This window comes from Streptococcus sanguinis (genome assembly GCF_019929145.1).
Lineage (GTDB): Bacteria > Bacillota > Bacilli > Lactobacillales > Streptococcaceae > Streptococcus > Streptococcus sanguinis_U.
Genome location: NZ_JAHZOW010000002.1, coordinates 173,015 through 230,685, shown reverse-complemented (window position 1 = coordinate 230,685; position 57,671 = coordinate 173,015). Strand labels below are relative to the sequence as shown.

Annotated in this window: 49 protein-coding genes, 3 pseudogenes and 1 riboswitch (2 of these 53 running past the window's edge); of the genes and pseudogenes, 15 read left to right on the top strand and 37 right to left on the bottom strand. The window is 45.1% G+C overall.

Translation table 11 applies throughout. The features are described from left to right. The 3 genes from K1I94_RS06850 to K1I94_RS06840 all read right to left on the bottom strand — a co-directional run. Nucleotides 1-608, bottom strand: partial view of a CPBP family intramembrane glutamic endopeptidase gene (locus tag K1I94_RS06850; protein ID WP_223314850.1) — the 5' portion only. 226 nt of this gene lie to the left of the window's left edge; 608 of the gene's 834 nt are visible here — the first part of the coding sequence; the start codon lies at nucleotides 606-608; its stop codon lies off the left edge, out of view. 454 nt (nucleotides 609-1,062) lie between these two features. After that, on the bottom strand, nucleotides 1,063-1,938 hold the full coding sequence (locus K1I94_RS06845) for a sensor histidine kinase (RefSeq protein ID WP_002911204.1): 876 nt from the start codon (nucleotides 1,936-1,938) through the stop codon (nucleotides 1,063-1,065). A gap of 1 nt (nucleotide 1,939) precedes the next feature. Then, entirely contained in the window at nucleotides 1,940-2,620 is a 681-nt protein-coding gene (locus K1I94_RS06840) for a response regulator transcription factor (protein WP_223314849.1), read from the bottom strand. Between the two features lie 260 nt (nucleotides 2,621-2,880). Between K1I94_RS06840 and K1I94_RS06835 the strand changes: the two genes are divergently transcribed. The 4 genes and pseudogenes from K1I94_RS06835 to K1I94_RS06820 all read left to right on the top strand — a co-directional run. Next, complete coding sequence (locus K1I94_RS06835) at nucleotides 2,881-4,662, top strand: serine hydrolase domain-containing protein (RefSeq protein ID WP_223314848.1); 1,782 nt, start codon at nucleotides 2,881-2,883, stop codon at nucleotides 4,660-4,662. Nucleotides 4,663-4,679: 17 nt separating this feature from the next. Next, the gene (locus tag K1I94_RS06830; protein WP_223314847.1) at nucleotides 4,680-6,458 is read left to right on the top strand and encodes a serine hydrolase domain-containing protein; all 1,779 of its coding nucleotides are present in this window, start codon (nucleotides 4,680-4,682) and stop codon (nucleotides 6,456-6,458) included. 16 nt (nucleotides 6,459-6,474) lie between these two features. Then, nucleotides 6,475-7,140, top strand: coding sequence for an HXXEE domain-containing protein (locus K1I94_RS06825; RefSeq protein WP_002911199.1), 666 nt, complete (start codon nucleotides 6,475-6,477; stop codon nucleotides 7,138-7,140). 1 nt (nucleotide 7,141) lies between these two features. Beyond that, a pseudogene (locus K1I94_RS06820) lies at nucleotides 7,142-7,422 on the top strand (alpha/beta fold hydrolase); the annotation flags it as partial. Between the two features lie 95 nt (nucleotides 7,423-7,517). On the opposite strand, the gene K1I94_RS06815 reads toward K1I94_RS06820, so the two are convergent. The 6 genes from K1I94_RS06815 to K1I94_RS06790 form a co-directional block, all read right to left on the bottom strand. After that, nucleotides 7,518-8,957, bottom strand: coding sequence for a 6-phospho-beta-glucosidase (locus K1I94_RS06815; RefSeq protein ID WP_002911197.1), 1,440 nt, complete (start codon nucleotides 8,955-8,957; stop codon nucleotides 7,518-7,520). 229 nt (nucleotides 8,958-9,186) lie between these two features. Next, nucleotides 9,187-10,410, bottom strand: coding sequence for a DUF3592 domain-containing protein (locus K1I94_RS06810; RefSeq protein WP_223314846.1), 1,224 nt, complete (start codon nucleotides 10,408-10,410; stop codon nucleotides 9,187-9,189). Nucleotides 10,411-10,469: 59 nt separating this feature from the next. Beyond that, nucleotides 10,470-10,817, bottom strand: coding sequence for a VOC family protein (locus K1I94_RS06805; RefSeq protein ID WP_223314845.1), 348 nt, complete (start codon nucleotides 10,815-10,817; stop codon nucleotides 10,470-10,472). Between the two features lie 154 nt (nucleotides 10,818-10,971). After that, on the bottom strand, nucleotides 10,972-12,747 hold the full coding sequence (gene spxB / locus K1I94_RS06800) for a pyruvate oxidase (RefSeq protein WP_002919671.1): 1,776 nt from the start codon (nucleotides 12,745-12,747) through the stop codon (nucleotides 10,972-10,974). 312 nt (nucleotides 12,748-13,059) lie between these two features. After that, a complete protein-coding gene (locus tag K1I94_RS06795; RefSeq protein ID WP_223314844.1) occupies nucleotides 13,060-13,692 on the bottom strand; it encodes an SGNH/GDSL hydrolase family protein in 633 nt (210 codons plus the stop codon). Then, complete coding sequence (locus K1I94_RS06790) at nucleotides 13,692-14,549, bottom strand: Cof-type HAD-IIB family hydrolase (RefSeq protein ID WP_223314843.1); 858 nt, start codon at nucleotides 14,547-14,549, stop codon at nucleotides 13,692-13,694. The genes K1I94_RS06795 and K1I94_RS06790 overlap by 1 nt, the downstream gene beginning before the upstream one ends. Nucleotides 14,550-14,732: 183 nt before the next feature. Between K1I94_RS06790 and K1I94_RS06785 the strand changes: the two genes are divergently transcribed. The 3 genes from K1I94_RS06785 to K1I94_RS06775 all read left to right on the top strand — a co-directional run bounded on the left by K1I94_RS06785 (nucleotide 14,733) and on the right by K1I94_RS06775 (nucleotide 18,551). Continuing rightward, entirely contained in the window at nucleotides 14,733-15,374 is a 642-nt protein-coding gene (locus K1I94_RS06785) for a GntR family transcriptional regulator (protein ID WP_002896558.1), read from the top strand. Nucleotides 15,375-15,621: 247 nt separating this feature from the next. Then, on the top strand, nucleotides 15,622-16,812 hold the full coding sequence (locus K1I94_RS06780; protein WP_002898349.1) for a quaternary amine ABC transporter ATP-binding protein: 1,191 nt from the start codon (nucleotides 15,622-15,624) through the stop codon (nucleotides 16,810-16,812). 14 nt (nucleotides 16,813-16,826) lie between these two features. Next, a complete protein-coding gene (locus K1I94_RS06775) occupies nucleotides 16,827-18,551 on the top strand; it encodes an ABC transporter permease/substrate binding protein (RefSeq protein ID WP_223314842.1) in 1,725 nt (574 codons plus the stop codon). A 106-nt stretch (nucleotides 18,552-18,657) separates the two neighbouring features. Here the strand turns inward: K1I94_RS06775 and K1I94_RS06770 are convergent, their stop codons facing one another. Together K1I94_RS06770 and K1I94_RS06765 are read right to left on the bottom strand one after the other, a co-directional pair. Then, nucleotides 18,658-20,787 (bottom strand): transglutaminase domain-containing protein, encoded by a 2,130-nt coding sequence (locus K1I94_RS06770; protein WP_223314841.1) that lies wholly within the window; start codon nucleotides 20,785-20,787, stop codon nucleotides 18,658-18,660. Between the two features lie 275 nt (nucleotides 20,788-21,062). Continuing rightward, the gene (locus tag K1I94_RS06765; RefSeq protein ID WP_317627935.1) at nucleotides 21,063-22,508 is read right to left on the bottom strand and encodes a glycoside hydrolase family 1 protein; all 1,446 of its coding nucleotides are present in this window, start codon (nucleotides 22,506-22,508) and stop codon (nucleotides 21,063-21,065) included. Nucleotides 22,509-22,613: 105 nt separating this feature from the next. Here K1I94_RS06765 and K1I94_RS06760 point away from each other — a divergent pair, with 105 nt between their 5' ends. Continuing rightward, nucleotides 22,614-23,486 (top strand): AraC family transcriptional regulator, encoded by an 873-nt coding sequence (locus tag K1I94_RS06760; RefSeq protein WP_049553250.1) that lies wholly within the window; start codon nucleotides 22,614-22,616, stop codon nucleotides 23,484-23,486. A 120-nt stretch (nucleotides 23,487-23,606) separates the two neighbouring features. Here the strand turns inward: K1I94_RS06760 and K1I94_RS06755 are convergent. From K1I94_RS06755 to K1I94_RS06710, 10 genes and pseudogenes are all read right to left on the bottom strand, one after another. Further along, a pseudogene (locus K1I94_RS06755) lies at nucleotides 23,607-24,035 on the bottom strand (hypothetical protein); the annotation flags it as partial. Between the two features lie 84 nt (nucleotides 24,036-24,119). After that, nucleotides 24,120-25,502, bottom strand: a complete 1,383-nt coding sequence (locus K1I94_RS06750) for a CapA family protein (RefSeq protein ID WP_223314838.1) — start codon at nucleotides 25,500-25,502, stop codon at nucleotides 24,120-24,122. Nucleotides 25,503-25,663: 161 nt separating this feature from the next. Further along, nucleotides 25,664-27,595: a beta-glucoside-specific PTS transporter subunit IIABC gene (locus tag K1I94_RS06745; protein ID WP_223314837.1), complete on the bottom strand. Its 1,932-nt coding sequence runs from the start codon at nucleotides 27,593-27,595 to the stop codon at nucleotides 25,664-25,666. 275 nt (nucleotides 27,596-27,870) lie between these two features. Continuing rightward, the gene (locus K1I94_RS06740) at nucleotides 27,871-29,142 is read right to left on the bottom strand and encodes a TRZ/ATZ family protein (protein WP_223314836.1); all 1,272 of its coding nucleotides are present in this window, start codon (nucleotides 29,140-29,142) and stop codon (nucleotides 27,871-27,873) included. Between the two features lie 137 nt (nucleotides 29,143-29,279). Beyond that, the gene (locus K1I94_RS06735) at nucleotides 29,280-29,972 is read right to left on the bottom strand and encodes a methionine ABC transporter permease (protein ID WP_002898357.1); all 693 of its coding nucleotides are present in this window, start codon (nucleotides 29,970-29,972) and stop codon (nucleotides 29,280-29,282) included. Continuing rightward, on the bottom strand, nucleotides 29,972-31,039 hold the full coding sequence (locus K1I94_RS06730) for a methionine ABC transporter ATP-binding protein (RefSeq protein ID WP_002898358.1): 1,068 nt from the start codon (nucleotides 31,037-31,039) through the stop codon (nucleotides 29,972-29,974). Before K1I94_RS06730 ends, K1I94_RS06735 begins: the two co-directional genes overlap by 1 nt. A gap of 247 nt (nucleotides 31,040-31,286) precedes the next feature. Beyond that, nucleotides 31,287-32,159, bottom strand: a complete 873-nt coding sequence (locus K1I94_RS06725) for a MetQ/NlpA family ABC transporter substrate-binding protein (RefSeq protein ID WP_002896572.1) — start codon at nucleotides 32,157-32,159, stop codon at nucleotides 31,287-31,289. Nucleotides 32,160-32,317: 158 nt separating this feature from the next. Further along, complete coding sequence (gene msrB, locus K1I94_RS06720) at nucleotides 32,318-33,253, bottom strand: peptide-methionine (R)-S-oxide reductase MsrB (protein ID WP_223314835.1); 936 nt, start codon at nucleotides 33,251-33,253, stop codon at nucleotides 32,318-32,320. Between the two features lie 145 nt (nucleotides 33,254-33,398). Next, entirely contained in the window at nucleotides 33,399-33,788 is a 390-nt protein-coding gene (locus tag K1I94_RS06715; protein WP_223314834.1) for a DUF1310 family protein, read from the bottom strand. Nucleotides 33,789-33,957: 169 nt separating this feature from the next. Then, on the bottom strand, nucleotides 33,958-34,896 hold the full coding sequence (locus tag K1I94_RS06710) for a dihydroorotate oxidase (protein WP_223314833.1): 939 nt from the start codon (nucleotides 34,894-34,896) through the stop codon (nucleotides 33,958-33,960). 352 nt (nucleotides 34,897-35,248) lie between these two features. Between K1I94_RS06710 and gdhA the strand changes: the two genes are divergently transcribed. The 3 genes and pseudogenes from gdhA to K1I94_RS06695 all read left to right on the top strand — a co-directional run. Further along, nucleotides 35,249-36,595 (top strand): NADP-specific glutamate dehydrogenase, encoded by a 1,347-nt coding sequence (gene gdhA, locus K1I94_RS06705; protein WP_223314832.1) that lies wholly within the window; start codon nucleotides 35,249-35,251, stop codon nucleotides 36,593-36,595. Nucleotides 36,596-36,626: 31 nt separating this feature from the next. Continuing rightward, nucleotides 36,627-37,112 (top strand): GNAT family N-acetyltransferase, encoded by a 486-nt coding sequence (locus tag K1I94_RS06700; RefSeq protein WP_223314949.1) that lies wholly within the window; start codon nucleotides 36,627-36,629, stop codon nucleotides 37,110-37,112. 15 nt (nucleotides 37,113-37,127) lie between these two features. Then, nucleotides 37,128-37,277 (top strand): annotated as a pseudogene (locus K1I94_RS06695) (NADP oxidoreductase); the annotation flags it as partial. A 50-nt stretch (nucleotides 37,278-37,327) separates the two neighbouring features. On the opposite strand, the gene K1I94_RS06690 reads toward K1I94_RS06695, so the two are convergent. The 4 genes from K1I94_RS06690 to K1I94_RS06675 all read right to left on the bottom strand — a co-directional run bounded on the left by K1I94_RS06690 (nucleotide 37,328) and on the right by K1I94_RS06675 (nucleotide 40,349). After that, nucleotides 37,328-37,696 (bottom strand): EXLDI protein, encoded by a 369-nt coding sequence (locus tag K1I94_RS06690; RefSeq protein ID WP_223314831.1) that lies wholly within the window; start codon nucleotides 37,694-37,696, stop codon nucleotides 37,328-37,330. 62 nt (nucleotides 37,697-37,758) lie between these two features. Continuing rightward, complete coding sequence (locus K1I94_RS06685) at nucleotides 37,759-38,661, bottom strand: DUF2268 domain-containing protein (protein ID WP_223314830.1); 903 nt, start codon at nucleotides 38,659-38,661, stop codon at nucleotides 37,759-37,761. Nucleotides 38,662-38,834: 173 nt separating this feature from the next. Further along, entirely contained in the window at nucleotides 38,835-39,464 is a 630-nt protein-coding gene (locus K1I94_RS06680) for a DUF4352 domain-containing protein (protein ID WP_223314829.1), read from the bottom strand. A gap of 21 nt (nucleotides 39,465-39,485) precedes the next feature. After that, complete coding sequence (locus K1I94_RS06675) at nucleotides 39,486-40,349, bottom strand: mechanosensitive ion channel family protein (protein ID WP_223314828.1); 864 nt, start codon at nucleotides 40,347-40,349, stop codon at nucleotides 39,486-39,488. A gap of 143 nt (nucleotides 40,350-40,492) precedes the next feature. On the opposite strand from K1I94_RS06675, the gene sstT reads away from it, so the two are divergent. Continuing rightward, complete coding sequence (gene sstT / locus K1I94_RS06670; protein ID WP_223314827.1) at nucleotides 40,493-41,710, top strand: serine/threonine transporter SstT; 1,218 nt, start codon at nucleotides 40,493-40,495, stop codon at nucleotides 41,708-41,710. A 64-nt stretch (nucleotides 41,711-41,774) separates the two neighbouring features. Here sstT and K1I94_RS06665 read toward each other — a convergent pair whose 3' ends face one another. The 6 genes from K1I94_RS06665 to K1I94_RS06640 all read right to left on the bottom strand — a co-directional run bounded on the left by K1I94_RS06665 (nucleotide 41,775) and on the right by K1I94_RS06640 (nucleotide 48,593). Then, nucleotides 41,775-43,112, bottom strand: coding sequence for an alanine/glycine:cation symporter family protein (locus tag K1I94_RS06665; RefSeq protein WP_223314826.1), 1,338 nt, complete (start codon nucleotides 43,110-43,112; stop codon nucleotides 41,775-41,777). Nucleotides 43,113-43,197: 85 nt separating this feature from the next. Then, nucleotides 43,198-43,290, bottom strand: a riboswitch (glycine riboswitch). Nucleotides 43,291-43,456: 166 nt separating this feature from the next. Further along, nucleotides 43,457-43,771, bottom strand: a complete 315-nt coding sequence (gene trxA, locus K1I94_RS06660; protein WP_002898369.1) for a thioredoxin — start codon at nucleotides 43,769-43,771, stop codon at nucleotides 43,457-43,459. Nucleotides 43,772-43,855: 84 nt separating this feature from the next. Continuing rightward, entirely contained in the window at nucleotides 43,856-45,274 is a 1,419-nt protein-coding gene (locus K1I94_RS06655) for a C69 family dipeptidase (RefSeq protein WP_223314825.1), read from the bottom strand. A 78-nt stretch (nucleotides 45,275-45,352) separates the two neighbouring features. Then, nucleotides 45,353-47,686, bottom strand: a complete 2,334-nt coding sequence (locus K1I94_RS06650) for an endonuclease MutS2 (protein WP_223314824.1) — start codon at nucleotides 47,684-47,686, stop codon at nucleotides 45,353-45,355. Nucleotides 47,687-47,740: 54 nt separating this feature from the next. Continuing rightward, complete coding sequence (locus K1I94_RS06645) at nucleotides 47,741-48,292, bottom strand: CvpA family protein (RefSeq protein ID WP_002898374.1); 552 nt, start codon at nucleotides 48,290-48,292, stop codon at nucleotides 47,741-47,743. 10 nt (nucleotides 48,293-48,302) lie between these two features. Continuing rightward, nucleotides 48,303-48,593 (bottom strand): hypothetical protein, encoded by a 291-nt coding sequence (locus K1I94_RS06640; RefSeq protein WP_002896593.1) that lies wholly within the window; start codon nucleotides 48,591-48,593, stop codon nucleotides 48,303-48,305. 188 nt (nucleotides 48,594-48,781) lie between these two features. Here K1I94_RS06640 and rnhC point away from each other — a divergent pair, with 188 nt between their 5' ends. From rnhC to recD2, 3 genes are read left to right on the top strand one after another with little or no spacing between them, the layout of a single operon-like run. Next, nucleotides 48,782-49,672 (top strand): ribonuclease HIII, encoded by an 891-nt coding sequence (gene rnhC / locus K1I94_RS06635; RefSeq protein WP_223314823.1) that lies wholly within the window; start codon nucleotides 48,782-48,784, stop codon nucleotides 49,670-49,672. A gap of 3 nt (nucleotides 49,673-49,675) precedes the next feature. Further along, nucleotides 49,676-50,305: a signal peptidase I gene (gene lepB, locus K1I94_RS06630; protein WP_223314822.1), complete on the top strand. Its 630-nt coding sequence runs from the start codon at nucleotides 49,676-49,678 to the stop codon at nucleotides 50,303-50,305. A 59-nt stretch (nucleotides 50,306-50,364) separates the two neighbouring features. Further along, nucleotides 50,365-52,731: an SF1B family DNA helicase RecD2 gene (gene recD2, locus K1I94_RS06625; RefSeq protein ID WP_223314821.1), complete on the top strand. Its 2,367-nt coding sequence runs from the start codon at nucleotides 50,365-50,367 to the stop codon at nucleotides 52,729-52,731. 52 nt (nucleotides 52,732-52,783) lie between these two features. On the opposite strand, the gene K1I94_RS06620 is transcribed toward recD2, so the two are convergent. The 6 genes from K1I94_RS06620 to dinB form a co-directional block, all read right to left on the bottom strand. Next, nucleotides 52,784-53,422 carry a TetR/AcrR family transcriptional regulator gene (locus K1I94_RS06620; protein WP_128834650.1) on the bottom strand — a complete coding sequence of 213 codons (639 nt, stop codon included), beginning with the start codon at nucleotides 53,420-53,422 and terminating at the stop codon, nucleotides 52,784-52,786. A gap of 75 nt (nucleotides 53,423-53,497) precedes the next feature. Further along, the gene (locus K1I94_RS06615) at nucleotides 53,498-54,253 is read right to left on the bottom strand and encodes a CPBP family intramembrane glutamic endopeptidase (protein ID WP_223314820.1); all 756 of its coding nucleotides are present in this window, start codon (nucleotides 54,251-54,253) and stop codon (nucleotides 53,498-53,500) included. After that, a complete protein-coding gene (locus tag K1I94_RS06610) occupies nucleotides 54,243-55,037 on the bottom strand; it encodes a CPBP family intramembrane glutamic endopeptidase (RefSeq protein WP_061592257.1) in 795 nt (264 codons plus the stop codon). Before K1I94_RS06610 ends, K1I94_RS06615 begins: the two co-directional genes overlap by 11 nt. Before the next feature lie 45 nt (nucleotides 55,038-55,082). Continuing rightward, on the bottom strand, nucleotides 55,083-55,877 hold the full coding sequence (locus tag K1I94_RS06605; RefSeq protein WP_061592258.1) for a CPBP family intramembrane glutamic endopeptidase: 795 nt from the start codon (nucleotides 55,875-55,877) through the stop codon (nucleotides 55,083-55,085). A 318-nt stretch (nucleotides 55,878-56,195) separates the two neighbouring features. Continuing rightward, nucleotides 56,196-56,522: a hypothetical protein gene (locus K1I94_RS06600; protein WP_223314819.1), complete on the bottom strand. Its 327-nt coding sequence runs from the start codon at nucleotides 56,520-56,522 to the stop codon at nucleotides 56,196-56,198. Nucleotides 56,523-56,731: 209 nt separating this feature from the next. Then, nucleotides 56,732-57,671, bottom strand: the 3' portion of a protein-coding gene (gene dinB, locus K1I94_RS06595; protein WP_008808266.1) for a DNA polymerase IV. Its footprint extends 125 nt past the window's final position; the window shows 940 of its 1,065 coding nt (coding positions 126-1,065); the start codon falls outside the window, past its right edge — the gene reads right to left on this strand; its stop codon occupies nucleotides 56,732-56,734.

Below are 57,671 nucleotides of genomic sequence, written 5' to 3'. Positions count from 1 at the left end.
TAAAGTGCAGCAAGCCAGAAGGAGAGAAGGATACTGAAAACGATAAAAACTGAGAAAAGATCATGGCTTCGATCATAAAAGCGATCGTAAAACCAGAGAGGAATATGCCAGATGGCCCAAATAATACCGGTCATCAAGGTAGAGACAAAGAAAGAAAACTTTTTCTCCAAGGCCGGCTGTAGGAAGCCACGCCAGCCGAATTCTTCAATCCCGCCCGATAGGACAATACAATAGATAAAAAACCAAGGAAATCTTACTAAAGCGCCGTCTACCAGCTTACCGCCAGAAGCTAGGGCATAGAAGGCAGTCAGACCGCCACCATAGATTAGCAAGTAGAGCCAGGTCTCTTTCTTGCCTGAAAAGAGATAGGAGCAAATGGCCTTGAAGCCTTTCTTTTTCAGTACAATCAGGCTGGCCAGCATAGGCCCAAACATAGCAATACCATTTAGAATAGCTTCAAGAGCAAGATAGGCTGTAGGTGGGCTGTCTGGCCAAAGGTTTTTGAGGATAATGTCCAGCAGCCAGAATCCCCATGTCCAGCCGAAGTTCCAAGCTAGGAACGGCAAAATTAGTTTTGGTTGTGGTTTGATAGTTGTTTCTGTATTCATGAGAATACCTCCTTATAATATAATTAAACACAAGTTTTTGAGCCAAATCTTCAAAGACAGCGACTCGTTCATTCCGAAATCAAAAACTCGGCTTCTGCTTTCAGATTAACAAAAAAGCCAGTTGCCTTTCTAGCGACTGGACTTGGAATAAAGAAAAAATCTAGTTGCTTTTTGAGTGATTGAACTTGGAATCATTGTCAACTGTCAGTTGCAAGTCAGTTATATCAAGGGTTTAGAGCAGTTGGCTGATTTTCCCCTTTGACTGGTAAAATGACCTCGCTAATATGACTAGCTTTTCAGATCACAAAACAAAAAGGCATCTTTATCATGCCTTTCTTCGATTTAATCTAAAAATAAACCTCAGCCAATTCGAAAATTAGCTGAGGTTTATGAGCGGATTTTGAGACTAGCTGATAGAGCTGAGCCTTCCTTGTTTTGCTTTTTCAAGTCTTTTTTACAAAGTCACAACCAGTTCAAACCAGTCGTCCTCTGCTTTCATTGTCAAGTCCCCGCCTAGGATTTCGACTAACTGCTGGGTGATGTAAAGCCCCAGACCAGAAGACTCCTCGCTGCTGGATAGGTTTTCTGAGTAAAAGCGATTGGTCAGCTTATCCAGATATTGGATAGGCTGCTGGACGATATTTTTGACGGTAAAGATACAATGCTCGCCGTCTTTTTTCAGAGAAATGCTGGCGGCCTTACGGCCGTGCTTGAGGACATTACTTATCATATTTTGGACAATGCGCTCTAGAATTTCTGGGTCTGTCTCTAGCTCTAGACCTTCAGCTAACTCTACCTGCAGGTCAATCTGAGCTTTCTGGAAGGCATCATAATAAGTAAAAAGCTGCTGGGTTACCAGCTGGGATATATCTGTCGGCTGGACATTGGCCCGTATGGCTCCCTCCATCAGCCGGCGGTACTCCATCAAGGCTTCCAGCCGTTTGGATACCATTCCCAGACTATCTGCTATTTTGACTAGCTGCTGACTTTCCTGACTATCATCCTTCAAGAGCTGCTGGGTGTAACCGCTGGCAATGGTCAGAGGGGTGCGGATATCATGGGCGATATTACTGATAGCCATATCCAGCGTCTTCTTTTCCTGCTGGACGACAAAGGTCGTCTTATCTAGCTCCCGAAAGAGCAGCTCTGCTTCCTCTGTCAGCTCCAAAATACTGGGGGCATGGGCAGCAGGAGCCAGACGATTCTGGCTCCCTGTCTGCCGCTTCAGACGAATCTGCTGTGCCACATCCTTGACCGCCAGATGATAGCGTATGAAACCAATGGCCAGAAACAGACTGATAAGGGCAAATAAAATGACTAACACCAACATATCAGTCCTCCTTGAGCCGGACACCTAGTCCCCAAACAGTCTCTATGTATTCCTCTGTTGGGTCCAACTGAGCCAGTTTCTTACGTAGATTGCTGAGGTGGGTATTCAGGGTATTATCCCCAGGCAGATAGCTCTCTTCCCAGACCTGCTCAAAGAGCTCTTCCTTGGTGTAGATCTTCTTGGGATGACGAAGCAAGAGCTGGAGGATATGATATTCTTTCTTGCTCAAACGAACGCTTTTCTCACCGCAGGCCGCCTCAAAGGTAGCCTTGAGCAGACGGATATTTTTAAAGGACTGGCCTTCTTCTTCGCCAGTCAAAGCCTGCTGGCTGCGCAGCTGCACGGTGATACGGGCAAAAACCTCATCCAGATTGAAAGGTTTGACGATATAATCATTAGCACCATTCAGCAGGTACTGGCTAACCAGCGCTTTCTCTCCAAGGGCTGTCAGCATAACCACTGGCACTGTAGCATTGCTGCTGCGAATTTCCCTCAACACTTCATCGCCATTCTTCCCCGGCAGCATGATGTCCAGAAGGACCAAATCAATCTCCTCCCGCTCAAACAGAGAAATGCCCTCCGTCCCCGAATAGGCGGAATAAACCGTGTGTTCCTTCTGAAAAAGATCTTTTAGAATTTCATGAATATCACTGTTGTCTTCGATGAGTAAAATATGAGCCATAAACACTCGCCTCCAGAAATTTCCTATCACTAGTGTAGCAAGGATAAGAGGCTAAGTCAATAAAAGATGGACTATTCGAAAAACTTTAGAAATATTTTAGAATTACTTGAAGGATATTTGAGAATTGAACTTTAAAATAGAAAGAAATAAGAAATGTATGTGCTATAAAAAGGAGACTCAGAATGTTTAAAATTTTTTGCAAAATCGTTTTTAGAAGTATTACTTTCGTCCTTGAGGGCTAAGGAAAAAAGGAGAATCGCATGAAAAAATCATTTATTTTAACACTTCTAACCATTATAACTCTAGGGCTCTTCCAGCCAGCTACTGCGCTGGCTGAGGAGGCTCAAAAGCTGCCCTCTGGTATCGAACGAGACCAGATCGGCCAGAAAATCCAAGACTATGTCAAGGAACATGAAAAGACAACAGCCGGCATGGCGACGGCAGTCTTCGACAAGGATGGTACTATTTATCAAGGAAAATTTGGCTATATGAACAAGGAAAAGGGAGTCAAAGCTGATGACAGCAGCGTTTTTGAATGGGGCTCTGTAACCAAATTAACCGTCTGGATCTCTGTCATGCAGCTCTGGGAGCAAGGTAAGATTAACCTAGAAGAAGACATCCGCACCTATCTGCCAGAGGGCTTCCTCAAAAATCTCCGTTATGATAAGCCTATCACCATGCTGGATCTGATGAACCATCAGGCGGGATTCGATGAGGTAACCATGTACCTACAAGACGATAAAAGTATCGAAGAAATCCTTCAAGAACAACAACCTATTCAGTCCTTTGAACCCGGTACAGTCACAGCTTATTCAAATTACGGTGCCGGTTTAGCCGCTCTGATTGTCGAGAGGATCTCTGGTCAGACCTTTGCCGACTATGCCCATAAGCATATTTTCCAACCACTGGGCATGGATAAAACGGCTATTTTGCCGGACCTATCAGACAATTCCTACGTTCAGAAAAAGCGTCAAGAAACCAAAGGTTACGACACTAAAGGAAACTTACTGAGCAAGGACCATTTCATCACTAGCATCTATCCTACCGGAGCGGCTACTGGCACCTTGAAAGACTTGGAGAAGTTCGCCCAAGCCCTGCTGGCTCGCAAGACGCTCTTTAATCGCCCAGAGACCTGGAACACCCTCTATACTGTCAGTTCCACCTACCCTGACACGGATATCATCCGCAATGCTCATGGCTTTTGGGCCAACGAATACGGTACTACTGTGTTGGGCCACGGCGGAAATACAGCTGGCTCTACTTCACGGATAATGTTGGACTTGGAACACGGTATCGGCTATGTCGTCATGACCAATCAAGGTACAGAGCAAAATTATAATTTCCAAATGCCAGAGCTCGTCTTTGGGCCACGTAAAACGGCCAGCAAGAAAACCCAAGAGCAGTTCAGTCCAGGCTATTATCGCACTCTGCGCAACTTTAATCAAGGACCGCTGGCTATCTTTAAAATGATTCCAGCCTCCGCAGACTACTTACAGGAACCATCTGACGATCAGCGATTGCCAAACAACTTCTGGACCATTTATCAGAGCCAAGGCAAGACCCGTATCGCAGTGGCTGTCGCAGACTATGAGAAAGTCTCTGACTTTGATTTCTTTAAAGACTATGTTGTTCTAGGCTTTACCGGACTTGCTATCATCTACGCCCTCGGCCTGCTCCTCATCAGCCCGCTTCTGGGAGTCTATCGGCTTATCTTTCGCAAGAAACAAGACCAGCCAGACCGCACTTGGAAGGTCTGGAACCTTCTAACAGCTGTTGGTATTTTGGCTGTTCCCATCAATCTCTTTCTGCTATTCATGTCAGCAACTTCAGGAGATTTCAGCGAAATCGCTCAGTGGCGCTACATGCTCTTTGCTGCTTTGGGACTCCTGCTAACCGCAGCCGCTCTGTTACCTCTCTTCAGAAAGTTCAGAGAAAAGCTCAGCAAAGGCCGCCTCTTCCTAACATCCGTGACCTGCCTATCTGCCTTAGCAGTGGCCGCTAATATCCCCTATTGGTCCCTCTATCAGTGGTGGGTATTTTAATATGAAAGGAGCCAGCTATGAAAAAAACATTTTCCCTAATCCTTTTAACTTTTCTGACTATAGGACTCTTTCGGCCAATTACCGCACTGGCTGAAGAACAGAAACTCCCATCTGGCATTGACCGCAACCAAGTTGGGCAAAAAATCCAAGACTATGTCAAGGAGCATGAAAAGACGACTGCCGCTATGGAAACGGCAGTCTTTGACAAGGATAGCACCATTTACCAAGGCAACTTCGGTTATATGGATAAAGAAAAAGGCATCAAAGCTGACAACAGCAGCGTCTTTGATTGGGGCTCTGTGACCAAGCTGACCGTCTGGATAGCTGTCATGCAACTCTGGGAACAAGGAAAGATTGACCTAGAGGCAGATATCAAGACCTATCTGCCAGAGAATTTTCTTAAAAATCTGCACTTCGACAAAGCCATCACAATGCTGGATCTCATGAATCATCAGACGGGATTTGATGAATCTCTGTCTTACACAAAAGGTGATAAAAATATAGAGGAAAATCTACGCATGCTCCAGCCTGTCCAGTCCTTTGAACCTGGAACAGTAACCTCTTATTCCAACTATGGTGCTGGGCTCGCTTCTCTGATTGTCGAGCGGATTTCCGGCCAGACCTTTGCTGACTATACCCACGAGCATATCTTCCAGCCGCTTGGCATGGACAAGACAGCTCTCCTACCGGACTTATCTGATAATCCCTATGTTCAGAAAAAACGTCAAGAATCTAAGGCCTATGATACAAAGGGAAATTCACTAGGGACAGCTTTTTATGAATATGGTCTCTACTCAATTGGCCAAGCAGCCGGTACCTTGGAGGATTTACAGAAATTTGCTCAGGCTCTGCTGGGGCGTAAGGTTCTCTTTGAACGTCCAGAAACTTGGAATACTCTCTACAATCCCACTTCGACCTATCCAGGTACAGACATTGCCCGTAACGCCCACGGTTTCTGGATTAATGAATACGGAGTCAGCATCATTGGCCACGGCGGCAATACTGATGGTTTCAGCTCCCGGCTTATGCTAGACTTGGAAAGTGGCATCGGCTACATAGTCATGACCAATCAAAGCGTGGAAGAGAATTACAACTACCAAATGCCTGAACTAGTTTTCGGAAGACGCAAAACAGCTGACGAAGAGACTCAAAGACAGTTTACACCAGGCTACTACCGCTCTCCGCGCACCTATCTCCATGGCCCCTTGTCCTTTCTAAGACTCATGATGCCCTCAATAGAGAAGATTGACAATCCTGCTCAGAACCGAATCTTGAGTACCAATTTTTGGACCATCTATGAGAGCAAGGGAAAGATTACAATTCCCGTCGCTGTGGTGGACTATGAGAAAATCTCTGCTTTCGACTTCTATAAGGACTATATCATCTTAGGATTAGGCATCCTTGGAATTGTCTACAGTTTTGGAACGCTCATTATCAGCCTTTTATTAGGAGGTTATCGCTTGATTTCCCGAAAAACGGTTGAGCGCACAGACCGCACTTGGAAGGTCTGGAATCTACTGACTTCTCTTGGTATTCTGGCTGTTCCCCTAAACCTGCTAATGATTATGATACCTTTGATGTCAGATGACCTCGATTCTCTAGCTCCCTGGCGCTACATGCTCTTTGCTGCCTTGGGGCTCCTGCTAACCGCTGCTGCTCTGCTGCCACTGTTCAGAAAATCCAGAGAAAAGCTCAGCAAGGGCCGCCTCTTCCTGACGGCCATGACTAGTCTATCTGCTTTGGCAGTGGTCGCTAATATCCTTTACTGGTCTCTTTACCAGTGGTGGGTACTTTGATAAATGAGGTGTTGTTATGTTCAAACTGATTTCTGCTTGGTTAAAAATCTGGATTCCCATTCTCTTTGCTATGGGAATCGGTATTCTCTTATATCTTATCACACATTGGACTACACTAGATGCTGGAAGCAGATTTGTCGCTATAATCTATGTCATGCTCCCTTTGCACTGTCTAGAAGAATGGAGATTTCCTGGCGGTTTTCATTATAACTACAACATGCTTCGGCGCTCTCAACAGCACGATCGCTATCCTATGAATCAATTTTCTGATATGCTGACTATTATGTTAGCTGAATTAATTGGTATTGTCTGTCTTTTCTACGGTGTCAATCAGATCATTGTCATCTGGAATCTTATCTTTTGCTTTTTTGAAATGATTGGCCACCTGATTTTTGGGTTCAGTATGTACCGACGTTTTCGAACAGTAGGAAAAAGAACCATTTATAACCCAGGTTTTGCGACAGCGGTTGTCTTTACGCTTCATGCTATCTACTATGTTCTGAGCCAGTATCCTACAAATCTCCCCAGTTTGCCAATAATCATTTTAGCCATTATCAGTGGAATAGTTCTTGTAAGTAGTGTCGTTCTTATCCCTGAGCAACTGTTCAAATCAAAAGAGACCCCTTATCCTTTTGATAGCAATCGTTATTATGAAAAATATATCGCAAGAGAAAAAAACTGAATTCCCTTCCCTATTTCATAATCTTCTTCATACACCCAGGCGGTCATGAACGAAGTCAAGAATCGGAAGAAAAATGTTGAAACGATTAACAAAGAACCCGTGCCTCAGATTCCAACTCTTATCTTTGCGGCTGTCCAGAAAGGCGGAGAAGCTCCCAAGCTAGAGGAAGAGTTTGTCGCGCAAAATGCCCAAGCCAAACTTGTGACATTAGAAGGCTCCCACTATATCCATGATGAAAAGCCAGAGGAAATCGCCCAGCAAATAAAGGAATTCTTGAAATAATGAATCTTGTAAAGTATTTAAATTTCAGTTAGACTAAAGTTCCTATAAAAATATATCCTTGAAAAAGGCTGAGACATTCATATCTCAGCCTTTTTCTATTTCACAGATGCTCCATTAGTCGCGATAACTTCCTTGTACCAATCAAAGGATTTCTTCTTGGAACGCTTGAGTGTTCCCTTACCTTCATTGTCTCGGTCCACATAGATAAAGCCATAGCGCTTCTTCATCTCGCCAGTGCCGGCTGATACTAGGTCGATACAGCCCCAGGTCGTGTAGCCCCAAAGCACCACGCCGTCCTCATTGATGGCTTCACGCATGGCCTTGACATGGGCCGCCAAGTAGTCAATCCGGTAGTCATCAGCCACATAGCCATTTTCATCCGGAGTGTCCACTGCGCCCAGACCATTCTCCACGATAAACATAGGCTTTTGATAGCGATCCCAGATGGTATTAAGCGTAATGCGTAAGCCCAGAGGATCAATCTGCCAGCCCCACTCAGAGGCCTCCAAATAAGGGTTCTTGAGAGAAGCAAAGATATTGCCCTCGGTCAGCTCATTGACCTTAGGGTCGCCCGAAGCCACTCGGCTAGAGTAGTATGAGAAGGAAATGAAGTCCACCGTATGTTCCTTAAGTAACTGCAGGTCTTCTTCTGTCATTTCGACAGTGATGCCCTCGCGCTCCCAAGCTTTCTTAGCATAGTTGGGATATTCACCACGCGCCTGCACGTCGATGAAGAAATAGTTTTTCCTGTCTTCCTCCATACCAGCCCATACATCGCGTGGATGACAGGTATTAGGATAATTTTGCCCTGCCGCCAGCATACAGCCGACCTTATTTTCTGGATCAATCTCATGAGCCAGCTTGGTGGCAATGGCTGACGCGACCAGCTCATGATGGGCTGCTTGGTATTTGACCTGCTCCTCATTTTCGCCTTCTTCAAAGCAGAGCCCAGCCCCCATAAATGGTGCATGGAGGATCATGTTAATTTCATTGAAGGTCAGCCAGTACTTGACCAATCCCTTGTAGCGGGTAAAGAGAGTGCGGCAGAGACGCTCGTAAAATTCCAGCATGAGACGATTCCGCCAACCACCATATTGCTCAATCAAGTGCATGGGACAGTCAAAGTGAGTAATGGTCACCAAGGGCTCAATGCCATACTTGTGGCATTCCTTAAAGAGGTCTTCGTAAAATTTCAGGCCAGCTTCATTGGGCTCCAGCTCATCCCCCTTAGGGAAAATCCGGCTCCAAGCAATGGACAGACGATAGGTCTTAAAACCCATCTCGCCAAAGAGGGCAATGTCCTCCTTAAAGCGATGGTACATGTCAATAGCTTCCTTGGCTGGGTAGAAATAGCCTTCCTCAAAGTCAAACATCTTTTTCTTACCCGTGATGATGGCCAGACGATCCTCACCAATCGGCACCACATCTACATTGGCCAGCCCGCGACCATCCGCATCATAAGCGCCCTCGCACTGGTTGGCAGCTGTCGCTCCGCCCCACAAGAAACCATCAGGAAAAGTCAGTTTTTTGGTCATCTTTTTGCCTCCTTATCAATTAAACGTTTTTCTTATATTATAATAAACAATCAGCAAATAAACTTCTAACATCCTACGGAAAATTGATACTATTCCAGGTTCTATGGTGTCTGTGAGGTTCAGCATTCCCGATACTCTTCAGCTCATGTGGAACCACCTCAAAGGAGGTCAAGACGGTAGGACTTCCAGTTGCTGGCCAATGATGAGGGAGCTGGCATTAGGAGGGGGATCAACTAATCTGTACTTGATTTGTAATGGCATAGATGTCATTGTCATCTATCAGGAACTGGCTATCATCATGAGGATCCACATAGACTGGGATAGGTCTAGGATTCTGACTGTAAGAGATAAAATGATGTTCTCTTAAAGGAAGGCAAATGCTAGTTTGATAGGGCACTTGGTTAATATCAAATTCAAGCCAAATCTCATGCAACGGATTATACTCTCTAAACTGTTCAGCGGGGATAACATCGATAATATAGCCGTCATAGACAAGCCCTAGTCTTCTGGCTTGAGCGAGGCTAGCCTTCTTTATCCAAGCAGCAATGATTAAAGATAGGCTCTTGCCGACTAGCAGCAGACTGAAGCCAGGAAAAAAGACTAGATAAAAGATATGATAGTTTTCACTGGAAGCACTCTGATAGGGATACTCAGGGTTATAGGCAATAGAGATTTGACTTTGAATTTTGGGTTGCGTAAATTTAGCGATAACAGAATGGCCTTCATAAGCCACGCCGTCTACTTGGTATTGGTAGATGCTACTATAAAAACTTAATCCTCTTCTTCCTCTATTATACACATCATAGTCAATGACTTGAGCGGATGTAGTTTTCCAACCATAAAATAAGGCTTTGAATTGCCCTGTTTCAGTAATACAAATATAAGTGAGGACTATCATAACCATGCTTAGGCTAACAAAGGTCACAATGAGATTCTCTTTACGAACCGTTCCCTCAACAATGCTGATGCTTTTTGCCGCCTTGGGTTGCGGCTTTGGTTCCTGTAGAGGATTAAAGGCCTGATAGAGGGAGCCGGCAGCCAATGCCATAAATAATAAGAATCCCAGCAATGGCATGAGTACAAGGATAGGGATTGGGATGTCATTCTTATATTGGCTCTGCTCAGGCGACTTGGGATTATAGAGAATGCTAATGGTTTCCCCAGACTTAGGCACTTCATCTTGATAGAGGTCTGAAAATCCCTGGTAGGTTTGGCCATCAACAATGTAGTGATAAATAGGGTAGTAAGCGGGTGTAGAGCGTTTTTCCGGACTGGTCGTAAACCCGCTCACCTCAGCCGTTATGGTCTGCCACCCGTGAAATCGACTCTGGTACCAGTTAGTGGACGAGACATCTTTCAGCATCATGAACAGAAACGACAGCCCCAAGACACAGCTTAATAAAGCTAAGAGTAGTTTGTATAATTTGTTTGAACTAGTATTGTCTTTTGTCATATCATCCTATTATACCATAGGTCAGGGATTTTTAGCCTTTTTTTCTATGTTAAATGGACCTATTTCATTCGATAAAAATCAATCACTAGACCAGCAGGGCCTTTAACTAGCAGCGATTCCGTACCCCAATCAGTTACAGCTGGGCCGTGTAAAATCTCAGCACCAAGCTCTTTCAACCGCTGGTAATTCTGGTCTACATCCTCAATCTCGATATGAAGAATGATTCCTGTCTGGAAATTTTCCAAAGGAATCAAATGATTTTGGGACAACATGAGGCAATGACTGCCAATCGTGAACTGAGCAAAACTGTCATCAACATAGTCTGCCTTTTTATCAAAAATACGCTCCAAGTCAGCACAGACTTGGGGAACGTTTGAAACGATAATATCTAATTGATTTAAATTCATTGACTATTCTCCAGAAAAAGACCAGATTGCTCCGATCTTTTCAAGTTCGACTCTAAGAAAATCAAAGAATAAACAAGACATCGAACCGCAGGCAGTACTGGAGTACGGCAAGGTGAAGATGACACAGTTTACATTTGATTTTCGACGAGAGGAATTATTTAATTGCACGTGATTGCAATCCTTCTTCTTCCAAGAAGAGGCGGAATGGTACGAGTTCTTCTGCTTCGTATTTTTCCTTGAAGGCTTTGATCGCTTCTTCTGAGTGAAGTTTTGGATCGAGTTCAAGTACTTCTACTGGAAGCGGACGGTGTTGAGTGATGCGGGCATCGATGACAACAGTCTTACCTTCTTTGTTGAGTTTTACAGCTTCTGCAACGACTGCGTCAATGTCTTCGATGCGGTCTACTGTAAATCCAACAGCTCCTTGAGCTTCAGCGATTTTCGCGTAGTCAGCGTTAGTGAAGTCTACACCAAACAAGTGTTTGTTTGTATCTTCGTATTTGTTCTTGATGAAGCCGTACTCAGCATTTGAGAAGACAAGGTTGATAACTGGAAGGTCGTATTGAACATTTGTAATGACGTCTGGGTAGCACATGTTAAATGCACCGTCACCCATGATGTTCCATACTTGGCGATCTGGATTGTCTTTCTTAGCAGCGATACCACCAGGAAGGGCGATCCCCATTGTCGCAAAGAGTGGAGATGTACGCCACATGTTCTTAGGTGTCATGTGAAGGTGACGAGTAGATGTTTGAGTTGTGTTACCTACGTCAATTGAGTAGATAGCGTCTTGGTCAGCGTATTTGTTAACTGCATTGTAAACTTGGTACAACTGCAACTCACCCTCAGTTTTACCTTCGAGTTTGTTCATGTAATCACGCCAGTTTTGGTTGTTCTTAACGTTTGCACGCCACCATGGAGTAGATTCAACTGGGTTTACTTTGTCAAGAATCGCTTTAGCTGCTTGACCTGCATCACCAAGGATAGAAGCGTCAAGGGCATGGCGTTTACCAAGTTTGTAAGGGTCAATATCCACTTGGATGAATTTTTCAGTGTTCTTGAAGGCTTCGTACACTTCAGCAAATGGGAAGTTTGATCCAAGGAAAAGAACTGTGTCTGCTTCGAAGACCACTTCGTTGGCTGGTTTCCAACCAACACGGTAAGCAGAACCTGTCAGACCTTCGTAGTTCCACTCAAAGGCTTCAAAGTTTTTACCAGTTGTGATGATTGGTGCTTTAATTTTACGTGATAATTCAGTGATTACTTCACCAGCTTTAACACCACCAAATCCAGCATAGATCACTGGGCGCTCAGCCTTGTTCAAGATTTCAACAGCTTTGTCAATTTCAGTTTCGTTCAAAGCAGGAGCGATGAATGAGCGTTCGTATGAACCTGAACCGTAGTATGAGTTTTCGTCGATTTCTTGGAAACCGAAGTTTACTGGGATTTCAACAACAGCTGGACCTTTTTTAGAAACTGCAGCACGGCAAGCTTCGTCGATTACTTTCGGCAATTGCTCAGCGTAAGCGACACGTTTGTTGTAGACAGCGATACCGTTGTACATTGGGTTTTGGTTAAGCTCTTGGAAGGCATCCATGTTGAGTTCGTTGACTGGACGTGATCCAAGGATAGCAAGGAATGGAGTGTTGTCCATAGCTGCATCGTACACACCGTTAATCAAGTGGGTCGCACCTGGACCACCTGAACCAACTGCAACCCCGATTGAGCCGCCGAATTTAGCTTGCATCACCGCTGCAAGAGCACCAGTTTCTTCGTGGCGAACTTGCAAGAAGCGGATATCTTTGTCTTCAGCCAAAGCATCCATAAGTGAGCTGAGTGTTCCTGATGGGATACCGTAGATGGTGTCTACGCCCCATGTCTTCAATACGTTGAGCATTGCTGCAGATGCAGTAATTTTTCCTTGAGTCATAATAATAACTCCCCTTCAATAAAATAAATTTTCAGTTGTTGAAAACATTTCCACTTGTGAATGAAAACGCTTCAAGAAACTTTACTCTATCAATTTATCATGTTTTCTCGCTCTTGTATAAGAATATGCTCAAAGATGATATAGAACTATTACATAACACAAAGCCCATAATTTTTTCACAAAGTCCAATGTGTTTTATAATAATTTTCATAATCCCTTTGAAATCAAGCGTCCTTCACAGAAAACATTTGTAAGTTAAGGAAAATAAAAAAGCTCTGTTCTGGAAAAACAGAGCTGTATTTTTTGAAGAAACTACATATATTCCTGCAAAGCCTTGGACAGAGCTGCATAGCCAGCAATGGTCAGATGGAGGCCGTCAGTTGTGTAGTCTGGGCGCAGCTGGCCTTCCTCGTCCAGAAAAGCATCGTAGAGATCGATAAACTGGACATTCATGTAGGCGTTGGCCAGCTGGCGATAGGCCTGATTAAGAGCCTGAATCTTTTCATTGCTGCGGACATAGACTGTGCTCTTGTAAGCTGGAGCTTCATTGACCGGCAGGACCGACAGCAATTGGATCTGAGCCAAAGGATAGTCACGAGAAATCTCCTGAATCACGGCTTCCAAATTGGCCAACGTTTCTGTCTGAGGCATCTCCTTGCCAATATCATTGGCACCTATCAGGATAAAGACCTTATCCAGAGTCTGCCCAAAGAGATGGGCATCCAGATTTTCTAAAAGCAAATCAGTCTTATAGCCCCGAATGCCGCGGTTGACAAGTCTTTTATCCGTCTGCAGGAGCTCATAGAGAGGATAGTATTCCACAATGGAGTCTCCGATAAAGATGATGTCTGGCTCCTTGACGGAGACTTGATTGAGTTCTCTGTAGTTTTGCTGCAATTTTGCCTGCTCCTTGAGAAGCCATTCTTCTAATAATTGTACTGCCATTATCCTTTTTCCTCTTCTAAGTATTGCTCAAGCACCTGTAGAACACCGGATTCTGTATTGGCTGGCGCTAGGTAATCTGCTACCCCTTTGACCCGCTCATCGCCATTTTCCATAGCGTAAGAAATACCAGCTAATTCAAGCATTTCTATGTCATTTTCACTATCCCCAAAAGCCATGATTTCCGAGCTTTGAATCTGCCACTTAGCCATCAGCTGCTGCAAGCCCCAGGCCTTGTGCATCCCATCTTGGAGGATGTCAATCGCACCGTAACCACTGGCAACAGCGCTTAATCGGCCTGCAAAATGCTGATTAATCAGACGAGCATGCTCTGCTGCTGCAGCCTCTTCTACCATCATACTCATTTTCAAGACCTTGTCAAAGGGATAATCCTGAAGGCTAGGCACAAAATTCATCCGCTTGTAGAAGAGCTGAGCCATTTCCCTGGTCATGACTTTTTCAATTAAGGGAAATTCCGTCCCTTCTAGTACAAAGCCGCCTTTTTCAGAGGTCACAACCAGCTGAAGCTCCTTTTCACGACCCGCAAAATAAGCCAGCGCATCCCTAATCAATCCAGGTTCCCAGAAGCTGCTCATTCTTAGCCGATTCTTTTCAAAAATCCTCGCTCCGTTGGCGACTACCAAGGTCATGCGTTCTACCAAATCTCCCAATAGCAGGCGCATCCGTGGAATTTCATTACCAGTAGCCACCACAAAGTGAATGCCTCTCTTCTTCAGCTCATCTAAAATAGTAGCCAGACGCGGCAAATCCAGCTGTCCCTGTCCGTCCAGCAAGGTTCCATCCATGTCTGTCGCTATCATCTTTACAGTCATCTTTTTATCCATTTCTATTTTTAGCATCTGGTTTTTACTGTTCCTTTTCCAGAAAACCTCTGACTTTTAGACATATTATACTACTTAAAAAAGTAAAAAGAAAGGCAAGAAGAGGCGGATAAGACGGTTGATTTTACAATGAGCACTTTTCAATCTTCCAGTTTTATATTATAATCATAGCTATATTTCTGTTGTAAATTGGAGGTCCTCATGAGCAAAAAAGAAGTCGCATTCCCACGCTACCAGCAGATTGCCGTCGCCATTGCCGAGCGAATCGTTGACGGCAAATATCCTATCGGCAGCAAAATCTATGCCCGCTCTACCCTAGCCAGCAACTTCAATGTCTCCCCTGAAACAGCCCGCAAGGCTATTAATGTGCTGGTAGATCTGGAAATCATGGAAGTCCGCCATGGCAGTGGAGCCTTCATTTCCTCCAAGGAAAAAGCTCAGCAGTTTCTCGAGACCTATAAAGATGTCAACTCTCTGCAGGACCTCAAAAGCAAGCTCCACCAGAGCATCCAGCGCCAGGAAGAAGAGTTTGCCAACTTTTCCCAGCTGCTTAATCAGCTTCTCAGCCGAACTAAGGATGTCCAGCAGCGCTTTCCTTTCAATCCCTACGAGCTCCAGCTCTCAGCAGACGCCATCAATCTAGGAAAATCTATCAATGAGCTCAATATCTGGCACTCGACTGGCGCTACCATTGTCGCAGTCCAGCAGGGCGACCAACTCCTAATCTCGCCTGGTCCTTATACCAAGCTGGAAGCCGGCAATACTATCTACTTTGTTGGCAACGAATTATCGGTCGGTTTGATGCATAATTTATTTTTTAATGAAATTGAAACAAACAAGTGAAACAGCGCTTGTTTTTTCTTTGCCCAAAAAATAGAATAGACAGGCAAATCCGCTGTCTGACAAGCTTTTCGCGGTTTTCAGAAATATTCCAGAAAATCACTCCCCCTTTTTATAATAGCCGAAAAAGGCCGGTCTGACAGTCTTTTGGGTTTGACAAAGTGACCACACAGTGTTATACTGTGATGGTCTTTTAAGTGACAACTCTATAAAATAAACATGTAGTCACTTTTATAAAAGGAGAAATAAGTTGAATAAACTAGAAGTAAAACATTTGACTAAAATTTTCGGCAAAAGGCAAAAGCAGGCACTAGAAATGGTGCAACAAGCTAAAAGCAAAACCGAAATTTTAGAAAAAACCGGTGCTACTGTCGGAGTTTACGATGTAAACTTTGAGGTTCAGACCGGAGAAATTTTTGTCATCATGGGACTGTCCGGTAGTGGGAAGTCTACCCTTATCCGCCTGCTCAACCGATTGATTGACCCGACATCAGGCGACATTTACATAGACGGCCAAGATGTGGCTAAGATGAACGAAGAGGAGCTACGTGACGTTCGCCGCCACAAGCTCAATATGGTCTTTCAGAACTTCGGCCTCTTCCCACATAGGACCATTCTGGAAAATACTGAGTTCGGTCTGGAAGTCCGAGGTGTTGATAAGGAGGAGCGCACGCGCCTAGCTGAACAAGCTCTAGACAATGCCGGTCTCCTCTCCTTCAAGGACCAATACCCCGATCAGCTCTCCGGCGGGATGCAGCAGCGGGTTGGCTTAGCTCGAGCTTTGGCCAACAATCCTGATATTCTGCTCATGGACGAGGCCTTCTCAGCTCTAGATCCCCTTATCCGCCGCGAAATGCAGGATGAGTTACTAGATCTGCAGGCAGAGCATGAGCGTACCATTATCTTTATCACCCACGATCTCAATGAGGCCCTGCGTATTGGTGACCGTATTGCCATCATGGCTGACGGTCAGATTATGCAGATTGGCACCGGTGAGGAAATCCTAACCAATCCGGCCAATGACTTCGTTCGAGAGTTTGTCGAAGATGTGGATCGCTCCAAGGTCTTGACCGCTCAGAATATCATGACAACGCCACTGACTACCAACATTGACATCGATGGACCAACCGTGGCTCTCAATCGCATGAAAAAAGAAGAGGTCAGTATGCTGCTGGCTGTGGATAGGAAGCGGCACCTCAAGGGCAGTCTGACTGCCGAAGCTGCCCGCGATGCCCGTAAGCAACATCAAGCACTGGCTGAAGTGATTGATAAGAACGTCCGCAAGGTCACTCAGGAAACCCTGATTACTGATATTTTCCCGCTGATTTACGATTCACCAGCGCCTCTGGCCGTTGTAGATGATAAGGACAAGTTAGTCGGCGTTATTATCAAAGGTCGAGTCATCGAAGCCTTGGCCAATACTACTGAATCTGAAGAATAAGGGAGGTTCGCATTTTGGATATTTTACAACAGCCAATCCCCGTTTCTCAATGGGTTGAGGCCTTTACTAACTGGGTAACCGATACCTTCTCCGGACTTTTTTCGGTCCTCCAGGCTATCGGAAATGCCATCATGAATGGAATGACAGATACCCTGCTCTTCATTCCGCCCCTGCTCTTTATTGCACTCATCACTATCTTTACCTATTTGATTTCCAAGCGTAAGCTGGGACTGCCCCTGCTCACCTTCCTAGGCCTGCTCTTTGTTTACAACCAAGGCCTCTGGGAAAATCTTATGAACACTGTGACCTTGGTCATCGTCTCCAGTGCCATTTCCATTATCATCGGTATTCCACTGGGGATTTGGATGGCTAAGAGCAACCGTGTCGAAGCAGTTATCAAGCCCTTGCTAGACTTTATGCAGACCATGCCGGCCTTTGTCTACCTGATACCGGCCGTGGCCTTCTTCGGTATTGGTATGGTGCCTGGGGTCTTTGCCTCTGTCATCTTTGCCCTGCCACCGACTGTCCGCTTTACCAATCTAGCCATTCGTCAGATTCCGACTGAGCTGATTGAAGCGTCAGACTCCTTCGGGGGCACTGGCAAGCAGAAGCTCTTCAAAGTTGAGCTGCCTCTGGCTAAAAATACTATCCTAGCTGGGGTCAATCAGACCATCATGCTGGCTCTGTCTATGGTCGTTACCGCCTCTATGATTGGAGCGCCAGGACTGGGCCGCGGCGTTCTCTCTGCTCTGCAGCATGCCGACATCGGTTCCGGATTTGTCAATGGGGTATCTCTGGTTATCCTGGCCATTATCATCGACCGCCTGACCCAGAAGCTCAACCAGCCTCTGGCTAAAAAATCACCGGTCACTGCCAAGGAAAAACGCAACAAGGTTATGCTCTGGTCTGCTCTAGCTGCTGTCTTCCTGACAGCCTTTGTCGGAAATCAAGTAACCAAGCTTCAGCAAAGCAAAAAAGAAAAGGTCAACCTTGCCTATGTTGAATGGGACTCCGAAGTTGCCTCAACCAATGTCGTAGCGGAGGCTCTCAAGGAAATGGGCTACAATGTCACCATCACACCGCTGGACAATGCCGTTATGTGGAAGTCCGTTGCTAATGGCGAAGCCGATGCCATGGTTTCTGCCTGGTTGCCGACCACCCACGCTGCTCTCTATGAGGAGTACAAGGACAAGCTAGTGGACTTGGGGCCAAACCTTGAGGGCGTTAAAACAGGGCTAGTCGTACCAAGCTATATGGACGCTGACTCTATCGAAGACCTGTCAGACCAAGCCAAGAAAACCATCACAGGTATTGAGCCCGGCGCTGGTATCATGACCGCGACTGAGAAGACTATGCAAGAATACAGCAATCTCAGTGGCTGGAATCTTTCTTCTTCCTCAACAGGAGCCATGACCACTGCTCTGGATCAGGCTATTAAGAATAAAGAAGATATCATCGTAACCGGCTGGTCACCACACTGGATGTTCTCCAAATACGACCTCAAATACCTCAAGGATCCTAAGGGAACCATGGGCGGCAAGGAAGCTATCCACACTATGACTCGAAAAAATCTAGACAAGGACTTACCAGAAGTCAACAAGGTCCTAGACAACTTCAACTGGACTCAAAAGGACATGGAAGAAGTCATGCTTAAGATTAACGAAGGCAGTTCACCAGAAGCTGCAGCTAAAGAGTGGATCAAAAACCACCAGAAAGAAGTCGAAAGCTGGAAGAAATAAAAGTATAGAAAACCCCTGAGATACTGTTATCTCAGGGATTTTGATTGGCTTCTTCCTTGTCTTACAAGACTTAGGTACCTATTAAAGATTGCTTCTATTTGGAGCATCATTCTTTAATAGCATCTTCGTATCTGTCAAAGGCATAGTGGCTCTGTGCGTAGAGTGGATTATCCATGGCTAATAGCAAGTATTCATTTTCTGTTTTATTGCTATCTCCATCAGAGTCATTCCAGGTAACATCTAAAGCCAGCCACTGACCATCTACCTTTGCGTAGTTCCAAGCATGCGGGTCAAAATCATCTGTATTTCCACTCACATACATGGTTTCAAGACCAGCTTCCTGAGCAAGAGCCTGGAAGGTTACAGCATAAGCTTGACAGACTCCCTTACCCTCAAATAGCGGACCAGTAATATCAAAACTAGATTCATACTTGCGAATACCGTCTTGCATATCCTTAAACGCTTTTGAAATAGCCTCTTCTGATTCTTTATTCTCAATAGATGTTTTGTAATTCAAAAAGACTTGGTAAGCAGCCTTATCATAGCTAATATGCTCAATCATATACTGATTAATCGCCTCAATCTTTTCTCGGTCGCTCATCTGGTCTTTGATGATGTCTTTGACAATCTCTTTGACCTTTTTGCGGGCCTTCTTATATTTGGCAGTTTCATCAGCATCGTATTTAAAACTTACCACATGTTGCTTAGCATCAATGGTAGGAACCACTCCCTGCTGAATGACTGGATTTTGCTCTAAAACATCGTGAAGCAATTCACTGACATCTCCTTCACTCAGCTCTGGAAACTCACTGTAATCAACATATTCTGCATCGGACAGAAGGGCCTTGGCAAAATATTCCTGCGCTGCACTTCTGGCTGCCACTCTTTCCTCAATATCACTAACATCATGAACGACTGTTTTACCCTTGAGATCCAAGTCAGCCTGCTCTACGCTGATATATTTCTCTGAAACACCAGACTTGCTTTCCTCTTTATTGACCTTTTCGTTATGCCTATCTACAACAGGCTGCACTTCTTCGACACTGGCCTGTTCAATGAAAAAGTCCGTTTTGACAGTAGGCATGCCCTTGATAGAGACCAGACATCTGACATCCCGGCCTTCTTTTTCGATTTTTTCATAGACAATTGGAAAGTTCTGAATCTGGCCATCCATCATCTGCAGCGGTGCTTCTTCAGGAATATTTCCTTTCTGCCGCAGAGCGGAAACCTGGTCAGAAAAAGTCCGAAAATCGATTTGATTCGGCATCAGTTTCGCAAAGCTATCAGATGAGATAGGATTGCTGATAGTTCCTAAAGCTTCTTTATCTTTAAGGGGAACAACAAGGAGTTCATAAGGTTTTTTCTCAACTGTTTTCTTACTGTAATCCTGGTCGTAAGCCTGCAGCAACCGTTGTCTGGCAAGTATCGGATCATCACCAGAACGGCCGCCGTTGCGGCTATCATAGTGGGTAGGCAAATCTGTCCGATACACTGTCGAAGTGACCCGATCGACCTCTTTATAGTTATAAAGACCTGTCTTCGTATCACTGCCAGGCATGGTCACATACTCTCTTTTTATAATGGAATAAGAGTCCGCTCCCGGTACTTCCGTCCATTCCAGCTGCAAGCGACCATCTCCGAGCAAACTGCTCTTGGTTTTCAGAGCTAGCTTGTCGCGCCCTTTCTTATCTATCTTAACGATCCAAAGTTTTGGCTTTTTAAGTTTTTTACCTGTTCGCTCATCATCCCGTTGCAGCAAATAGAGCGTATCAAAAACACCCCAACTCTCACCTTGCTTGGCTAGACCATATTCCGTATGCTCTCCATTTGCCTCCACTCTAGTCGCAGAGAAATGATAAGCTGGCTCAATCACTATCTGCCGCTTATCATTCATCTTAAAGTCACCCCCTAAAATAGCTCGTAAGTTGCTATCTCCATAAATTTCAAAGGAAGAAATCAACTCAGTCTGTCTTTCATGTGGAAGTGTCTCAAAATCGTTAGGCTTTTGTACCTCTGTCGGAAATGTAATAGGCTCATTTTCCTTGATCTGAATGACCTTTTCTTGGACATCATAAGGAGTATTTTTGCTGTATTTTTCTCTCAGCTTACGAACACTTTCCGAAAATTGGCTGCCTTGCTCTCCCGGACCTCCACCGTTCTTTTGAAAAAGACTGCAGCCCATCAGAAAACAAATCAACAGAGTAAGCAGAGAAATGAAACGTATTTTCCTACTCATGATTTCCCCTCCTGAAGTAAATATTCTTAATATATTATACCATATTTTATTTGAGGTGTCTTTGTTTTTTTTGTAAACGGATTCAAATATCTGCAATTTTGTGAAAAAATTCTTAATTTTTTTATAGAAACAGCTTCCCTCAAACTACTGCCTTTCCTCATCTTGCTTTTAAATTCAAGAGGCTTCAGCCAATTACCTCCTTAAAACATAGAAAAACCAAGTCAGATAGGACTTGGTTTATTTTATAAGGAGCCATTCTATTTTGTTTAAGTCATTCAATCCTGATAGAGACTATCTCCATTCGTCGCAATGACTTCTTTGTACCAATCAAAAGATTTTTTCTTGTAGCGGGCTAGAGTTCCGCTACCGTCATCGTTGCGGTCAACGTAGATAAAGCCGTAACGCTTGCTGAGTTCTGCCGTGCTGGCTGAGACTAGATCAATACAGCCCCAAGTCGTGTAACCTAGCAATTCTACGCCATCTTCCAGAGCTTCTCCTACCTGCTGCAAATGCTGTTTGAGATAATCAATGCGGTAGTCATCTTCAACCGTTGGACCATTTGGACCATCCACCAAGACATCCTTGGCACCGAGACCATTTTCCACGATGAAGAGAGGCAGCTGATAGCGGTCATAAAAGCTATTTAACACCAAGCGCAGGCCGACTGGGTCAATCTGCCAACCCCATTCCGAGCTAGCCAGATGAGGATTCATGATGCCACCTAAAAGATTGCCTCGGCCGGAAGAATAATTTTCTGGATCATGAGCCGCAACCACACTCATATAGTAAGAGAAGGAAATAAAGTCTACAGTATTTTCAGCCAAAAGCTCTTTGTCGCCCGGCGCAAACTGAATCTCAATCCCATTCTCCTTGAAGAAACGATTGATATAGGCTGGATATTTTCCACGCGCATGGATATCAGAGAAGAGATAGTTTTGATTTTCAAATTCCCGTGCTGCCAGCACATCTTCAGGCTTAGGTGTCATGGGATAGGCCGGCATAGCGAGAACCATACAGCCAATCTTAAAATCAGGATTGATCTCATGACCGATCTTCGTTGCCAAGGCAGACGCCACCAGCTCATGATGGACCGCTTGATAGAGGTCCTGCTTGGATAACTCTTCAGCTGGCGTAGCAATGCCGCCGCTCATAAAGGGCGCATGGAGAACAGAGTTGATTTCATTAAAAGTCAGCCAATACTTGACCTTGTCCTTGTAGCGGGTAAAAACCGTGCGAACATAGTGCTCGTAGAAGCCAATTAAATCGCGGTTGGCCCAGCCATTGTATTGACGCGCCAAATGCAGAGGCGTTTCATAGTGAGACAGGGTAATCAGCGGCTCAATGCCATATTTGGCCAGTTCATCAAAAAGATTGTCATAGAATTGCAGACCAGCTTCATTGGGCTCCTGCTCGTCTCCATTTGGAAAAATCCGAGACCAGGCAATGGAAGTTCGGTAGACCTTGAAGCCCATCTCCGCAAAGAGGGCAATGTCCTCCTTATAGCGATGGTAGAAATCAATCCCTTCTAGCTTGAGATTATCTGGTGTCGGCCCCTCGGTAATCAAAGGATTGCGGTCACCTTGCTTGGCCGGCACTCCGCCTTTTGGAGTCACATCCTGAACAGACAGGCCTTTCCCATCCAGATTATAGGCACCTTCATACTGGTTGGCTGCAGTTGCACCGCCCCAGAGGAAATTCTGCGGAAATTTACCCATTTGCATTTTCTCACTTTCGTTTTTTTTGTATTTATATTATAATAGTTGTCAAACATATTTTCTAACACAATTATCTTAATAAATTGTACTATTCTATGAAAGAGTGTCCCCATGATTGATTTAGGCCAACTACATAAAAATACCGTTTTTAAAAACCAAGGAACCCCTTATTCTCTGACCCGCACCATCACTGAGAATGGTCATCCAGATATTCTTTTCCACTGGCATACCGATGTTGAAATGATTTATGTCCACGAAGGAAAAGCACAATTTCATATTGATGACGACTACTTTAACAGCGAAAAAGGTGATATTATCCTGATTCGCCCCAATGCCCTACACTCCATCCACCCCATCAACGACGAGCGCCATTATATGGACGCCATTAATTTCCATCTGGATCTGATGGGTTACTCTGCCATGGATCAGGCCAGCATCAACTATCTGCAGCCCCTCTACAATGGCCAGTTGGACTTGACTCATGTTATCAAGCCCAATGATACAGCCTATACGGAGATTCGTCAGTGCCTCTTAGCAGCTATGGAAACAGGCTATTTCCGCAAATCTCACTACGAGTTTCAGCTCAAAGCCCAGCTCAACCAGCTCTTCTACCTGCTCTTTGAGAACGGCTATGTCATTTCCAAAGACCTGTCACCCGAAGGCTATCGCAAGGAAGAAAAGATTCGCTCCATCATTGACTACATCAATGCCCATTACCAAGAAGACCTGAATATTGATCAACTGGCTGGCATCTGTGGCTACAGCTCCACCCATTTCATGAATTTCTTCAAGAAGCATCTGGGCGTTTCCTGCATTGAGTACCTAATCCAATTCCGTCTACGCAAGGCAGCCGAACTCCTGCAGCACTCTAACCTCTCTGTACTGGAAATCTCCAGCCAAGCAGGCTTTAATAACCTGTCCAACTTCAACCGCCAGTTCAAAAAATACTACCAAATGACACCAAGCCAGTATCGGAAGAAATGAAGCTCTACAATGGAAAATAAAAAAACGAATACCTGCTGACAAAATATGCTAGGAGGTATTCGTTTTTTGTAACGCTAATATTATAAGAAGGATAGAAACAGCACCATGTTTTGTAAGATATTATTCTAGATCTCGGTCCCTGCCTTCTGAGCCATAGACTCTGTGATAGGCTTTGACATAAAAAGATATGGGTTTATCTGATTCGTTTTGGACAGTGATATCTTGATCACTGTCGCTTACACTAAAAACAAACGTTCTATTTTGGGTAAAGTTGATATCAATGCTATAGTTTTCGTTAAACTCAACACCTAAATCGGATAACGCCTGTTCGTTTGGGATTGTTATCCCCCCTTCCTTTTCATTATAGTAGTGAACAGACTTTTTTTCTGCATCATAGATATACTCATTTTCATCTATCTGCTCTCTCAAATAAGAATCATAAATTCTAATTTTCCCATCTGTTTTATCTTTAAATTTTAAAACACTGACTCCTGAACCCTTTATTAGGTCAAGATAAGGCTTTTTAATCTTTACATAAACAGCTTCGCCTTTAATTATAACAAAGTCCTCAATTTTAAAACAGCAAAAACCAGATTGGTAAATCCAATCTGGCTAAACTCATATTCAAGCAATTTATTGCCCCGGCCAATTCAGTCCAACATGAGACTTCATTTCCTGATAGGCGGTATCAATCCGTGCTCTGGTTTCTTGATCCAGTTTGTCTCGATACTTGCCACCTTCGACAAAGTCGTCCAAAATCCAGGTCTGGTAAGTGTATAAAGGAAGACCGTCTGCTGAAGTAGTGCCCTTTTCAACTCGGCTGACCCAGCTCGGATGAGCCTGGGCACTTTTTATCTGTGTGCCCTTTGGTGTCTTTTCAATGGTAACATCCATCAGCACTCCGCGCTCGGTCCAATGAGCATTTTCAATCTCCTCCATGGTTTCGATGCGCTGATTGGAAATGAAATTCCCCATAGAATACATGATCAGCTTCTTCTGGCCGTCTTTCTCTAAAATCTCTGCCGGCTGAACCACATGCGGATGCCCTCCAAAGACGATATCTGCTCCCCAGTCAACCATTTTATGGTAGAGGGTCATCTGCTCCTCTGTCGGCTCCAGCTGGTACTCTATCCCCATCTGAGGCATGACGACTGTAATATCTGCTTCCTTTTCTGCCCGCTCAATCTCGGCCCGCATCTTTTCTTCATCCAGATCGGACAGACGATTATCATAGTCTTCCTGACTGAGCAGCCCCTCCATACCATTGTAACCATAGGAGTAAGCCAGCAGTGCAATCTTAATGCCTTTAACTTCCTTTATCAAGAGCGGTACCTGACTGCGGCTTTCATGCGGATAAACACCAATGGGAGTGATTCCCTCTTTTTCAAAAGCCTGAGCTGTAGTGAAAACTCCCTCCAAGCCAGAGTCTAAAATGTGATTATGAGCCAGATCCATCACCTGATAGCCAGCATCCTTGATTGCTGGAACTACGGCTTCTGGAGCATTAAAGAGCGGATAGCCATTCAAGGGATAGTCCGGCCGAATCGTGCCTTCAAAGTCCCCTAAGACCAAATCTCCCTGCCGAAGCCATTCCTTGGCATAGTGGAAATTCTCAGAAAAATCATAAGTGCCGTCTTCTTTCTGAGCACTCAGATAAAGACCATCATGATAAAGCAAATCCCCAGTCGCCATGATACGAACCGTCTGATTCTGAGAGGAATCTGACTGCTGCTCTTTCTTACTAGGAGACAGAAAGGTAAAATCCTGCACATGCTCTGACAGCAGAATTAAGCCAGCTGACAGCCCTACAACGGTCAAAAGCACTCCGACAAACTGGCGATTGCTAAGCTGTTTTTGAAAGAACTTAGGACGAGGAAATGGAAGTCCCTTAAACCAATCCCGCCAAGCTTGGTAGGCATCTGTCAGGAGAGTATGCTCCGCAGCAAAATCAGATATCTTTTTCCAAAGTTTCTGAAAAAAAGTCTGAATCTTCTCCCAAAGAAATTTTTTATCCATCACATCTCTCCGCCTTTTCTTGCTTGATAATAGTGCATCAACATTTACTATATTGTACTATTTTTACCGTCAAAAGGAAAGAAAAGCAAAAAGCAGGAGAGGGAGAAGCATGCTACAATCTTCAAATTGTGGCAATCTCTTCCATTCTCCTGCTTCATTTTCTATTTTTTCAAATCTAAGAGCCGATCACCGAGCTGAATTTCTCCTTTTGCAAGGACTTCAATCTGCTTATAATTAGCTGTGTTAGTAACAATGATTGGAGTTGTCACTGGATAACCAGCCTCCTTGATAGTATCGATATCAAAGCTAAGCAAAAGCTGGCCTTTCTTGACTTTAGAGCCTTGGACAACATGGGCTGTAAAGCCTTTTCCGTCAAGGGCTACTGTATCCATACCGACGTGAATCAACAGTTCTGCTCCACCATCCGTAGCTAAACCAACAGCATGGTTGGTAGGGAAGAGCAGGCGAATGACCCCATCAGCAGGCGCTACTACTTCACCGACACTTGGCTCAATGGCAACTCCTTTGCCCATAGCCCCGCTGGCAAAGACTGCGTCCGGAGTGTCCTCAAGAGCCACTACCTCACCAGCCAATGGACTAGTCACGACTTGCTCTGTAATTCCCGCTGAGACTATTTCTTTTTCAGAATCTAAAGACTCGGCAGCATCTTTTTCTGACGGACCACCAAAAAGATTCGGAATCTTGACCAGCTGAGTCAGGCCAAAACCTAGCACAAAGTTTGCCACAATAGCAATGAGGAAGTGAATCAAAGTCATGCTGTTGCCTGCTTCGATAAAGGATGGAATGGCAAAGAGTCCCAAACCACCCATAACCTGCATCTTTACATCAAAGAAGGCCAGATAAGCACCAGTCAGAGCTCCAGAAATACAAGTCATGATGAATGGCAAGCGCATTGGAAGGGTGATACCGTAAATAGCCGGCTCCGTCACACCAAAAAGAGCTGATATAAAGGCCGGAATCGAAAGCTGACGAACTTTATCTTCTTTGGTGCGCATCATGATATTGAGCAAGGCACCAGCCTGAGCAAAACAGATAGCAATAGTAGCAACAAGGATGACACCTGGACCCTTTTGAAGCTCCAAAATAGCCAACGGTACCAAGCCCCAGTGAAGACCAAACATGACCAGAACCTGCCAAGCAGCCCCTAGGACGATACCATACAGCACAGGACTAAAGTCATAGATACCTGTAAAGAGAGCACCAACCAAATCAGAAGCCCAGCTCATAACTGGACCGATAACTAGAAAGGCCAGTGGCACTGTAATTAAAAGGGTAAAGAATGGTACGATAAAGACTTTGACAACATCGGGAATGATCTTTTTAAAGCCTTTTTCAATCTTGGCCCCAACCCAAACAGCTGTAATCACTGGAAGGACTGTTGATAGGTAGCTAGATGCAGGGAAGATAATAGGAAGACCGAAGAAAGTCGAGAAAATCGAAGACTCGATTGGTGTACCTGCAAAAAGTGTATAAAGCGGTTTTTCTGCTGTAAAACTAGCTGCGATATTTGGATAAACCAAGGCAAAACCGATAGCCAAAGCCGTGAACTGATTCATCTTGAACCGTTTAGCAGATGTAATAGCCAAAATTAAAGGAAGAAACTGGAAGATACCATCACCAGCTGCATTGAGAACGACATAAGCACCATCTGTTTTGGCAACGCCTAAGGCAGCCATAATGGCTACCACACCTTTTATCATACCAGCTGCTGACAAGGTACCAAGCATCGGCTGGAAGAGACCGGATACGAGCGCAATGAAGCGGTCAAACAGATTCCCTTCTACAGCATCATCATCTGCATCAACACTGCCCTCACCAGCAATTCCAGCAACCTTGAGCACCGTTTCATAAACATCTGGCACATGATTACCAATAACAACTTGATATTGACCACCGGCCTTGACAACCGTTACAACTCCGTCGCGCTTCATCAGATAGTCTGTATCTGCCTTAGATTCATCCTTTAGAGAAAAACGCAAGCGTGTCACGCAGTGTACCAGTTTGGTGATGTTGTCCTTGCCACCTACATGGGCAACAATATCCTGAGCTAATTCTGTATAGTCTTTAGCCATAATGGATCCTCCTTGTATTTTTTAGGTTGGCAGTTTCTTCCTATTCCCGGAAAATAGGGCACGAAAAAAACCTAAACACACACCAAATAGAAAGCAAGAAACTGCTTTATATCTTGTATTTGCTTAGGTTTTGCCTGCTTGACCAGTAACAATCCATAAGTTTATTATACCAGAAGCTAGAGAAATTGCAAGCGTTTTCCGAATAATTTGTCGAATTTTATAAAAAACAAATGGAAGCAAGGCTAATTTCTCGCTTCCATTTTAAGCTTTTACACTTACACAAAACTCCCTACATCAACGGTCAGCACCTGGCCGTCTCGGACGACCTGCTGCCCAGCAATGTAGACATCCTGAACATCACTGCCTTTGACTGCGTACACTAGGTGCGACAGCATATTTCCCAAAGGATAGAGATGAAGTCTTCCCTTAGGTTGAATGACAATGAAATCGGCTTGCTTGCCCGCTTCCAGACTACCGATTTTGTTATCCAATCCCAACGCCTTGGCTCCTTCAATAGTCAAAGCTTTCAAGGCCTGCTCAATCGTAAACTGGGTTGCATCGCCTGCCCGCATCTTCTGAAGGAGAGCAGCTGTCCGGCCTTCTTCAAACATGTCCAGATTATTATTGGAAGCGACAGAGTCTGTCGCTAAGCCAACGGTCACCCCAGCGGCTAGTAAGTCGGTCACCGGAGCTACACCGGAAGCCAGCTTGAGGTTGCTGATAGGATTGTGGGCGATGCTGACTGGTGAAGCCGCCAAATCCGCAATCTCTGACGGATTCAGTTCAACTCCGTGAGCAAAAATTGCTGGCTGCTCCAAGTAACCCAAACCCTTTAAGAAAGCCAGAGGCCGTTTGCCATAGCGCTCCAGTATGATTTTATTTTCATCCTGGGTCTCCGCCACATGGATATGAAGCTTCAAATCCAGTTCACGCGCTAGCTCAAGACTGCCCTTGAGCAACTCTTCGTCACAGGCATAAGGCGAATGAGGCGCCACCATAACCTGAAAATCTTCATCGTCATAGGAGAGGATTTTCTCAATAATGGTCCGAGTACGATCCAGAGTCTCTTCTGCTGTTTCCGACTCTGAGCTAAAGAGGGTTGGTGAGAAATAGCAGCGCATACCAGACTGATGCACAGCCTGATAAATCCGGTCAATCTCCACTCCCTGAGGATTATACATGTCGTTAAAAGTCGTTGTCCCTGACAGCAGCATTTCAGCCAGAGCCAGCTGGACAGCCTCGGTCGTTAGATCCGCTGTGAACTGGCTTTCTGCTGGCCAGATATAGTCCTCCAACCACTCATGCAGATTGCTGTCATCACGAATCCCGCGCAGCAAAGTCATGGCCGAGTGAGTATGGCAGTTGACCAGCCCTGGCATGATCCAAGTACCTTCATAATCCACTGTTTCACTACATTTCCCTAGCCAGCTTTCATCATAGGGACCACAGTAGGCAATGCGGTCGTCCTCAACCACCAATAGCCCTTCCCGGTAAACATGAAATTGGCTGTCACAGGTCACCAGATTGACATTTGTATAAGCTTTCATCCGCCATATCCTCACTTTCCCAACACTTGCTTTCAAGAGATTTTAGCTATTATAACAAGCCTAATCTAATTGCGCAAGTCTTTTAATACAATTATGGCATAAAAAAGAGCCCCAGCTGAGGCCCTAGTTGTCAATCATTATCTATGACTAATCTTCCGTGTCAGGAAATCCCCAACAAACTGAATAAAGAAGATGAGCAGCAAAATAAGAATGGTCGCAAGAATAGTCACATCATGGTTGAAACGCTGATAACCATAAGTCAGGGCAACATTTCCCAGTCCGCCAGCACCAATCGCTCCCGCCATAGCAGTCTCACCAACCAGAGAGATGAGCGTAACAGTCGTCACCCGAATCAAGTCCGGCAGACCTTCCCGCAGGTAAACACCGACAATGTCCCAGAAGGTTGCTCCACTAGCCTGCGCCGCTTCAATCACTCCTCGGTCTAATTCGGATAAGACCACCTGAACCTGACGGGCAAAGAAAGGAAAAACAGCCAGTGAAAGAGGGACCAAGGCCGCAGTCGGTCCAATCCCAGTTCCCACAATAATCCGAGTAAAAGGATTGATGAGGGCTAGGAGAATGATGAAAGGAATCGCCCGGAAGATAGAGGTAACCTTGTCCAAGACGAAAAAGACAAGTCTATTTTCCAAAATACCTCTCGGCCCTGTCAAGACAAGCAAGAGACCTGCGATAAAGCCTAGAATCCCTCCGATAAAGAAAGGAATGATAGTCATATACAGAGTCAGGTAAATAGCTGTTCCCCAGCCAGCCTGCCCAGACCATCCCATTCTATAAACATTGGGCATAAATTGTTGAATCAGCTGTAGCATTAGTTACTCCCTTCTTTCAGAACATGCAGCTCTACTCCTGCTTCGCGTAGACTTTCCTGCACCGCCGCCAGTTGCTTGGTCTCTCCAGATAAGATAACGACCATTTCTCCGACCGGTACATGATCTAAAATCTCAATATTGGCGTGAAGAATATTGGCAGATATGTGATACTGCTTGTAAATGTCGTTTATAATGGCTGTGTCCGTTACCACACCTGAGTATTTCAGGTGGGCCAGAATGGAATTTTCCGGCAGGTTTTGCACAATCTTTTGCTGGTTGATTTTGATCATGGCCTCATTGATACCCGTTGCGGTCGTAATGAAGTCTTGGGTCAGCTCATTCTTGGGATTAGAGAAAATATCCAGAACTGAACCTTCCTCAATCAGCCGACCGTTCTGCATAACTGCTACCCGGTTGGCAATGTCCTTGACAATCTGCATTTCGTGGGTAATGAGGACAATAGTCAGACCCAATTTTTGATTCAAATCCTGCAGTAGAGCCAAAATCTGCTTGGTGGTCTTAGGATCCAGAGCGGATGTAGACTCGTCCGAAATTAGGATTTTGGGATCATTGGCCAAGGCCCGCGCAATAGCCACCCGCTGCTTCTGACCACCAGACAGCTGGGCAGGATAATTGTCCGCCCGATCCGCTAAGCCTACCAAGTCCAAAAGCGTATGAACTTTTTTCTCTTTTTCAGCAGCTGATAAAGGTGAATGCTTGAGCGCAAAAGCAACATTTTCCTTGGCTGTCATCTGTGCCATGAGGTTGAAATGCTGGAAAATCATCCCGATATCCTTACGCTTTTGGCGTAGCTGAGCTGCAGTAAGCTGAACCTGATGATGATCATAGAAAACCGTATCATCCACCGTGATCTTACCGGCAGACGGCACCTGCAGCAAGTTAATGACACGGACCAGGGTAGACTTGCCGGCACCAGAATAACCTACAATCCCATAAATATCACCCTGATTAATATGAATGGTCACATCTTCTACAGCCTTAATGTCTTGCTTTTTTTGCTTAAAAACGACATCAATGTGATCCAATTTGATAATTTCTTTGCCCATAATTTCCGATTCACTCCTTGATTTGTCCAATATGAGATTTAGCCACTATAGCCTTTTAGTTTGATTTCCGTCTGTCACTTGACCTAAGGAACTGATAAGTCGCGCGCTGCAATCTGTACCAACCTAGCTCAAAGCCAGATACTGTTCAAACTAAATGACCCTAATAGCAGATAAAGGGCTGGAGAAGCTAATCTCCGCCCTTCTTAATCATTTCATGATTCAATACAATGACTTTCTGCTGGTAAAATCACCAAACCGGCTGATCCATACCATCTGATGATTCTTCGATAACTTTTTTCACTTCATCAGTGTGGTAAGCCTTGATAATTTTTTCAATTGCGTCAGCCTTGTCTGATTTCTTCCAATCTGGTTTCGCTGCAATCAGGTTATACCATTGTTTTGAGTTTTCATTGGCTTCTTCTTTGAAGAGGGCCTTCTTGTAGTCAATACCTGCTTCGCGGACGAAAGTATTATTGACAACTGCAGCATCTGCTGAAGTCAGAGAAGCTGGCGTTTGAGAAGCATCCAACTCAGAAATTGTCAGATTCTTCTTGTTTTCTTTGATGTTGGCAACAGTCGCAAGTTCCTTACCTTTAACATCAAGCTTGATCAAGCCAGCTGATTCAAGAAGATAAAGAGCACGGCTCTCATTTGTCGCATCATTTGGAACGGCAATTGTCCCATTTTCTGGGATGTCTTTCACATCTGTGTATTTATTTTTGCCGTCCTTTGTACCAGAGTAGAGACGAATAGGAGCGATATAGGTATCCGCAACAGACACAAGGTCTGCTCCCTTCTCTTTGTTCCAGTTTTCAAGGAAGTTGTAATGTTGGAAAGCGTTGATATCCACATCACCGTCAAGCAGAGCTTGGTTAGGCTGAGAGTAGTCGGTAAACTGTGTATACTCTAATTTAACGCCTGCATTTTCTTTGTCAAGAATCTCTTGAACCTTGTTCCAGCGCGCTTCTTCTGTATCACTCAGGCTCATTACCCCAACCTTGACGGTTACAGGTCCGTCTGCTGATTTGCTCTCCTTACTAGAAGAGCCTCCGCAAGCTGCCAAACCCAAGGCTGCAAGGCCGACTAAGCCGACTGAAAAGATTTTTTTCAAATTCATCATTTATTCTCCTTTAATGGATAAAATTCTAAATCTTCTATTTTATAAGATTACTTCTCATTTTACCATGTTAAAGGAGACTTGGCTTATATAAATAATTTATCGCCGTGATAAAAAAATTATATAACGATTTGAAGCATTTGAGTTGATTTTATGCCCTTTTACTGCATGAAGGTCAGCAGATAGCCATATCCTTCTGCTTCCATTTTCTCTTTTAGAATAAATCGCAGAGCTGCTGAGTTGATACAGTAGCGCAAGCCGCCTGCTGCTTCTGGTCCGTCTGTGAAGACATGCCCCAGATGGGCGTTCCCTGAACGGCTGCGCACTTCGATCCGCTCCATGCCATGGCTCTTGTCTTCATAGTATCGCAGAACTTCTCTGGCAATGGGCCGGCTAAAGCTAGGCCAGCCGCAGCCAGACTCAAACTTATCACCAGCAAAAAAGAGGGGCTCACCAGTCGTCACATCTACATAAATTCCTTCTTCAAAAGTGGCATTGTAGGCATTATGGAAAGGGCGCTCTGTCGCACTGTTCTGGGTCACCTGGTACTGCTCTTCCGTCAGCTGCTCCTTTAGTTCTACATCCGTAGGCTTCTCGTACTGTCCTGGATCGACCAAGGGCTGATAAGCATCATTGACATTGATATGACAGTAGCCACCAGGATTTTTCTTGAGATAATCCTGATGATAGTCCTCAGCTAGGACATAGTGGCGCAAAGGCTCTAGCTCAACAGCAATCTTTTGTCCCAACTGCTTTTCCTGCTCAGAAAAAACCTGCTCAATGACTGCCTTATCGGCTTGATTGGTATAGTAAACGCCCGTCCGATACTGACGTCCTACATCATTTCCCTGCTTATTGACCGACAGAGGATCAATGACTCGGAAATAATAGAGCAGGATTTCCCGCAGGCTGACCCGCTTTTCATCATAGATCAGATGAACCGTCTCTGCATGGTCCGTCTGATGAATCAGCTGGTAGTTGGTTGATTCCACTTGCCCATTGGCGTATCCCACTGTCGTTTCCTCCACACCCTCAATGTGAGAAAAGTACTCTTCCAAGCCCCAGAAGCATCCGCCTGCTAAATAAATTTCTGCCATAAAAGCACCTCATTTCTTTGCGACTATTTTCTCATAAAAGGAGTAAATTTTATAGTGATTCAACTCAAAAATGATTTCTGCTGCTGACTATAACTACTATTATACAGGTATACAGGCAGAATCTCATCATATTTATTTTTTTTGCTCATTTAACATTTTCCTTTAACAAAGCTGATAATTTAGGTGATATGGTATAGCCATATGTTTCATACTCTCCATTGTCATTTTTTATCAATCCAAAATGAAAGTCTAATTCTTTATTGTTATTAAAATACAATCGAACCATCAGACCTCCCATCGGATTATATTCTAATGTCTCAGTATCAATTTCATAAGATTGAATAACTCCTTCTCTTGTTAGAGCATTAGGATCATTCTCTCTCATATGTTCTTCATAAACCTTTCTAGCTTCTTTACTAGTCGCAATGCATATCATCTTTTGCTTCTTCTGGTTTTGATACATACTAAATCCTATGATAATCAGTCCCGTAACTACTAGAATACTGAGCCCACTCCATAAGAATGTTTTATTCATCGTAATTTCCCCTTCAAATATCTTATCAATTTATTTTATTTGTAGTATAACACAATTTTAGGATATTCTTTAAATGGTGGAGGTCAGTAGTTCTCAGATATTATCATCGCTTTCAAAAAAAATTGAAGAAAGATGCATCTTTCTTCAATCTGAAACAGCCGTATTTTAATTACTCCTCAATATACTTCAATTTTCCTCGGAAATCTTCTAAGCTTTCATAGCCTTTTTCTTCCATAATAGCCTTGAGTTCTGAGGTGATGCGTTCGAAAGCTGCCACTCCTTCTTTATGAAGGGTTGTTCCTACTTGCACCATACTGGCACCACAGAGGATATGCTCAAAGGCATCGCGCCCCGTCAGGACACCACCAGTTCCGATGATTTGGATTTCAGGTTTCAGGCGTTGGTAAAAGGCATGGACATTAGCTAGAGCGGTCGGCTTGATATACTGACCTCCGATACCTCCAAAACCATTTTTCGGACGAATGACCACTGACTCATCTTCTATATAAAGACCGTTTCCGATTGAGTTTACACAATTGACAAACTTGAGTGGATATTTGTTAAAAATCGCAGCGGCTTGATCAAAATGCACGATGTCAAAATAAGGAGGCAGCTTGATACCCAACGGCTTGGTAAAATAAACAAAAACCTCTGACAAAATCTTTTCCGTCGTTTCAAAGTCATAAGCAATCTGCGGCTTACCAGGGACATTGGGGCAGGAGAGATTGAGCTCAGTAATGCCTTTAAAGTCACTTGCCTGCACTTTCTGAAGAATGGTGTGGGTTTCTTCTGGCGACATACCGACCAAAGAGAGGAAGAAAGTCCGATTTGGTTCGCTTTTCTGGAGTTCCAGCAGATAGTCAAGATAGTAGTCTAAACCATTGTTGGGCAGGCCCATGGAGTTGATAGACCCCAGCGGAACATCCTGATAGCGTGGTTCTGGGTTTCCCTGACGAAATTCCAGCGTCGCCGTCTTGGTCACAAATGTTCCCGCAGCAGAATCTTTGACTTCTGCCAGTTCCTCTTTTGTCATGCAGCCAACACCAGCTGCATTCATCAGGCAGTTGTCAAATGCAAAACCAGCAATCTGTGTAGATGTCGAAACCATAGTAAAACGCTCCTTTTTCTTCTGAAGGCGAGTGCCTTTAGCTCATTTCCTCTATTATATCACCAAAACCCGCTTTTTCGTTTTTTAAACCAGCAATTCCTGACTAACGTTCGGAAAACATCCAGTTCGATCAGCTATTTTCTGGAATATTTCAGAAAATAAATTGTGGAAATTTTTAGAAAATTCAACTTTTTTCTTTACAAGGTAAAAAAAGTCTGCTATAATGTTCCATGTAATAAAATATGACATTTAAAAGATGCCTGTTTTAAAGATTTAAACACATCCTCGTCATACAAGCTACAAGCAGCTTCCGACAGGATGGTTTACTATTTTATTTAAAGGAGAATGACAGATGACAACTGCTAAAGAATATATCCAAAGCACTTTCGAGACCGTAAAAGCCCGCAACGGACACGAGGCAGAATTCCTCCAAGCTGTTGAAGAGTTTCTCAATACTCTGGAACCCGTTTTCGAAAAACACCCAGAATACATTGAAGAAAACATCCTAGCGCGTATTACTGAGCCTGAACGCGTTATCAGCTTCCGTGTTCCTTGGGTAGACCGCGAAGGTAACGTACAAGTCAACCGTGGTTACCGCGTTCAATTCAACTCAGCAGTTGGTCCTTATAAAGGCGGTCTTCGTTTCCACCCAACTGTAAACCAAGGTATCTTGAAATTCCTCGGATTTGAGCAAATCTTTAAAAATGTCTTGACAGGCTTGCCAATCGGCGGTGGTAAAGGCGGATCTGACTTTGATCCCAAAGGTAAGACTGATGCTGAAGTGATGCGCTTCTGCCAAAGCTTTATGACTGAATTGCAAAAATACATCGGCCCATCTCTTGATGTCCCAGCTGGTGATATTGGTGTCGGCGGTCGTGAAATCGGCTACCTCTACGGTCAATACAAACGCCTCAATCAATTCGATGCAGGTGTCTTGACTGGTAAACCCCTTGGATTTGGTGGCAGCTTGATTCGTCCAGAAGCAACTGGCTACGGTTTGGTTTACTATACCGAAGAAATGCTCAAGGCTAACGGCCAAAGCTTTGCTGGCAAGAAGGTGGTTATTTCCGGTTCTGGTAACGTAGCCCAATACGCTCTTCAAAAAGCAACTGAGCTTGGTGCAACTGTTATCTCTGTTTCTGACTCAAACGGTTATGTTATCGATGAAAACGGTATTGACTTCGATCTTTTGGTTGATGTCAAAGAAAAACGCCGCGCTCGCTTGACAGAATATGCTGCTGAAAAAGCAAGTGCTACTTACCATGAAGGTTCTGTATGGACTTACGCTGAGAAATATGACATCGCTCTGCCATGTGCGACACAAAATGAAATCAATGGCGAAGCTGCCAAACGCTTGGTAGCTCAAGGAATTATCTGTGTATCTGAAGGTGCCAATATGCCGAGCGACCTGGATGCTATCGCAATTTACAAAGAGAATGGCATCTTCTACGGACCTGCTAAAGCTGCCAATGCTGGTGGTGTAGCTGTATCTGCTCTGGAAATGAGCCAAAACAGCCTTCGTCTGTCATGGACTCGCGAAGAAGTTGACGGACGTTTGAAAGATATCATGACCAACATCTTCAACACAGCTAAGACTACCGCTGAAACTTACGGACTTGGCAAAGACTACCTGGCTGGTGCTAACATCGCGGCCTTCGAAAACGTAGCAAATGCTATGATTGCGCAAGGTGTAGTTTAACTGAACGATACATCCTATCGGAGGACAAATGATGAACTTACGGCCGATGGAAGTGAGAGACAATCCAGCTGTAGCGCAACTCATTCGAACTAGCCTAGAAGAATTCGGGCTTGACAAACCAGGAACTGTCTACTTTGATTCTCATCTAGATCATTTGGCCGACTACTATCAACAGCAAGAGAGGGCAGCTTACTTTGTTCTGGAAGATGAAGATCAGCTGGTTGGCTGTGGTGGCTTTGCACCTGTGTCCGATAAGATTGCTGAATTACAAAAACTGTATGTCACTAAAAATAGCCGTGGCAAAGGTTATTCCAGTAGTTTGATAAAGCGGATATTCCAGGAAGCCCGTCTAGCTGGTTATGAACAGCTTTATCTAGAAACCTCTACTGAACTGGTTACGGCTGTGGCCATCTATCAGCACTATGGTTTTACATCACTGCAACAACCACTTTCTAACGCTGCTGGCCACCCGGCTATGAATATCTGGATGATAAAATCCCTCTTATCAGATGAATAGATGTCAGTATACTCTGGCTGTCTCAAGAACATCATGACCAGCATCCCCAACACAGATAAAACTACCGTTGAAACTTACGGACTTAGCAAAGACTATCTGGCTGGTGCTAATATCGCTGCCTTCAAAAACGTAGCCAAAGCTATGATTGCTCAAGGATTTGTTTAAGCACTATCAAACTAGAATAAATCCGACTGCTTTTATAAGCAGTCGGATTTTTATATATCTAATTTTTCAAAAAATTTGCCTGCTACCTGCTTTTCTTTTAGCTTCTCTAACAGCTTATTCTCCAGGAAAGGACTTAGTTCGTCAAAATCTTGACAAACCTTAAAGACAGTTTCTCTGTCCAACTGGCCATAAGTTAGTTCGTAATAATCCTTCTTATGATGCCAGTTCTGGTCATAGTTGACATCTGTCCGTTGATAGTAAACAATGTTTTGCTTCGGTGTCAGGTAAATCTTCTGTGTCAAAATGCTTTTCTGATCTTTGGAGAGCTTGCTGCGGCTGAAAATTTTAACACCTTGAAAAATCTTACGCTCGTGGATACCTTGATTTGTGACTTTTAACTCAATTCTTTTATAATGCATACTATCACCTCCAGAAATCACCTACATTATATCAAGTTTTGACAGATTTTCAAGCAAAAGTGTCATTTCCAAAAGTCTTTAGTAGCTTCTAAAATCTCTGCCGTCGGTGTTACTGTCGCTTCAATAATGCTCTTGCCAGTCTTTTTCAGATAAGCTTGTATCAAATGATAGCCATAAGCATAGCCCGCAGCATAAGGCATTCCAACTGGTATCTGACCCTGTATCTCTGCAATTTCATCACCGTAGAGATATGGAGCCATTTCCGCCATCCCCGTTAGCTGAAGCTGACTTGAGATGATGGGCTTAATCTCTTCTAACTGCTCTGGACTGGTTGAAGTGACCCAAGGTCCAATGAGCTCCTTGCCATAGAGCTCAGCAGCAAAGGACTCTGCCAATCCTTCACTAACTACCCAGTCTGCTAGTGTCGTCTGCTGGTTCCATTTGATAAATTGGAAGCGGACATTATGGTTGCACTCGTGAGCCAACGCAGCCTGCACACGTGGTAAAGTATAGTCATTTGGCAGCAGACTAAGCATGAGGTAGCCTGGAATTCCTCCATCTCCGCTGTAACCTTTATTGAGCTGTAGCATAGGTTTTTCTGGATTGCCCAATAAAATAGTAAAATAGTAATCCTCAACCTCTAAATCATAGCCAGCTTGCTCAAAAAGACCGATACTCCTCTTGATGGTATCTTGACAATTTTGCCAGAGTTGATCAGAGCTCAGAGCATCAATAGCCGGCCTATCCTTTTCTGACAGAGTGCCGGGTAGCTGATTCATAAAACCAAGTAGGAACAAGGCATCAAATCCTCCGGGATACTTCGCTTTCAGAGGAATGTGCTGAGTTTGGTATTTAAGAGCAAATGGAGCGAGTATTTTCGCCCGAAAACAGCCCTCTCTCTTTTCCAAGGGCAATTCGAGCATCTCTTGATAAACTTTATCCGAACGAATCATATTGATTTTCATGGTAATCTCCTTTTCTAATTTCCACCAGTATACACCCTCCTCTAAGGTCAGAGTCAAGAAAAAGATTTGAAACTTTTGTCTCAAATCCTCTTTTATCTATACAGTTTGTTATCTCCATTTTCAAATCTAGTGCGGAAAGTAGCAAAGACATTAGAGTAATAGGTTAATTTTCCCTATTGCTCCTTCTTTTTCTCTTGCTTTGTCTTGTTTTTCTCCTTTTGCCACTTAGCATTTTCGTAGGTCACAGTATAGGTATCCTCATCGCCGCCTTCCCCGTCAAATACTAAGTCAAAGCGGATAGACTTCCCTGGCGCCAGATTGGTGCCGATTTGTGTATTGTCAAAGGTTGAGCCATCCAAAATATAGACATTTTCTTTCTTGTCATAGAGTCCAAAGTCATAAGGACTGACCAGAATGGGCTTTTTAGAAGTATTTTCAACCGTGATAGTCGCAACGACAGCTACCCCTGTTGACTCATCGCTCATGACTCTCTTGCTGTCTTCCACTGCCGAATGAACTGTCACCTTGAGTCCACTGGAAAATTCAACTGTTTTCTCAAAAGCATGGCTGGAATAGGTCTCTAAAGGCGAGTTATGGTAGCCTGTGAGAGACTTGAGATGGTCATTTTCCTCCATAAGGCCAATCGTAGTGATGACGAGGAGAATGCTGAGCAAGGCCAGAAGAAAGATGATAATACCAGACACCAGAGCCGCCCAAAAGAGCCCCTGCTTGTGGAGAGGACGTTTTAAACGGTAAACACGATTGTCCTCACTGACAATTTCCTGCTGAATTCGCTGATTCATATGGACCTTTCTAATCAATAGTTACTTGCCTTTTGAAAGAGGTCCAAGCGTCGGAAGCTCAATCCCCTCTCGCAAAAGCGCTTCATGGTAAAGGCGGTAGAAGATATGGTAAATGGAAACCTGCATGCCACCTTGTACGATCATGCTGATCCGGAAGTTGAACTGGCCATTTGAAGCCATCTGCGGCCCCAAGACATCCGGTTCCTTGAGAATCTCGGGATGTTCTGGCACAGCTTCTTCATTGACCTTGGAAATGATACGGTAAATCTCGTCCAAATCCGTCTGGGCATAAAGCGGAATGTCAATCAGAACCCGCATATCTCCACGAGACAGATTACTGACAACCATGATATTGCGGTTGGGAACAAAATGAAGCGTTCCGTCTGCGTCCCGTACCTGCGTCGTCCGAATCCCGACACTGATTACTGTTCCAGCGATGTTGATAGAGCCGTTAGTCAGGCGAACATTGTCACCAACATCTAACTGGCGCTCGAGAAGAATAAAGAAACCATTGACTAGATCCGATAAGAAGCCCTGAGCTCCCATCCCAATAGCTACACCAACAATTCCCGCACCAGCCAAAAGACTGGAAACCGGCAGTCCCAAGATGGATAAAACCCAGTAAATCAAGAGGAAATACAAGACATAATTAAGCAGATTCTCAATCAGCCGAGTAATGGTTTTCTGTCTGGCTACATCCTGCTTGGATAGCTTGAGAGAGGGAGCAATGATCTTGGTCACTGACAAATGCAGGATTTTCTTAACGATGTAAAATAAGATAAAAAGCAGAAGTAAAGAGACCAGCTTGGAAAAAAGGTCATCTGCAATCTTGCTCCAGTCAAACTGCTGGATATAACGGGAAAAGACATTTCCGGTCTTAGACATAGGCTACCTCCAAAAAGATTACTACCATTATACCACAAAGACCAATCTGCATGGACATAGAATGGTTAGCATCACCTAGCATTGCTTTCACCCCCTTCCTATCGTATAATAAAATAAGTATCTAAGACAAGAAAGGAACTTACATGGTCCATCGCTTCATCACTATTTGGAATAAAACCAATCTAATCAAGCGGATTTCCATTGGTATTGGCATTGGTGTCCTGCTGGCTGTCATCTTCCCCCAAGCACAGGCCATTGGACTTCTGGGCCAAATCTTCGTTGGCGGCCTCAAGGCCATCGCTCCGCTCCTAGTCTTCGCTCTGGTGGCAAACGCCCTGTCTCAACAGCAGAAAGGGCAAAAGAGCAATATGAAGACAGTCATCTTGCTCTATCTTCTGGGAACCTTTGCGGCGGCCTTGGTAGCGGTTCTGGTCAACTTTTTCTTTCCCATTAGTATAGAGTTGGCTTCGTCCTCCCAAAAGGTTTCCCCTCCAGATGGAATCGGACAAGTCCTCAGCAATCTTCTGCTTCAGCTGGTGGACAATCCCGTCAACGCCCTCATCACTGCTAACTATATTGGTATCCTGTCCTGGGCTGTCATCTTTGGAATTGCCATGCGAGAAGCTAGCCACCACAGCAAGGAACTGCTGCAGACCTTGGCAGATATCACTTCTAAGATTGTCGAGTGGATTATCAATCTAGCCCCTCTTGGCATTTTAGGCCTGGTCTACACGACCATTTCCGGCAAAGGCTTCCAGGCTCTAAAAAGCTATGGTATCCTGCTGCTGGTCTTGATAGCCAGCATGCTGATTGTCGCTCTGGTTATTAATCCTTTGATTAGCTTTATCATGCTGCGGAAAAATCCCTATCCCTTGGTCTGGCGCTGTTTACGAGTCAGTGGTGTGACTGCCTTTTTCACGCGCAGCTCAGCGGCTAACATCCCCGTCAATATGAAACTCTGTCGGGATCTAGGACTCAATCCAGAGACCTACTCGGTCTCTATTCCTCTGGGGGCTACTATCAATATGGCAGGAGCTGCCATCACTATCAACACCCTGACCTTGGCTGCTGTCAATACGCTGGGTATCCGGGTTGACTTTGGCACAGCTCTAGTTCTCAGTGTCGTAGCGGCAATTTCTGCTTGCGGGGCTTCCGGCGTAGCTGGCGGGTCTCTCCTGCTCATTCCGGTCGCCTGCAGCCTCTTTGGGATTTCCAATGATTTGGCCATGCAGGTAGTCAGCGTCGGCTTCGTTATCGGTGTCATTCAGGACTCCTGCGAGACAGCCCTCAACTCTTCTACTGACGTTCTCTTTACAGCTGTGGCCGAGATGAGCAACTGGCCAAAAGAAAAACGTTATTAATTTCGACAAAAAACCTCTAGACTTCCACCATTACGGAAAGCTAGAGGTTTTTTATGTGCGAAAGTTAGTTCTTTCGACGCTTGTCAAAATATTTCTTCGTTTCACTGATGACAATAGGAGAAAGTGCTAGGAGAGCGATTAAGTTCGGCAAGGCCATGAGGGCATTAACAATATCTGCAAGAATCCAGACCGCCTCTAGACCCACAAAGCCACCGAGAACAATCATAAGGACAAATAGCAAGCGATAAACGCGGATATAGCGCACCCCAAAGAGAAATTCAAAACAGCGCTCACCATAGTAGTTCCAGCCCAAGATAGTCGTAAAGGCAAACAGAACTAGAAAGACTGAAAGCAGAACCGGACCAAAATTAGCAAAAACACTCGCAAAGGCTGCTTGGGTAAGAGACACACCATTGAGATTGCCATCCCAGACTCCTGTGATTAAAATCGTCAATCCTGTCAGGCTACAGATAATCAGGGTGTCGATAAAGGTTCCGGTCATGGAAATCAAGCCCTGTTCTACCGGTTCCTTGGTCCGAGCTGCCGCCGCTGCAATGGGCGCTGATCCCAAGCCAGATTCATTGGAAAAAACTCCACGCGCGACCCCGTTTTGAATTGCCATCTGGATGGTGGCACCGGCAAAGCCACCGACAGCAGCTGTCTGACTAAAAGCTGAGCTAAAGACTAGCTGGAGAGTGGGCAGCAGACGATCTAGATTGACCGCTAAGACAGTCACAGTCCCCAAGATATAAATAGCCGCCATAAAGGGCACAACCTTGGTCGATACTCGAGCAATAGACTGGATGCCGCTGAAAATAACCAGAGCCACCAAAATAGCCAAGATAGAAGCTGTCACAGCTGGAGGCAGCTGAATGATATTCTGCATGGCCTCTGTGATGGAATTGACCTGCGTAAAGGTCCCAATCCCCAAGAGAGCCACCAAGATACCAGCTATTGCAAAAAAGATAGCCAACGGGCGCCACTTCTCGCCCATCCCTAGTAAGATATAGTGCATGGGTCCGCCCGCCATAGCACCATGAGCATCCTTGCGGCGGTACTTGATAGCTAAGAGGCCCTCGGCATACTTCGTCGCCATTCCAAAGAAAGCAGCTACCCACATCCAGAAGAGGGCCCCCGGCCCACCGGTTTTAATGGCAGTTGCCACTCCGATAATATTTCCCGTTCCCACAGTCGCGGCCAGAGCTGTACAGAGAGCCGCAAAGCTGGAGACATCGCCCTGATGCTCCTCGTCTGATACAAAGATTAGCCGAAAGGCACGCGGAAGAAGAAAAATCTGCAGCAAGCCTAGACGCAGACTGAGATAGATACCAGTACCAACCAGCAAAATGAGCAGGGGCGGACCCCAAACAAAAGAATCCAGACGATTCAATATTTCCAACATGATATAAGCTCCTTTTCACACCGAGAAAAAGAAAGAGCACATGCAAAACATGTACTCTGGATGTGCTGGAGTAGGGAAATCCCTGCCTCTTCGCTCTGTCCTTTTACCTGAGAGTTTGAGCGGTTCTAAACCGCCTTGCCCCTTCGGTGCCATTCATGGTCTCTCCAGAGTTCCGTCCATTTCACAGTCAGAGGCCCCGCCTCTTTCTGAAAAACTTCGTTCGGTGTTGATTATTAATTTTCTATTATTCTAAAAGAACATTCGCTTTTTGTCAATATTTTATAAAAATTTTTAAGCATGTAAACGTTTTTTGATACAAAAAAAGAAGCCCAGAGGCTTCTTGCTTAGCTTAATTCGGCGATAATAGCCTTGAGCTGGTCTTTGGTATGAACACCTGCGACTTGCTTAACTACTTGACCATCTTTCTTGAACAGAAGGGTCGGAATGGACATAATGCCAAATTCACGGGCAGTATTTGGATTTTCATCCACATCCATTTTAAGGATTTTCAGTTCGTCCTCATGAACTTCCCCTGCCAACTGCTCCAAGATAGGCGCCTGCATACGGCATGGACCGCACCAAGTTGCCCAAAAGTCAATCAGAACCAATCCGTCTTTTGTTTCTTCCGCGAATGTTGCATCTGTAACTGCTGCTACCATAAATCTTCTCCTTTAAATAGCTTACTTTTGATAACATTTTACACCAAAAGCTAGAGAAAGAAAAATATTTGCTACGGGTAGACCTTAGTCGCTCAGTGAGAAATGGTTGGTCATGAGATTGCTGGCATCCAAGAGAACTTTCTCCAAGAGCTGGTCTGTCGCTTCTTGCACCTTGTCGCTTATGGCTTGATTTTCAGCTTCAAAGTCAACAGCCTCCCCCTTGGCCAGAGCTCGGTCTACCCGACCAATCATTTCATGACCCCAGGCCATGGTCTTTTCCTGATAATCATCCAAATCTCTGACATGACTGCTAAAATGAGCATCAGCCAACCCAGCAATGAGTCGATTAGCCCAGTAGAAGGAATCCGTCGAAACCTTGTCTGTCGTGTTGGCAAAGTAGTCTGGCGTTGTTGAGACTTGAGTAAAGAAAGGAACAGCTGTATTGTAAGGCATGGAGCCGTAGGATAGCCATTGGATACCAGTCGTTTCCTGCGGTTGATTAGGGCGCAGCTGCAAGATGGCTGTCTGACTGGTCCGATTGATCCCAATAGTCCGAAAGGCCCGTCTGCTGTGGTGGTCTCCCTCTGCTCCGTAAGGATCATAAGGCGAATCCTGATAGTGGCTGCTCAGGACATACTTGACATCTTCGATTGTAATCTTGCGGTATGGCTTGCGGCACCATGGGATGAAGAAACTCCTTGGATCTTGCTCCGCTTCTGGATTGAGAAAACGCTGGATATCCCAAGCTCGCGGCGTATTGTAATGGCGGTCCTTATCCTTCTGGCTACCAAAAGCATAGCGCGGATTGAAGCCTTCATCTGATAAATTCAGATTGAGATGGTTTTCCTTAATAAAGTTTTTAAGATTTGGATGACAGAGGAAGTGCTCTGGATTGTCAAATTCAAAATAATCACTGCCTAGCTGATTGGGATTGGTCACATAGGCATCATCTGGCACGCGCCGCGCCATCCAATGGTGACCACCAATGGTTTCCAGCCACCAGATTTCATTGACATCTGAGATTGCAATTCCATTGGACTCATAAGTGCCGTACTTCTCTAGGATTTTCCCTAGACGAAGAACCCCTTCGCGAGCTGTTTTGATATAGGGAAGAACCAACGTAAGGATATCTTCCTCGCTGATACCTGACTCTACCAAAGGATCAGCCCCCAGCACGCGGCTATTGGTCGTAATCGTTTCCGTTGCGCTGACAGCAACATTATAACTGTTAATCCCAGCAGCTCCCCAAATCCCATCCTTGGGAACTGCATCTGGCACTGCCGTATAGCGGACTGGATTATCTGGCAGATCCATCTCAAAAGACGTCAAAACAGACTGATAATGACGGGGCTGGTCTTGTGGTTCCACTACAACAAATTTCTTGGGCGTAAAGACCCCGTTTTGTGAATCCTCTGTACGAGCCACAATGGTTGAACCGTCGTAACTGGCCTTCTTGCCCACCAAAATAGTCGTGCAGGAATCTGATAAATAATTAAATTTCATGGCTTATCTCTCCAATCTATTATACGCCTACATTATAGCACAAAAAATGGCTTAACCAGCCATTTTTCTTTATACTTCTTACTTAAAGATCACAATCGTTGCACCGCTGCCGCCGGCATTTTGTGGAGCATAGCCGAAGGACTTGACGTGCTTGTTGCGGCGGAGGTATTTTGTCACTCCTTCACGGATGACGCCGGTCCCGATACCGTGAATAATATCCACCTGAGCCATATTATTGAGGAGAGCCTGATCGATAAAGGCATCCAGATCTTCCATGGCCTCTTCGTAGCGTTTACCTCGCAGATCCAGTCTAGCTTTCGGTCCAGCAGTATTGGACCGTTTGACCACATTGACCTGCTTGCGCTTAGGCTGCTGCTCCTTTTCAGCCTTGAGTAAGTTAAACTCCTGCTCTTCTAGAGTCATCTTGATAAGACCGACCTGAGCTTCCCAACGGCCGTCCTTGAGCTGCTTGACCAAGGTTCCCCGTTGACCATAGCTTGTCACCAGAATATCATCTCCCACCTTGGGCGCCCGATTTTTCTTGGCCTGCTTGAGCACCTTATTCTTTGATAAATCAACCGTTTCTGGTGCCAACTTTTTAAGCTGAGACTTGGCTTCAATAATCTCATGCGGTTTGAGACTGGACTTGTCATGAAGATTTTTGAGAATGCTCTCACTCTCTGACAAAGCCAAATCAACGATTTCCTGAGCTTCCAACCGTGCCTTATTGAGCTCGGTTTCCTTTTCTCGGTTAAACTCATTGTAAAGTTTTTTGAGGGCTCGGTTAAATTTGAGATTTTCTTGCTCCACCTCGCGGATATTATCCAAGCGCTTGCGACTTTCTAGAGTTTGCTCCTCTAGGCGCTCAATAATCCGATTGACATCACTGTCTGTGTCGGTCTGCTCTTGGGCATGACCAACGATAACTTCCGACAAGCCCAAACGTCGAGCAATTTCAAAGGCATTGGAGCGGCCAGGCACTCCCTGCATAAAGCGATAGGTCGGCCGTAAACTATCTGTATCAAATTCCATGCTAGCATTTTCCACCCAGTCCGTCTCAATCCCATAGGCTTTGAGCTCAGGATAATGGGTCGTTGCCATGGTTTTAATCTGCCTTAGCCGCAAATCTTCCAAGATAGCAATAGCCAGAGCTGCACCCTCTTGCGGGTCAGTCCCAGCTCCCAGCTCATCCAGCAGAACCAAACTCTCGCTATCAACCTGCTCTAAAATAGAGACGATATTGGTCATGTGACTGGAGAAAGTCGACAGACTCTGCTCAATGGACTGCTCATCACCAATGTCTGCAAAAATCTGACTAAAAATCCCGACACGGCTCCCCTTGTCCGCCAGAATCGGCAATCCTGACTGGGCCATGATCTGAGCCAAGCCTAAGGTCTTCAGCATGATGGTCTTACCACCGGTATTAGGCCCAGTAATGACAATCTCTGTCAAATCAGGCCCGAAATACAAGTCATTAGCCACTGCATTTTCAATCAGGGGATGGCGGACACTAAGCAGTTGGATATCCTGCTCTTCTGACAGGTCTGGCACCACCGCTCCCGTCTCCTGCATGAAGCGGACCTTGGCACGCACCAGATCCAGATGTCCGATAATCCAAGCATTGTTGGCAATTTCAGCTGCATGGGGACGGAAGAGGTCTGATAATTCTTGCAAAATCCGCTGAATTTCATAACGCTCGTCCGCCCGACTGCTGGCAATTTCTTCGTTGAGGTTGACAACTGCTCTAGGCTCGATATAGACGGTATTGCCGCTGGCTGAAATATCGTGAACCACACCAGAAATGCGGTTGCGATAGGTATTTTTCACAGGCAGCACATTGCGACCATTCCGGCTAGCCACTACCTGATCAGCCAGCATCTCTCCCTTGTTTTTGAGAATCTCCTGCAGAATTTCCCGCACCTGGTTTTCATTTTCTTGAATCTTTCGGCGGATACGGCTCAAATTTTCGCTGGCAAAGCTTTCGATAAAACCGCCATCATTCACAGCTTGCAGGCTTCCTTGTAGCTTAGGGAACACAGCCAGATTCTCAAACAGACGGTCCAGCTTTTCCAAGTGCACATTTTCCAAGTCCTCATAAAAGGACTTGAGCTCCTGAGTCACAGCCAAGACGCGCTTGAGAGCCAAAAACTCCTCAATATTCAAGTCACTCTCCAGCTCTAAGCGCTTGGTCAAGGCAGTAATATCCTGGGTCGCAGCCAGACTAAAGTGCGGATGCTGCACAAAAATCTGCTGCATATCTGTCATTTCCAGAAAAGCCGAGGCCACCGTCTCCATCTTGCTGGTCGGCAAAAGCAGGCCCAGCTCCAGCTGCCCCTGCTCTGTCAAAAGATAGGGAGCAAAAAGTTCTTTAATCTTGCTAAATTCTAAGGTTTCTAAAATTTTTGTGTTCATAACTTTCTTTTCTAGTAAAAAAGAACCCAGCTAGCAGGCCAACTGAGTCGTCTTTTATCCGATAACTTGATTCACCCAGAGATCTTTGAGGATATTGGATGTGATAGGGGTATACTTGACAATAAAGCGAATCATGAAGCTGCTGTTGAGCCGCTCCTGAACCATCTCCATCGGCACCGTCGCTAAAATAGTCAGGCACATTCCCAAAACAAAAATAGAGATGCAAACAGAAATGGCTCCGCTGGTCACATTGTACCATTTGGTATCCAGCTTATTGGGGTAGGGAATCAGATTCGCAAAAATCCCCAAAAAGCGACCAAGGATGTAGACAGCCGTAAAAATAATAAGATAGGCCAAACCAGCATAAAAAACCTGGTCCAACTGAAAGAGCTGGGAGCTAGGGAAAAAATAGGTAGAAGAGCCCTGAGTCGCGCTGGCATAAGGCACCCAAAGGCTGATGAACTTAGCCAAACTCTTATAAAAAGCTCCAGCCACCAGCATGGAAACCATGGTCGCAGCAGCATAATAGCCCTGCAAAACAATACCACGCGAATAGCCGATATAAAAGCTCCAGGCCAATATTAGTAAAATAATAATAGAAAACATTATTTCTCCTCTATTTACCCGACTTTTCTCTCAAATCACTGAGCATTTTGTGACGAAAATCTTCTAGTTCTTTTTCTTTGTCATCAAACTCAATCTCGCGGCTGAGCTGAGTAGATAGGCTATTGACAGCCAGCAAAATCGCCAGAACTTCATCATCTGCTGCAGGCATTTGCTCTTTGATAGCCTTGTATTTTTCCTTTGCTACCCGTTCTACTTCTTCCATAAAGAGATTATCGTGTTCTGTTGTTAGAGTTAAGGTCTTGTTTCCAAATGTAAATTTATATCGATTCAAATTTGCCATAAAATCACCTCATTGTATTATATCAAAAAAGAAGCCCTTTGTCAGTTATAAAAACACTTGGAACTAGACAAGGACTCTCTTTTTCATCTTTTTTGACATTGCAAGCAGTGGTGCTTTCCTACAAAATTTTTGTAAGATTTTTAATCTTATGACTTTCGACTTTTCCTTTTTATGGTACAATAGGGGGTATGGAAAGTATCACCCTCAGTCCCAAACAGCAAGAAATTCAGGCTTTTGTTGAGAAATATCAGAGCCAGCTGGCTCCCAGCAAGAACCCACATATTCAACATTTCTTCCGGCTGGATCAGGCGACGGTCAGTGTCTTTAGCTCCGGAAAAGTTCTCTTTCAAGGGGCAAAAGCTGCTCACTACGCTGGCTTTTTTGGCCCTCAAGCAGACAAATCCAGTTCTAGTCCTGCTTCTCAGAATTTTGCCCTCATTGGGACAGATGAGGTCGGCAACGGCTCCTACTTTGGAGGACTAGCCGTCGTAGCTTCTTTCGTCACTCCAGGCCAGCACGACTTTCTAAGAAAACTGGGTGTTGGTGATTCTAAAACCTTGAACGATAGCAAAATTCGCCAACTGGCGCCGATCTTAAAAGAAAAGATTGTCCACCAAGCTCTGCTCTTATCGCCAGAGAAGTACAACGAAGTCATCGCTTCTGGCTACAACGCCGTCTCTGTCAAGGTAGCCTTACATAATCAAGCTATCTACCTACTGCTGCAGAAAGGCATCAATCCCGAAAAAATCGTCATCGATGCCTTTACCAGCCAGCAAAACTACAATAAATACCTAAAGCAGGAAAAGAATCATTTTCCAAATCCGGTAAGTCTGATTGAAAAGGCTGAAGGAAAGTTCCTAGCTGTTGCGGTCAGCTCTATTATCGCTCGCGACCTCTTTCTAGAAAACCTAGAAAACCTCAGCCAAGAGTTAGGCTATACCCTGCCTAGCGGAGCCGGAAGCAAGAGCGATCATGTTGCCAGCCAGATTCTTCAAGCCCACGGAATGGCCGGTCTGCAGCATTCTGCTAAACTCCACTTTAAAAATACTGAAAAAGCACAAAAACTTTTAGAAAGGTAACCTATGAAAAAATCAAATCCTGTCCTCTCATTTCTCAAAGAATGGGGCCTCTTTCTCTTCTTCATCTCTATCATCATCCTATCACGGCTCTTTCTCTGGTCCCCTGTAAAGGTAGATGGCCACTCTATGGACCCTACGCTGGCTAATGGGGAATACCTGCTTGTCCTCAAACATCAGTCTATTGACCGATTTGATATCGTCGTCGCCACTGAGACAGATGATAACGGAACGACCAAGGAGATTGTCAAGCGGGTCATCGGTATGCCGGGTGATACTATTCAGTATGAAAATGATACTCTTTACATCAACGGCAAAAAAACAGACGAGCCTTACCTGACGGACTACATCAAAAAATTCAAAGAAGACAAGCTCCAATCCACTTATACTGGGGATGATTATGATGACAATGGTGTGTTTTTCAGAAAACTCGCTGCTCAGGCTCAAGCTTTCACTGTTGATAGTGAAGGCAGCCCTGTCTTCACTATCAAGCTTCTGGATGATGAATACCTGCTTCTGGGTGACGACCGGATTGTTTCCAAGGATAGCCGCCAAGTCGGTACCTTCCAAAAAGAACAAATCCAGGGCGAAGCCAAGTTCCGCTTCTGGCCACTGCTGCCTTTTAAGACCTATTAAGCCTACCGAACTCAGCTGAACGTCAGCTGGGTTCGTTTTAAAAGAAGAACCTATAAACTATGGAATTTTACTTTTCAGGAACCATTGAACGGATTATTTTTGAAAATCCCAGCAACTTTTTCCGTATCCTGCTCTTAGATATTGAGGATACGGATGCCGAGGATTTTGAAGATTTTGAAATCATTGTCACCGGCTCTATGGCAGATGTCATGGAAGGCGAAGATTACACTTTCTGGGGCAGTCTTGTTCAGCACACCAAATATGGCCAGCAGCTGAAAATTTCCCGCTATGAGCGAGCCAAACCCAGCAGCAAAGGCCTAGTAAAATACTTCTCCAGCGATCATTTCAAGGGAATCGGAGTCAAGACTGCTCAAAAAATCGTCCAACTCTACGGAGAAGATACCGAAGACACCATTGACAAGATTTTAGCAGAGCCGGAAAAGCTAGCCCAGATAAACGGCTTAGCAGCTAAGAACCGCGAGGCCTTTGTCGCCAAGCTAAGACTCAACTACGGAACTGAGATGGTACTAGCCAAGCTGGCAGCCTACGGCATTCCCAATAAGCTAGCTTTTCAAATCCAGGATACCTACAAGGAAGAAACGCTGGATATTGTCGAAAAATATCCCTATCAGCTGGTAGAGGATATTCAGGGGATCGGCTTTAAAATCGCTGACCATCTGGCAGAAGAACTGGGTATCCAAAGTGATGCCCCTGAGCGTTTTCGGGCTGGCCTTGTCCACACCCTGCTGACCCAGTCCATGGAGCGGGGAGATACCTATGTCGAAGCTCGTGATTTACTAGAGCATACCATCGAGCTCTTAGAAAGCTCACGCCAAGTGGAGCTGGACCCTAGTCTAGTCGCTGATGAGCTGGCCCATCTGATTGAGGAAGATAAGGTCCAAAATGTAGAGACCAAGATTTTTGAAAACAGCCTATTTTTTGCTGAAGAAGGAATAAAAAGCAATCTAGTACGTCTGCTGGAAAAAGGAGAACAAGACTGCTTTGACGCAGATGAAATTACTGCCGCTATCCAGCAAGTGGAGGAGAACTCCGGCATCACCTATGACAGTATCCAAAAAGAAGCCATCCGTCAGGCTATCAATCAGAAGGTCTTTATCCTAACCGGCGGACCGGGTACTGGAAAAACTACGGTTATCAACTGTATCATTGCAGTCTACGCCCAGCTTCGCGGTTTGGATCTGCGAAAGGTCAATGATCTGCCGATTCTGCTAGCAGCTCCCACTGGACGTGCTGCTCGGCGCATGAACGAATTGACCGGTCTTCCTAGCGCTACTATTCACCGCCACTTGGGGATGACCGGAGATGATGATACCAGTCATTTGGATGATTATCTGGATGCTGATTTTATCATTGTGGATGAATTTTCCATGGTGGATACTTGGTTAGCTAATCAACTCCTCAGCAATATCTCCTCTCAGACCAAACTCTTGATTGTCGGAGATGCCGACCAGCTGCCCTCTGTCAGTCCTGGTCAGGTGCTGGCGGACTTGCTGCAGATACCAACTATTCCACAGACCAAGTTGGAAACCATCTATCGGCAGAGCGAGGAGTCTACAATTGTCACACTGGCCAGCCAGATTCAGAAGGGCATTTTACCAGCAGACTTTACAGAGAAAAAAGCGGACCGATCTTATTTTGAAGCTAGAAATGAGCATATCCCGCCTATGATTGAGAAAATCGCTAGCGCAGCCATTCGCAGCGGTATCCCAGCTCAAGATGTTCAGGTATTGGCACCTATGTATCGGGGGCCAGCCGGCATTGACCAGATTAACAATCTTATGCAAAATCTCATCAATCCTGTAGAGAAAGATGAATTGACCTTTGAAGCTCCCGACTGTCAGTATCGCCAAGGAGATAGGGTTATCCACTTGGTCAATGATGCCGAAAGCAATGTCTTTAACGGTGACTTAGGCTACATCAGCGACCTGCTGCCTGCTAAGTACACCGACTCCAAGCAAGACGAGCTGACCATTGACTTTGATGGCAATGAACTTGTTTATCAGCGCAGCGAGTGGTACAAGATTCGCCTAGCCTACGCCATGAGTATCCACAAGTCTCAGGGCAGTGAATTTCCCGTGGTCATCCTGCCTATCACCCGCAGCAGCCACCGCATGCTCCAGCGCAATCTGGTCTACACAGCCATTACCCGGGCCAAGAGCAAGCTGATCCTGCTTGGGGAAAAAGCTGCCTTTAACTATGCCGTCAAAAACACCGGCACCGCCCGCAAAACCTATCTGGTCGAGCGTTTTGCTGACCTAGAAGCCCCACAGGAACTTATCCACACTCCTGTGGATAGGTTGGAAAAAGCTGTGGAAAAATATGTCTTGACAGAAGAAAACTTCCTGAAAATCGACCCCCTAATCGGCCTGACCGAGGAAGATATCCACAGTATATTCAGCACATAAATAAAAAGGCCTAGACAGAACCAATTTTTTAGTTCTGTCCTATCGCCTTTTTTTATGCCTTATTTTTCCGGCTAAAGAGCTGCATGAGCTCATCATTAAAGATATCCATGCCGACCGAGGTCATCATAAACTGCAGAAAATGGAAGCGTTCTGGCATTTTTTCAGGATCGCTTTCCAAAACGGTCTCATTCATCCAGAAGTTCACCAACAGCAGAAAGACTTCCGCAGCCTGGTCCGGATACTGAGTCTGGATAGACCCATCTGCCATGCCTTTTTTGATAATATCGCTGACCAGAGGGGCGCCTATCCGCAGATTGTCCCGCATCATGGTCAAAATAAAACCTGCATCCTGCTCGTACTCATCCACAATGCCGTCTATGGCCCGGGCTGTCTGACTTTCCAGATTGGACTTGAGGATGGTTTGCAGCTGCTCCCTGCCGGTCAGATTTTCCGTAGCCTTGAGCCACTGCTTCATCTCTTCTTCCATCAGCTCCTGCCGGCTCCTCATCACCGCCAGGACAATCTCATCTTTTGACTTGAAATGATGATAGATAGCCCCCTTGGAGATGCCCGCCGTCTGAGCAATATCCTGCATACTGGTCTTTTCGGACCCCTTTTGGATAAAGAGCTGGGTTGCTGTATTTAAAATTTTTTCTCTCATGGCCTGGGATTTGTCTTTTCGCTGCGCCATTCTGTTCCCCTTTGTTTCTAATATAGCTTTATTCTACCAAAAAAGCCGGGGAAATACAAAATCATAAAAATATCTTTAAGCCTTGTCTTGCTGATCCCTTTGATACCAAAGATAGATACTGTAAGCCGCCATCAAGATATAGCCTAGGAAAAAGAGGGGATTTTCCGTTCCCTTGCCTACAAAGATGCCTTCGCCAATAGTATTAATGAGCCCATGAAAGAGGACACAATAGAGGACAGACTGACTGGTCTTGTAAAGGGCTGCCAGCCAGAAACGGCCGAGCAGGCAAAATGCTGTAAAGACCAGAAGAGAGGTCCCCGCCTGACTGCTGCTGGGGGTAAAGAAGAGGGGCAGATGCCAGACAGCCCAGATTAACCCAGTTGCTACAGTTGCCAAAGGGAAGGGCAGGATCTTCTCCAGACTTGGCTGCAGGAAGCCCTGCCAGCCAATTTCTTCATTACCACCTGTCAAGAGAGTGGTTACCAGAGCCAGAACCAAGACATTCAAAAGATTCAAATTTGGCAGCGGCTTGGTCACAAAGACAATGGAAATCGTGAAGAGACCCACAAAAATCAACAGATAAGGCCAGCTTCCTTTCCTGGCAAACTTGATAAAAGTCAGCATTTCTTTCAAAGACTTACCTAAGACAAGCTTGGCACTTATAGCAGGACCAAATGTTCCCACTATCGTGAGCAGCGGAGGAAGCAACGGCACTCGCCCTTTCAGCACAGCCGAGAGAATCCACGCAGACCAAGTGATACCAAAAGTCCAAAGCAGAAAAATTAGAATTTGCTTGACAGATGAGGAATCTTTATAGTTTCTAGCTTGCATCTTTCTCAGCTCCTTTCCGATTGCCCTTCCAGTACCACCAGCCCAGCAGCAAAATTGTCATCACGGCATTCGCAGCATGAAAACTAAGAGACGTTCCGCCCTTGGTAGCTGCTCCTACGATAACTGTCTGGGCAAAGTTAATGCAGCCATGAAAGACCATGCAGGCAAAAACAGACGCTGTCTGCTTATATAGAACAGCCAGACAAAAGCTAGCCATGACACAAAATAGAATATAAAAAGGCAGGGAAAGCTGGCTTTGACCTGTTCCCGGAATCAGCCAGAGTGGCAGATGCCAGGCAACCCAGATGAGACCTGTGATGACCGTAGCAATCGGAAAAGAAAACTTCTTCTCCAAAGCTGGCTGCAGCACTCCCCGCCAGCCCAGCTCTTCATTCCCGCCACCAGCAAAGGTGATAAAGGTCCAGCCCAAAGGAAACATGAGTATGGCATTGAGCGGCGGTAATACAGGATTGGCAATAAAGAGAGTCAAAATCCGAATCAGGCAGAAGACTAGCATATACAGCCACCAGCCCTTAGCATGAGAAAAGATAAAGGACAGCATCTGCTTCGGTTTAGAAATGTTAAGGCTGATAAAGCTCCCTAGAGCTGGGCCAAAAGCCCCTATCAAGATAAAGACAGTTCCCAGAGTTTCTGCGCCATTGGTGATCTGCAGCGCAGATAAAATATAGAGAATCAGCCAGGATCCCCAGCTGATACCAAAGGTCCAAGCTAAGAAAGGCCAAATATGCTTGGGTTCTGGCCCTACATGTGTTTGTGTGTTCATATGATTACTCCTTTTTCTTTGACAGAAGAGCGATTGCCAAGATTTTTAGCCTGCATCTTTCTCAGCTCCTTTCCGATTGCCCTTCCAATACCACCAGCCGACCAGCAGAGCGGTCATGACCAGATTAGCAGCCTGGAAGCTGAGATACCTTCCGCCATTTGTAGCACTGCCGACAATCGTCGCCTGAGCAAAGTTAATGCAGCCGTGAAAGACCATGCAGGCAAAGACAGAGGCCGTCTGCTTGTAGAGAACCGCCTGACAGAAACAGAGCAAGATACCAAAGGAGAGATAGAAGGGCAAAGAAATCTGACTTTGACTCGTTCCCGGAATCAGCCAGAGGGGCAGATGCCAGGCCACCCAGACCAGAGCCGTGATGACAGTTGCCAGAGGGAAGGAGAATTTTTTCTCCAGAGCCGGCTGCAGGAGGCCCCGCCAGCCCAGCTCTTCATTCCCGCCCCCAGCAAAGGTGACAAAGGTCCAGCCCAGAGGAAACATCAGAATGGCATTGAGCGGCGGTAATACAGGATTGGCGATAAAAAGGGTCAAAACCCGAACCAGACAGAAGACCAGCATGTAAATCCACCAGCCCTTAGCATGAGAAAAGATAAAGTCCAGCATCTTCTTGGGATGAGAAATTTTGAGGCTGATAAAAGTTCCCAAGGTCGGTCCGAAGCCCCCGATGAAATTGAGAGCAAAGCCCAAAGGATCAGCCCCGCTGGTCAGCTTCAGGGCGGTTAAAATATACTGAAGCAGCCAGGATCCCCAGGTAATGCCAAAAGTCCAGGCCAGAAAGGGCAGGATATGCCTTGTCTCTGGCTCTACATGTGTTTGTGTGTTCATACGATAACTCCTTATCAAATGTAGAATAGTGAAAAGTCATCCGAAAACTGGACAAAGGCATCCTTTACTCTCAGTCTTTCAGATGATTGCCTGTTTTGAAACGCAGATTTTTAAAATCCGACCATTCGGTTTGTTTTATTATAAAAAATAAAGACCTGCGCCAAATAGAAAACGCAGTCTTTTAGTCCTTGCCTAAACTAAAAAGCAAAGATGGACTAAATAATGCTAAAAGCTATGTCAGCACCGTTTAGCTACTGCCTGCTGCTTTTAGTTTCTAAGTTGTGCTGACTCTGATGCTTAAGACAGGCCATTTCTCTGCTACTTGCTCCTTTCTTTATTTTGCAATCGCCGAATATGCCAGAGATTGGAGGCAAGGCTCAGCCCCCCTACTGCCATAATACTCAGTCCTCGCCAAGGGCTAAAGACAGAAGTCAGCAAGCCACCAGCAAGGACAGCATATCCAGCTTTGACTCCCCACTTAGAATAGCGTATGCCATTCTCACCCTGTGTCATCTTTTCCAGCTGCACCTTACGTTTTTCTGCCTGCTGCTGCAAAAACTCTTTCTGACCTTCCCGCTGCCGATCCAGCTCCTGATTCAACTTGAGGATGTGCTCGCTTGTTTTTTCTACTACAGATTTCTTCATTTCTGCTCCTTTTTTAAAAACCGACCAGGCGGTTTTTTATTTTATAGACTCAGTATAACAGACACAGAAAACTTTGTCCAGTATTTTTTAAAAAAAGATTATTTTTAGTTAATGAAAATTATCAGCCAACTTAGAAACTCGTCACAAGCAACTCTCTCATACTAAAAACTATATCTAAAAAAGCTCGGTAATGAACCAAGCCTTTATCTTTATTCAAACCCCGTCACTGTCAACCCTAGCAGACGAATACCTCGTGGTTGTTCTTCCAAGCTATCGTAAATCTCATGAGCCGTTCGCTCGATTTGCTCCTTGTCTTGAGTGGCTAGATTCAAACTTTTCCTTTTAGTCAAGGTGGAGAAATCGGCATAACGAATTTTCAGAACGATGGTTCGTCCTTTCTTATCATGCTTAGTCAGGCTATTTTCTACCTTCTGTGCCAGCAGGGTCAGCTCTTTCTTGATGTCCTCCTCACTATAGAGCAGTTTGGCATAGGTCCGCTCCTTCCCGATCGACTTACGAATACGATTGGATTTGACTGGACTATTGCTGATGCCACGCGCTTTACGATAGAGATCAAAACCAAAGCGACCAAACTTATCAATCAGGGTCATTTCTGGTATCTTGAGCAGATCTCCACCAGTATAAACTCCCATTTCATGCAGTTTTTCAACGCTCTTCTTACCAACCCCATGAAATTTGGCAATATCCATAGGCGCCAGAAAGGCCTCAGCCTCTTCGGGTAGAATAACAGTCAGACCATGAGGCTTCTCATAGTCACTGGCAATCTTGGCCAGAAACTTATTATAAGAAACGCCTGCCGAAGCCGTCAGTTGCAGCTCATTCCAGATATCGTGCTGAATCAGCTTGGCTATTTTGACTGCAGATTTAATCCCAAGCTTGTTTTCCGTTACATCCAGATAAGCCTCGTCAATGCTCATTGGCTCAATCAAATCCGTATATCGTTTGAAAATCTCTCGGATCTGCAAGCCAACTGCTTGATATTTTTCGTAATTCCCCGAGATAAAAATCCCCTGAGGACAACGCTCATAGGCTTCCTTGGAGCTCATAGCCGAATGAACTCCGAACTTTCTGGCCTCATAATTGCAGGTGGAGACGACACCACGACCGCCAGTCAAGCGTGGGTCGCTG

Coding starts and splice junctions, on each gene's coding strand:
- K1I94_RS06845 (WP_002911204.1), bottom strand. CDS start 1,938: ATGTTGGTGTTAGTCATTTTATTTGCCCTTATCAGTCTGTTTCTGGCC.
- K1I94_RS06840 (WP_223314849.1), bottom strand. CDS start 2,620: ATGGCTCATATTTTACTCATCGAAGACAACAGTGATATTCATGAAATT.
- K1I94_RS06835 (WP_223314848.1), top strand. CDS start 2,881: ATGAAAAAATCATTTATTTTAACACTTCTAACCATTATAACTCTAGGG.
- K1I94_RS06830 (WP_223314847.1), top strand. CDS start 4,680: ATGAAAAAAACATTTTCCCTAATCCTTTTAACTTTTCTGACTATAGGA.
- K1I94_RS06825 (WP_002911199.1), top strand. CDS start 6,475: ATGTTCAAACTGATTTCTGCTTGGTTAAAAATCTGGATTCCCATTCTC.
- K1I94_RS06815 (WP_002911197.1), bottom strand. CDS start 8,957: ATGACCAAAAAACTGACTTTTCCTGATGGTTTCTTGTGGGGCGGAGCG.
- K1I94_RS06810 (WP_223314846.1), bottom strand. CDS start 10,410: ATGACAAAAGACAATACTAGTTCAAACAAATTATACAAACTACTCTTA.
- K1I94_RS06805 (WP_223314845.1), bottom strand. CDS start 10,817: ATGAATTTAAATCAATTAGATATTATCGTTTCAAACGTTCCCCAAGTC.
- spxB (WP_002919671.1), bottom strand. CDS start 12,747: ATGACTCAAGGAAAAATTACTGCATCTGCAGCAATGCTCAACGTATTG.
- K1I94_RS06795 (WP_223314844.1), bottom strand. CDS start 13,692: ATGGCAGTACAATTATTAGAAGAATGGCTTCTCAAGGAGCAGGCAAAA.
- K1I94_RS06790 (WP_223314843.1), bottom strand. CDS start 14,549: ATGCTAAAAATAGAAATGGATAAAAAGATGACTGTAAAGATGATAGCG.
- K1I94_RS06785 (WP_002896558.1), top strand. CDS start 14,733: ATGAGCAAAAAAGAAGTCGCATTCCCACGCTACCAGCAGATTGCCGTC.
- K1I94_RS06770 (WP_223314841.1), bottom strand. CDS start 20,787: ATGAGTAGGAAAATACGTTTCATTTCTCTGCTTACTCTGTTGATTTGT.
- K1I94_RS06765 (WP_317627935.1), bottom strand. CDS start 22,508: ATGCAAATGGGTAAATTTCCGCAGAATTTCCTCTGGGGCGGTGCAACT.
- K1I94_RS06760 (WP_049553250.1), top strand. CDS start 22,614: ATGATTGATTTAGGCCAACTACATAAAAATACCGTTTTTAAAAACCAA.
- K1I94_RS06750 (WP_223314838.1), bottom strand. CDS start 25,502: ATGGATAAAAAATTTCTTTGGGAGAAGATTCAGACTTTTTTTCAGAAA.
- K1I94_RS06745 (WP_223314837.1), bottom strand. CDS start 27,595: ATGGCTAAAGACTATACAGAATTAGCTCAGGATATTGTTGCCCATGTA.
- K1I94_RS06740 (WP_223314836.1), bottom strand. CDS start 29,142: ATGAAAGCTTATACAAATGTCAATCTGGTGACCTGTGACAGCCAATTT.
- K1I94_RS06735 (WP_002898357.1), bottom strand. CDS start 29,972: ATGCTACAGCTGATTCAACAATTTATGCCCAATGTTTATAGAATGGGA.
- K1I94_RS06730 (WP_002898358.1), bottom strand. CDS start 31,039: ATGGGCAAAGAAATTATCAAATTGGATCACATTGATGTCGTTTTTAAG.
- K1I94_RS06725 (WP_002896572.1), bottom strand. CDS start 32,159: ATGATGAATTTGAAAAAAATCTTTTCAGTCGGCTTAGTCGGCCTTGCA.
- msrB (WP_223314835.1), bottom strand. CDS start 33,253: ATGGCAGAAATTTATTTAGCAGGCGGATGCTTCTGGGGCTTGGAAGAG.
- K1I94_RS06715 (WP_223314834.1), bottom strand. CDS start 33,788: ATGAATAAAACATTCTTATGGAGTGGGCTCAGTATTCTAGTAGTTACG.
- K1I94_RS06710 (WP_223314833.1), bottom strand. CDS start 34,896: ATGGTTTCGACATCTACACAGATTGCTGGTTTTGCATTTGACAACTGC.
- gdhA (WP_223314832.1), top strand. CDS start 35,249: ATGACAACTGCTAAAGAATATATCCAAAGCACTTTCGAGACCGTAAAA.
- K1I94_RS06700 (WP_223314949.1), top strand. CDS start 36,627: ATGAACTTACGGCCGATGGAAGTGAGAGACAATCCAGCTGTAGCGCAA.
- K1I94_RS06690 (WP_223314831.1), bottom strand. CDS start 37,696: ATGCATTATAAAAGAATTGAGTTAAAAGTCACAAATCAAGGTATCCAC.
- K1I94_RS06685 (WP_223314830.1), bottom strand. CDS start 38,661: ATGAAAATCAATATGATTCGTTCGGATAAAGTTTATCAAGAGATGCTC.
- K1I94_RS06680 (WP_223314829.1), bottom strand. CDS start 39,464: ATGAATCAGCGAATTCAGCAGGAAATTGTCAGTGAGGACAATCGTGTT.
- K1I94_RS06675 (WP_223314828.1), bottom strand. CDS start 40,349: ATGTCTAAGACCGGAAATGTCTTTTCCCGTTATATCCAGCAGTTTGAC.
- sstT (WP_223314827.1), top strand. CDS start 40,493: ATGGTCCATCGCTTCATCACTATTTGGAATAAAACCAATCTAATCAAG.
- K1I94_RS06665 (WP_223314826.1), bottom strand. CDS start 43,112: ATGTTGGAAATATTGAATCGTCTGGATTCTTTTGTTTGGGGTCCGCCC.
- trxA (WP_002898369.1), bottom strand. CDS start 43,771: ATGGTAGCAGCAGTTACAGATGCAACATTCGCGGAAGAAACAAAAGAC.
- K1I94_RS06655 (WP_223314825.1), bottom strand. CDS start 45,274: ATGAAATTTAATTATTTATCAGATTCCTGCACGACTATTTTGGTGGGC.
- K1I94_RS06650 (WP_223314824.1), bottom strand. CDS start 47,686: ATGAACACAAAAATTTTAGAAACCTTAGAATTTAGCAAGATTAAAGAA.
- K1I94_RS06645 (WP_002898374.1), bottom strand. CDS start 48,292: ATGTTTTCTATTATTATTTTACTAATATTGGCCTGGAGCTTTTATATC.
- K1I94_RS06640 (WP_002896593.1), bottom strand. CDS start 48,593: ATGGCAAATTTGAATCGATATAAATTTACATTTGGAAACAAGACCTTA.
- rnhC (WP_223314823.1), top strand. CDS start 48,782: ATGGAAAGTATCACCCTCAGTCCCAAACAGCAAGAAATTCAGGCTTTT.
- lepB (WP_223314822.1), top strand. CDS start 49,676: ATGAAAAAATCAAATCCTGTCCTCTCATTTCTCAAAGAATGGGGCCTC.
- recD2 (WP_223314821.1), top strand. CDS start 50,365: ATGGAATTTTACTTTTCAGGAACCATTGAACGGATTATTTTTGAAAAT.
- K1I94_RS06620 (WP_128834650.1), bottom strand. CDS start 53,422: ATGGCGCAGCGAAAAGACAAATCCCAGGCCATGAGAGAAAAAATTTTA.
- K1I94_RS06615 (WP_223314820.1), bottom strand. CDS start 54,253: ATGCAAGCTAGAAACTATAAAGATTCCTCATCTGTCAAGCAAATTCTA.
- K1I94_RS06610 (WP_061592257.1), bottom strand. CDS start 55,037: ATGAACACACAAACACATGTAGGGCCAGAACCCAAGCATATTTGGCCT.
- K1I94_RS06605 (WP_061592258.1), bottom strand. CDS start 55,877: ATGAACACACAAACACATGTAGAGCCAGAGACAAGGCATATCCTGCCC.
- K1I94_RS06600 (WP_223314819.1), bottom strand. CDS start 56,522: ATGAAGAAATCTGTAGTAGAAAAAACAAGCGAGCACATCCTCAAGTTG.